Annotated in this window: 53 protein-coding genes, 1 pseudogene and 1 CRISPR repeat array; of the genes and pseudogenes, 15 read left to right on the forward strand and 39 right to left on the reverse strand. The window is 71.0% G+C overall.

Annotation, left to right across the window (positions count from 1 at the left end; genetic code table 11):
- Positions 1-146: 146 nt before the first annotated feature.
- Positions 147-974: a lipase family protein gene (locus ACFVVU_RS22295; protein WP_387791704.1), complete on the reverse strand. Its 828-nt coding sequence runs from the start codon at positions 972-974 to the stop codon at positions 147-149.
- A gap of 568 nt (positions 975-1,542) precedes the next feature.
- On the opposite strand from ACFVVU_RS22295, the gene ACFVVU_RS22300 reads away from it, so the two are divergent.
- The 8 genes from ACFVVU_RS22300 to ACFVVU_RS22335 all read left to right on the forward strand — a co-directional run bounded on the left by ACFVVU_RS22300 (position 1,543) and on the right by ACFVVU_RS22335 (position 10,114).
- Complete coding sequence (locus tag ACFVVU_RS22300) at positions 1,543-2,661, forward strand: serine/threonine protein kinase (RefSeq protein WP_387791706.1); 1,119 nt, start codon at positions 1,543-1,545, stop codon at positions 2,659-2,661.
- Between the two features lie 39 nt (positions 2,662-2,700).
- Positions 2,701-3,069, forward strand: coding sequence for an ArsR/SmtB family transcription factor (locus ACFVVU_RS22305; protein ID WP_387791708.1), 369 nt, complete (start codon positions 2,701-2,703; stop codon positions 3,067-3,069).
- A gap of 41 nt (positions 3,070-3,110) precedes the next feature.
- The gene (aroA, locus tag ACFVVU_RS22310) at positions 3,111-4,430 is read left to right on the forward strand and encodes a 3-phosphoshikimate 1-carboxyvinyltransferase (protein WP_387791710.1); all 1,320 of its coding nucleotides are present in this window, start codon (positions 3,111-3,113) and stop codon (positions 4,428-4,430) included.
- Positions 4,427-5,968, forward strand: coding sequence for a 2,3-bisphosphoglycerate-independent phosphoglycerate mutase (gene gpmI, locus ACFVVU_RS22315; protein WP_387791712.1), 1,542 nt, complete (start codon positions 4,427-4,429; stop codon positions 5,966-5,968). The genes aroA and gpmI overlap by 4 nt, the downstream gene beginning before the upstream one ends.
- The gene (locus ACFVVU_RS22320) at positions 5,965-6,375 is read left to right on the forward strand and encodes a hypothetical protein (RefSeq protein ID WP_387791714.1); all 411 of its coding nucleotides are present in this window, start codon (positions 5,965-5,967) and stop codon (positions 6,373-6,375) included. Before gpmI ends, ACFVVU_RS22320 begins: the two co-directional genes overlap by 4 nt.
- A 35-nt stretch (positions 6,376-6,410) precedes the next feature.
- Positions 6,411-7,544, forward strand: a complete 1,134-nt coding sequence (locus tag ACFVVU_RS22325; RefSeq protein ID WP_387791716.1) for a pyridoxal-phosphate-dependent aminotransferase family protein — start codon at positions 6,411-6,413, stop codon at positions 7,542-7,544.
- Between the two features lie 96 nt (positions 7,545-7,640).
- Positions 7,641-8,762 carry a phosphonopyruvate decarboxylase gene (aepY, locus tag ACFVVU_RS22330; RefSeq protein WP_387791718.1) on the forward strand — a complete coding sequence of 374 codons (1,122 nt, stop codon included), beginning with the start codon at positions 7,641-7,643 and terminating at the stop codon, positions 8,760-8,762.
- Complete coding sequence (locus ACFVVU_RS22335) at positions 8,759-10,114, forward strand: MFS transporter (RefSeq protein WP_387791720.1); 1,356 nt, start codon at positions 8,759-8,761, stop codon at positions 10,112-10,114. The genes aepY and ACFVVU_RS22335 overlap by 4 nt, the downstream gene beginning before the upstream one ends.
- Positions 10,115-10,249: 135 nt before the next feature.
- Here ACFVVU_RS22335 and ACFVVU_RS22340 read toward each other — a convergent pair whose 3' ends face one another.
- The 5 genes from ACFVVU_RS22340 to ACFVVU_RS22360 form a co-directional block, all read right to left on the reverse strand.
- The gene (locus ACFVVU_RS22340; RefSeq protein ID WP_387791722.1) at positions 10,250-10,390 is read right to left on the reverse strand and encodes a hypothetical protein; all 141 of its coding nucleotides are present in this window, start codon (positions 10,388-10,390) and stop codon (positions 10,250-10,252) included.
- 270 nt (positions 10,391-10,660) lie between these two features.
- Positions 10,661-10,873, reverse strand: a complete 213-nt coding sequence (locus tag ACFVVU_RS22345) for a hypothetical protein (protein WP_387791723.1) — start codon at positions 10,871-10,873, stop codon at positions 10,661-10,663.
- 44 nt (positions 10,874-10,917) lie between these two features.
- Positions 10,918-11,193, reverse strand: coding sequence for a hypothetical protein (locus tag ACFVVU_RS22350; RefSeq protein ID WP_387791725.1), 276 nt, complete (start codon positions 11,191-11,193; stop codon positions 10,918-10,920).
- A 500-nt stretch (positions 11,194-11,693) separates the two neighbouring features.
- Entirely contained in the window at positions 11,694-12,035 is a 342-nt protein-coding gene (locus ACFVVU_RS22355) for a hypothetical protein (RefSeq protein ID WP_387791726.1), read from the reverse strand.
- Positions 12,036-12,063: 28 nt separating this feature from the next.
- Positions 12,064-12,411: a DUF317 domain-containing protein gene (locus tag ACFVVU_RS22360; protein WP_387791728.1), complete on the reverse strand. Its 348-nt coding sequence runs from the start codon at positions 12,409-12,411 to the stop codon at positions 12,064-12,066.
- Between the two features lie 195 nt (positions 12,412-12,606).
- Between ACFVVU_RS22360 and ACFVVU_RS22365 the strand changes: the two genes are divergently transcribed.
- Positions 12,607-12,873, forward strand: a complete 267-nt coding sequence (locus ACFVVU_RS22365) for a hypothetical protein (RefSeq protein WP_387791730.1) — start codon at positions 12,607-12,609, stop codon at positions 12,871-12,873.
- Between the two features lie 7 nt (positions 12,874-12,880).
- On the opposite strand, the gene ACFVVU_RS22370 is transcribed toward ACFVVU_RS22365, so the two are convergent.
- From ACFVVU_RS22370 to ACFVVU_RS22435, 14 genes are all read right to left on the reverse strand, one after another.
- Positions 12,881-13,606, reverse strand: a complete 726-nt coding sequence (locus tag ACFVVU_RS22370; RefSeq protein WP_387791731.1) for a LuxR C-terminal-related transcriptional regulator — start codon at positions 13,604-13,606, stop codon at positions 12,881-12,883.
- The gene (locus tag ACFVVU_RS22375) at positions 13,603-14,460 is read right to left on the reverse strand and encodes a DUF317 domain-containing protein (RefSeq protein ID WP_387791733.1); all 858 of its coding nucleotides are present in this window, start codon (positions 14,458-14,460) and stop codon (positions 13,603-13,605) included. The genes ACFVVU_RS22370 and ACFVVU_RS22375 overlap by 4 nt, the downstream gene beginning before the upstream one ends.
- 19 nt (positions 14,461-14,479) lie before the next feature.
- Positions 14,480-15,316 carry a DUF317 domain-containing protein gene (locus ACFVVU_RS22380; protein ID WP_387791735.1) on the reverse strand — a complete coding sequence of 279 codons (837 nt, stop codon included), beginning with the start codon at positions 15,314-15,316 and terminating at the stop codon, positions 14,480-14,482.
- 16 nt (positions 15,317-15,332) lie between these two features.
- Positions 15,333-16,100 (reverse strand): DUF317 domain-containing protein, encoded by a 768-nt coding sequence (locus ACFVVU_RS22385; RefSeq protein ID WP_387791736.1) that lies wholly within the window; start codon positions 16,098-16,100, stop codon positions 15,333-15,335.
- A gap of 122 nt (positions 16,101-16,222) precedes the next feature.
- Entirely contained in the window at positions 16,223-17,035 is an 813-nt protein-coding gene (locus tag ACFVVU_RS22390) for a winged helix-turn-helix transcriptional regulator (RefSeq protein WP_387791738.1), read from the reverse strand.
- A 15-nt stretch (positions 17,036-17,050) separates the two neighbouring features.
- Positions 17,051-17,887, reverse strand: coding sequence for a hypothetical protein (locus tag ACFVVU_RS22395; RefSeq protein ID WP_387791740.1), 837 nt, complete (start codon positions 17,885-17,887; stop codon positions 17,051-17,053).
- Positions 17,884-18,540 (reverse strand): hypothetical protein, encoded by a 657-nt coding sequence (locus tag ACFVVU_RS22400; RefSeq protein WP_387791932.1) that lies wholly within the window; start codon positions 18,538-18,540, stop codon positions 17,884-17,886. The genes ACFVVU_RS22395 and ACFVVU_RS22400 overlap by 4 nt, the downstream gene beginning before the upstream one ends.
- Positions 18,540-18,845 (reverse strand): hypothetical protein, encoded by a 306-nt coding sequence (locus ACFVVU_RS22405; RefSeq protein WP_387791742.1) that lies wholly within the window; start codon positions 18,843-18,845, stop codon positions 18,540-18,542. Before ACFVVU_RS22405 ends, ACFVVU_RS22400 begins: the two co-directional genes overlap by 1 nt.
- Before the next feature lie 202 nt (positions 18,846-19,047).
- Positions 19,048-19,791, reverse strand: a complete 744-nt coding sequence (locus tag ACFVVU_RS22410; protein WP_387791744.1) for a glycosyl hydrolase — start codon at positions 19,789-19,791, stop codon at positions 19,048-19,050.
- Positions 19,788-20,372 (reverse strand): DUF4913 domain-containing protein, encoded by a 585-nt coding sequence (locus tag ACFVVU_RS22415; RefSeq protein WP_387791746.1) that lies wholly within the window; start codon positions 20,370-20,372, stop codon positions 19,788-19,790. The genes ACFVVU_RS22410 and ACFVVU_RS22415 overlap by 4 nt, the downstream gene beginning before the upstream one ends.
- Before the next feature lie 146 nt (positions 20,373-20,518).
- Entirely contained in the window at positions 20,519-21,226 is a 708-nt protein-coding gene (locus ACFVVU_RS22420) for an HAD family hydrolase (RefSeq protein WP_387791748.1), read from the reverse strand.
- A gap of 24 nt (positions 21,227-21,250) precedes the next feature.
- Positions 21,251-22,456, reverse strand: a complete 1,206-nt coding sequence (locus tag ACFVVU_RS22425; RefSeq protein ID WP_387791750.1) for an MFS transporter — start codon at positions 22,454-22,456, stop codon at positions 21,251-21,253.
- Positions 22,457-23,082: 626 nt separating this feature from the next.
- On the reverse strand, positions 23,083-26,745 hold the full coding sequence (locus ACFVVU_RS22430; RefSeq protein WP_387791751.1) for a BTAD domain-containing putative transcriptional regulator: 3,663 nt from the start codon (positions 26,743-26,745) through the stop codon (positions 23,083-23,085).
- On the reverse strand, positions 26,742-27,536 hold the full coding sequence (locus tag ACFVVU_RS22435) for a BTAD domain-containing putative transcriptional regulator (RefSeq protein WP_387791753.1): 795 nt from the start codon (positions 27,534-27,536) through the stop codon (positions 26,742-26,744). The genes ACFVVU_RS22430 and ACFVVU_RS22435 overlap by 4 nt, the downstream gene beginning before the upstream one ends.
- A gap of 358 nt (positions 27,537-27,894) precedes the next feature.
- Here ACFVVU_RS22435 and ACFVVU_RS22440 point away from each other — a divergent pair, with 358 nt between their 5' ends.
- Positions 27,895-28,098 (forward strand): hypothetical protein, encoded by a 204-nt coding sequence (locus ACFVVU_RS22440; protein WP_387791755.1) that lies wholly within the window; start codon positions 27,895-27,897, stop codon positions 28,096-28,098.
- Positions 28,099-28,460: 362 nt separating this feature from the next.
- On the opposite strand, the gene ACFVVU_RS22445 is transcribed toward ACFVVU_RS22440, so the two are convergent.
- The 7 genes and pseudogenes from ACFVVU_RS22445 to ACFVVU_RS22475 form a co-directional block, all read right to left on the reverse strand.
- Positions 28,461-29,807, reverse strand: coding sequence for a DnaB-like helicase N-terminal domain-containing protein (locus ACFVVU_RS22445; protein ID WP_387791757.1), 1,347 nt, complete (start codon positions 29,805-29,807; stop codon positions 28,461-28,463).
- Positions 29,807-30,040 (reverse strand): hypothetical protein, encoded by a 234-nt coding sequence (locus tag ACFVVU_RS22450; RefSeq protein ID WP_387791758.1) that lies wholly within the window; start codon positions 30,038-30,040, stop codon positions 29,807-29,809. The genes ACFVVU_RS22445 and ACFVVU_RS22450 overlap by 1 nt, the downstream gene beginning before the upstream one ends.
- Before the next feature lie 28 nt (positions 30,041-30,068).
- A complete protein-coding gene (locus tag ACFVVU_RS22455) occupies positions 30,069-30,935 on the reverse strand; it encodes a hypothetical protein (protein ID WP_387791934.1) in 867 nt (288 codons plus the stop codon).
- Positions 30,936-31,123: 188 nt separating this feature from the next.
- Positions 31,124-32,912: pseudogene (locus ACFVVU_RS22460) on the reverse strand (type IV secretory system conjugative DNA transfer family protein).
- A 95-nt stretch (positions 32,913-33,007) separates the two neighbouring features.
- Complete coding sequence (locus ACFVVU_RS22465) at positions 33,008-34,273, reverse strand: hypothetical protein (protein WP_387791760.1); 1,266 nt, start codon at positions 34,271-34,273, stop codon at positions 33,008-33,010.
- 140 nt (positions 34,274-34,413) lie between these two features.
- On the reverse strand, positions 34,414-34,704 hold the full coding sequence (locus tag ACFVVU_RS22470) for a hypothetical protein (RefSeq protein WP_387791762.1): 291 nt from the start codon (positions 34,702-34,704) through the stop codon (positions 34,414-34,416).
- Between the two features lie 502 nt (positions 34,705-35,206).
- On the reverse strand, positions 35,207-35,827 hold the full coding sequence (locus ACFVVU_RS22475) for a hypothetical protein (protein WP_387791763.1): 621 nt from the start codon (positions 35,825-35,827) through the stop codon (positions 35,207-35,209).
- A gap of 332 nt (positions 35,828-36,159) precedes the next feature.
- On the opposite strand from ACFVVU_RS22475, the gene ACFVVU_RS22480 reads away from it, so the two are divergent.
- The 3 genes from ACFVVU_RS22480 (at position 36,160) to ACFVVU_RS22490 (ending at position 40,814) form a co-directional block, all read left to right on the forward strand.
- Positions 36,160-37,176 carry a YaaC family protein gene (locus ACFVVU_RS22480; protein WP_387791765.1) on the forward strand — a complete coding sequence of 339 codons (1,017 nt, stop codon included), beginning with the start codon at positions 36,160-36,162 and terminating at the stop codon, positions 37,174-37,176.
- A gap of 196 nt (positions 37,177-37,372) precedes the next feature.
- On the forward strand, positions 37,373-38,362 hold the full coding sequence (locus ACFVVU_RS22485; protein ID WP_387791767.1) for a DUF3800 domain-containing protein: 990 nt from the start codon (positions 37,373-37,375) through the stop codon (positions 38,360-38,362).
- A 271-nt stretch (positions 38,363-38,633) separates the two neighbouring features.
- Positions 38,634-40,814: a tetratricopeptide repeat protein gene (locus ACFVVU_RS22490; RefSeq protein WP_387791769.1), complete on the forward strand. Its 2,181-nt coding sequence runs from the start codon at positions 38,634-38,636 to the stop codon at positions 40,812-40,814.
- 750 nt (positions 40,815-41,564) lie between these two features.
- Here the strand turns inward: ACFVVU_RS22490 and ACFVVU_RS22495 are convergent.
- The 9 genes from ACFVVU_RS22495 to ACFVVU_RS22535 all read right to left on the reverse strand — a co-directional run bounded on the left by ACFVVU_RS22495 (position 41,565) and on the right by ACFVVU_RS22535 (position 50,394).
- Entirely contained in the window at positions 41,565-42,062 is a 498-nt protein-coding gene (locus ACFVVU_RS22495; protein WP_387791770.1) for a hypothetical protein, read from the reverse strand.
- Between the two features lie 29 nt (positions 42,063-42,091).
- Positions 42,092-42,835, reverse strand: a complete 744-nt coding sequence (locus ACFVVU_RS22500; RefSeq protein WP_387791771.1) for a hypothetical protein — start codon at positions 42,833-42,835, stop codon at positions 42,092-42,094.
- 234 nt (positions 42,836-43,069) lie between these two features.
- A complete protein-coding gene (locus tag ACFVVU_RS22505; protein WP_387791773.1) occupies positions 43,070-44,575 on the reverse strand; it encodes an ATP-binding protein in 1,506 nt (501 codons plus the stop codon).
- Positions 44,576-44,592: 17 nt separating this feature from the next.
- A complete protein-coding gene (locus ACFVVU_RS22510; RefSeq protein ID WP_387791774.1) occupies positions 44,593-45,042 on the reverse strand; it encodes a DUF6238 family protein in 450 nt (149 codons plus the stop codon).
- Positions 45,043-45,076: 34 nt separating this feature from the next.
- Positions 45,077-46,549 carry an SCO6880 family protein gene (locus ACFVVU_RS22515; RefSeq protein ID WP_387791776.1) on the reverse strand — a complete coding sequence of 491 codons (1,473 nt, stop codon included), beginning with the start codon at positions 46,547-46,549 and terminating at the stop codon, positions 45,077-45,079.
- 95 nt (positions 46,550-46,644) lie between these two features.
- Positions 46,645-48,108, reverse strand: coding sequence for an ATP-binding protein (locus ACFVVU_RS22520; RefSeq protein ID WP_387791777.1), 1,464 nt, complete (start codon positions 48,106-48,108; stop codon positions 46,645-46,647).
- 28 nt (positions 48,109-48,136) lie between these two features.
- Positions 48,137-48,838 carry a hypothetical protein gene (locus ACFVVU_RS22525; protein ID WP_387791778.1) on the reverse strand — a complete coding sequence of 234 codons (702 nt, stop codon included), beginning with the start codon at positions 48,836-48,838 and terminating at the stop codon, positions 48,137-48,139.
- Positions 48,839-48,840: 2 nt separating this feature from the next.
- On the reverse strand, positions 48,841-49,149 hold the full coding sequence (locus tag ACFVVU_RS22530) for a DUF6112 family protein (RefSeq protein WP_387791780.1): 309 nt from the start codon (positions 49,147-49,149) through the stop codon (positions 48,841-48,843).
- 78 nt (positions 49,150-49,227) lie between these two features.
- Positions 49,228-50,394 carry a C40 family peptidase gene (locus tag ACFVVU_RS22535; protein WP_387791782.1) on the reverse strand — a complete coding sequence of 389 codons (1,167 nt, stop codon included), beginning with the start codon at positions 50,392-50,394 and terminating at the stop codon, positions 49,228-49,230.
- Between the two features lie 571 nt (positions 50,395-50,965).
- Between ACFVVU_RS22535 and ACFVVU_RS22540 the strand changes: the two genes are divergently transcribed.
- The gene (locus ACFVVU_RS22540; RefSeq protein ID WP_387791784.1) at positions 50,966-51,712 is read left to right on the forward strand and encodes a DNA-methyltransferase; all 747 of its coding nucleotides are present in this window, start codon (positions 50,966-50,968) and stop codon (positions 51,710-51,712) included.
- An 84-nt stretch (positions 51,713-51,796) separates the two neighbouring features.
- Here ACFVVU_RS22540 and ACFVVU_RS22545 read toward each other — a convergent pair whose 3' ends face one another.
- Entirely contained in the window at positions 51,797-52,738 is a 942-nt protein-coding gene (locus ACFVVU_RS22545) for a DUF5655 domain-containing protein (RefSeq protein WP_387791785.1), read from the reverse strand.
- A 431-nt stretch (positions 52,739-53,169) separates the two neighbouring features.
- Between ACFVVU_RS22545 and ACFVVU_RS22550 the strand changes: the two genes are divergently transcribed.
- A complete protein-coding gene (locus tag ACFVVU_RS22550; RefSeq protein ID WP_387791787.1) occupies positions 53,170-54,081 on the forward strand; it encodes a hypothetical protein in 912 nt (303 codons plus the stop codon).
- Between the two features lie 229 nt (positions 54,082-54,310).
- On the opposite strand, the gene ACFVVU_RS22555 is transcribed toward ACFVVU_RS22550, so the two are convergent.
- Together ACFVVU_RS22555 and ACFVVU_RS22560 are read right to left on the reverse strand one after the other, a co-directional pair.
- Positions 54,311-55,414 (reverse strand): three-Cys-motif partner protein TcmP, encoded by a 1,104-nt coding sequence (locus tag ACFVVU_RS22555; RefSeq protein ID WP_387791789.1) that lies wholly within the window; start codon positions 55,412-55,414, stop codon positions 54,311-54,313.
- 83 nt (positions 55,415-55,497) lie between these two features.
- Positions 55,498-56,253, reverse strand: a complete 756-nt coding sequence (locus tag ACFVVU_RS22560; protein ID WP_387791790.1) for a DUF5131 family protein — start codon at positions 56,251-56,253, stop codon at positions 55,498-55,500.
- 225 nt (positions 56,254-56,478) lie between these two features.
- A CRISPR array of direct repeats spans positions 56,479-57,028; the repeat unit is 23 nt; unit sequence GTTGCAAGCCCTCCAGGGCTGAT.
- Positions 57,029-57,251: the final 223 nt, after the last annotated feature.

Raw genomic sequence — 57,251 nt, forward strand, 5'->3', positions numbered from 1 at the left:
CGGACCCGGCCGCCACGAGATCCTGGAACCGAGTCCGCGCCGCGTGATCAAAAGCCGGACAGTTGGGGGGAATCCCCTATCGAACGCCCTCTGAGATAGCACCCTGTCCGGTCGCCGCCCCGGCTCCGGGCCGGGGCGGCCTGTGGTCAGCTCGTCCTGGCGAGGTTCTTCTCGAACGCTGCGAGGTAGTTGGGCAGGTGGTGGTCCCTGATCGTGTCGCTCTCGGGGGCGAACATGTCCTGGCGGAAGCCCTTGACCCGATCCTTCAATCCGGCGACGAGCGGCGCGGTCTCGTGGAGCTTCCCATCGGCGTCGAAGTAGCGGAGTGCGTCGACGTGGGTGTAGGCCGGCTCGGGCGGGAGCTGGGGGACGATGTCGTTGTTGTTGACGAAGCGGTAGCAGCGGTTCCGGAAGGCCGCGTTGTGGGCGACGGCGAGGAGGCGTTCGCAGGTCCGGGGCTGGCCGAAGGTGTAGACGCCGTCCGGGAGTTGACGGGGATCCTCGAAGTACCAGCGGGCGCCGGCCAGCATGGCGAGGGCGCCTCCGAGGCTGTGGCCGGTGAACCAGACGCTCTGTCCGTCGGTGCGTAGTTCCTGGACGGTGTCGCGGATCCGGGGGTAGACGGACTGCAGGGCCTGGTGGAAGCCGTAGTGGACGAAGCCCTTGTTCCCAGGGCCGGGGACGGGCGGGGTGTTCACGTCGGTGAGCCAGTCGTAGATTTTCAGGACCTCCGTGCCGCGGAAGCCGGTGATGATCATGCGGTCGCTGGCCATGGTGTAGGCCTGGGTGTCCTCGATCGGGAACGGCATCCGGTGCGTGGACTCGAAGTGCCGTACCTCGTCGAAGCCCCAGGCGTGGGCCTTCTCCTCGATGCCGGCCCGGTCCAGCGTGGCAAGTCCGGCGGCCTGCGCCATCCAGTAGGCGTGAGGGAGGGAGTACTGGGTCGTCGAGTGGTCCAGGGCGGGGATGGCCATCGGTTTCCTCCAGGAAGTGGGCCGGCAGGTGTCGGCAATCCGTTCCCGCAGACGAACCAAGAGGAGTCGCCGGCGCTGGAGGCCATCCGGACGGACGCAACCACCGCGGATCCTCGGCTGGCGCCGACTGTGAAGGGGCCATCCCAGCGCCTGGTCGAGCTCCACTCCCGGGCACGGGATGACCAGAATTCCCAGCCTTCCCGGCGGACTTCCTCTCGCGCCAGGCAAACCGTCGAAACCCGGGAATTAGTGGACCAGAACATTCCGGATGAGTTTTCCTCTGTTCATCTTTCCGATGCCTGATCGTCAATTCATTCCCTTGCGTGGCCTGCGGTGCCGCTAGTTCAATATCCATCGATCCAAGGGCTCCGCTATGGAGGCCCCGTACGTGCACGCCGCCGCCTGTCGAGCCGCGCAGGCCGCCCGCACCGCCCGATCCTTCATGCCCGCGCCAGGCGCGGGCCTTCTCCGGCCTGCCCTTTCCGGGGTCGTCAGCACATGTTCTGCACGCCGTATTCCGCCATGCCTTTTTCCGAAACGCCGCACCTTTTCCGAGGGAGTTTCAGACATGACGAAGATCAATGCGTGGAACGAGTGGGACCCGCTCAAGCAGGTGATCGTCGGCCGGGCCGACGGCACGATGGTGCAGGCCCCGGAGCCGGCGATCTTCAGGGACTGGCCCGACGAGGGGTACCCGCGCGGCACCTACGGCCTGCTCCCCGAGGAGCTCACCGCGGCGGCGAACGAGCAGCTCGACAACTTCGTCGGCATCCTGGAGGGGCGCGGGATCCGCGTCGACCGGCCGACCCCGCTGGACTTCACGCAGGCGGTCGCCACGCCCGAGTGGTCGCAGGACAGCATGTTCGGATCCATGCCGGTGCGCGACGTCCTGATCGCAGTGGGCACCGAGCTGCTGGAAGCGACCATGTCGTACCGCAGCCGGTGGTTCGAGTACCTCGCCTACCGGCCCCTGATCGAGGGTTACTTCCGCGACGACCCGGCCATGCGCTGGGAGGCCGCACCGAAGCCCCGGCTCACCGACGCTTCCTTCAAGGCCGGCTTCTGGGACGAGTACGAGGCACTGCCCTTCGAGGAGCAGGTCGCCCGCGTGCGCCGCGGCGACCTCGTGCTCACCGAGGCCGAGCCCCTGTTCGACGCCGCCGACATCGCCCGCTTCGGCCGCGACCTGTTCGTGCAGCAGTCACTGGTCACCAACCAGGCCGGCATCCGGTGGATCCGCCAGCACTTTCCCGAACACCGAGTCCACGCCGTCACGTTCGGCAACTCCCACCCGCTGCACATCGACGCGACCTGGGTGCCGCTGCGTCCCGGCCTCGTCCTGCACTGCGGCGAGCGCACCGCCGACGAGGACCTGCTGCAGTACTTCAAGGTCAACGACTGGGAGGTGGTCGAGGCAGCCCAGACCAGCAAGGACGTCGCGCCGCCACTGTCGCCCTGCAGCCGCTGGCTGTCCATCAACGTGCTCGTCCTCGACCCGCGGACGGTCTGCGTCGAGGCCAGTGAGACCGCGCAGATCGATCAGTTCGTCAAGCTGGGATTCGAGGTCATCCCCGTCCCGTTCTGGGACGTCGCGCCCTTCGGCGGCGGTCTGCACTGCGCGACCACCGACATCCACCGCGAGGGCGATCTGCAGGACTACTTCCCCAAGCGCCACGGGCGGTTCTGACCCCCCCGCCCGCGCCGACCCACCACCCCGGAGGCCGCGATGACCGCACCAGAGAGCGAACCCTGCGCGCCCCGGGCGGCGTGCGCCCAGCCGCCCGCCCAGGCGCGGCCCCTGACCGAGGCGGACATCGCCACCCTGGTCCCGCTGCTCAAGGCGCTCGCCGACCCGATCCGACTGCGGCTGGTGGCGCTCATCGCGGCCGAGGGCGGCGGCGAGGTCTGCGTCTGCGACCTGACCGCCGCCTTCACCGTCGCCCAGTCGACCATCAGCCACCACCTGAAGATCCTGCGCACCGCCGGAGTGATCGACGGCGAACGCCGGGGGACCTGGGTCTACTACCGGGTCCTGCCCGACGCGCTGCAACTGCTCGCCCCGCTGCTCACCGCCGTACCCGCACCGAGCCGATGAACCGGCGCCCCGCGCCGCACACCCAGGAAGGCCAGCCACCCATGAGCCCCAACCCCGACCCGCGCCTGAAAGCCAACGAGCTGACGATCAATCACATCAGCTCCCTGGATGCGGAGGTGAAGGTCCTCGGATCCAAGAGCTACACCAACCGCTACCTGGCGATCGCCTCCCTGTCCGGGCAGGAGACCGTCATCGAGAACGCCCTGCTGTCCGACGACACCCTCTACTTCGCCAAGGCGATCGAGGCGTTCGGGCACGTGAGCACCGCCGTCGACCACGCGAACAGCACCATCACCGTCACCCCCACGGGCCGGCCGATGACCGCCCCCGCCGAGGAGGTGTTCATGGGCGGCGCGGGTACGCCGCTGCGGTTCCTGATCTCGATGGCCGCCCACGCCACCGGGACCACCACCATCACCGGCAACGCCCGGATGCAGGAGCGCCCGATGGGCGACCTGCTCGCGGCTCTTCCGGCGCTCGGCGTGGACGCGGTCGCCGTCCGCGGCAACGGCTCGCCGCCGATCCGGGTCACCGGGCCGTTCCGCGGCGGCGCGACGACGATCAGCGGGGCGGTGTCCAGCCAGTTCACCTCCAGCCTCATCATCAACGCGCTGCGGGCCCAGGCGGACACCGAGATCACCATCGGCGACGACCTGGTGTCCAAGCCGTACGTGGAGATGACGCTCGCCGCCCTGGCCTCCGTCGGCGTGGACGTCGAGCGCGACGGCTACCGGCGCTTCACCGTCCCGGCCGGCCAGCAGGCGCGCGGCGGGCGCGTGGTGGTGGAGCCGGACGCCTCGGGCATGTCGTACTTCCTCGCGGCCGCGGCCCTGCTGGGCGGCACCGTCACCATCCCCGGCATCGGCTCGGGCTCGCACCAGGGCGACGTCCACCTGCTGGAGGTGCTGGAGCGGATGGGCTGCACCACCGCCACCACCGCTGACAGCGTCACCCTGACCGCCGGACCGCTGCGCGCAATCGACGTCGACATGGAGGCCATGCCGGACGTTGTCCCGACGCTCGCCGTCGTCGCGGCCTTCGCCGAGGGCACCACCCGCATCACCAACATCGCCTCCCTGCGCGTCAAGGAGTGCGACCGCATCGCCGCCGTCACCACCGAACTGCGCAAAATGGGTATCCACGTCGAGGAGTTCGACGACGCCATGCACATCACCGGCGGAACCCCGCACGGCGCCGTCATCGACACCTACGACGACCACCGCATCGCCATGTGCTTCGCCATCGCGGGCCTGCGCACCGAAGGCGTCGTCATCAAGGACCCCGGCTGCGTGGCCAAGTCCTTCCCCGCTTTCTGGCGGACCCTGGACCTGCTCCACCCGGCCGGACTGAGCACCCTGTGAGCGCCCGCCCGCTGCCCCCCGCCTCCGGCGTGCTGCTGGTCCTCGACGGCTGGGGCCATGCCCCGCCCGGCGAGGGCAACGCGCTCGCCGCAGCCCGCACGCCCGTCCTCGATACCCTGGTCGCCGGAGAGTCCGCCGCCTTCCTGGAGGCCTCCGGCGAGGCCGTCGGCCTGCTGCCCGGCACGGTCGGCAACTCCGAGATCGGCCACATGGTGATCGGCGCCGGCCGCCCGCTGCCCTACGACAGCCTGCTCGTCCAGCAGCAGATCGACTCCGGGGCCATCGCCACCCACCCACTGCTGGAGGAGACCTGCCGCCGGCTGGCCGCCTCCGGAGGAACCCTGCACCTGATCGGCCTCAGCTCCGACGGCCAGATCCACGCCGACCTCGAACACCTCGCCGCTCCGCTCGCCGTGGCCGCCCGCCACCGGCTGGCGGCCGTAGCCATCCACGCCATCACCGACGGACGGGACGTTCCCGACGGTACCGCCACTGTCTACCTGGAGCGGCTGGCGCAACTGGCCGCCGACGCCGGCGCCGGACGGATCGCCACTGTGACCGGCCGCGGCTACGCGATGGACAAGGCCGGCAACACCGAGCTGACCGATGTCGCCGCCCTGGCCATCGCGGACGGCAACGGCGCGCAGGTGAGCGCTGCCGCGCAGGCCGTCGAAGCGTCCGCGCGCGGCGACGAATGGGTCACCCCGAGCGTGGTCACCGACGAACACGGCAAGGCCCTGGGCCCCATCGGCGAGGGCGACGCCCTGCTGTTCCTGAACTTCCGCAGCGACCGCATCCAGCAACTCGCCGACCACCTCCTCACCTACCTCGACGCCACCGGGCGCAGGGTCAGCGCCCTGAGCCTCGCCCAGTACGACACCAAGACCCCCATTCCGGCCCTGGTCGGGCGGGCCGACGCCTCCGGCGGCCTGGCCGACGAACTCGAACGGCTCGGCCTGCGCTCCGTCCGCATCGCCGAGGCCGAGAAGTTCGAGCACGTCGGCTACTACATCAACGGCCGCAGCCACACCGTCCACGGCACCGAGGAACGCGTCCTGGTCCGCCACCCCGGCACCACCGACTACCGCGCCCGGCCCGAGATGTACCTCGACGAGGTCACCGACGCCGTCCTCGCCGCCGCGGCCCGCGAGGACGTCGCCCTGGTGATCGCCAACCTCGCCAACATCGACGTGGTCGGCCACACCGGTGACTACCACGCCACGGTCAAGGCCGCCGAGCACACCGATGACGCCGTCGCCCGCATCCTCGGCGCCGCCCGCCGGGCCGGCCGCTGGGTGCTGCTCGTCGGCGACCACGGCAACGCCGAGACCATGATGAAGACCGCCCCCGACGGCACCACGCGCCCCTACGGCGGACACACCCTCAACCCGGTGCCCGCCGTCCTGGTCCCCGCCGACACCGCCGCGCCCGCACCGCACCTGCGTCGATCCGGGACGCTCGCCGACATCGCCCCCACCGTCCTCGCCCTGCTCGGCCACCCCGCCCCACCCGCCATGACCGGGAGACCCCTGCTGTGACAGCACCGACAACCCCCGAGACCGCACCGCTCACCGCCCTCGCCGCCTCGCTCCAGGCCACCGCGCTGGGCCACCCGCCGACGGCCGACGGCGCCCTCAGCAACCCCCGCACCGCGACGGCCTTCGGCGAAGGCGCCCGCCTGGAGCCCGTCGACCTCGGCGACGGCCTCTGGGCGGCCCTGCGCACCAGCCCCGACGCGGCCCAGCAGGTGCTGTGCGTCCACAACCTCGCCGCCCACCCCGTCGACTTCGACCCCCGGGACGCCTTCACCGGCGCGGCCCTCGACGACGGCGAACTCCTCTTCCTCGCCGGGCAGATCGGCCCCGCTCCCAGCGGCGGCGACGCCCCCAGTCGCCTCGCCCCGCACACCTACGTCTGGCTCGGCCGCTTCCGCACCGCCGCGTGACACCCGCACCACTCGCCCCGTGTCAAGGAGGACATGTGGAAGACCACCCCGGCGCCGAGCAGCTCGTCCTGCTCACCCCCGGCCCCGCCTGCACCTCGCAGCGGGTCAAGGACGCCCTGCTGCGCGGCGACCTGTGCCACCGCGAACCCGAGTTCACCGACCTGCTGGCCCGGCTGCGCGCGGCCATCCCCGCCGCCCTCAACCTCGCCGCCACCCACGAGAGCATCCTGCTGACCGGCTCCGGTACCGCCGCCATGGAGACGGCCCTGACCAGCTCCGTCCGCGCGGGCCGCTCCGCGCTGGTGATCAGCAACGGCGTGTACGGCGAACGCCTCACCAAAATCGCCGGCAGCCACGGCATCACCGTCCACGAGCTGCACCCCGACGCCGAGGGCATCGACCGCTGGACCACCCCCGTCACCGCCGAAGCCGTCTCCCGGGCCCTCGCCGCACACCCCGACGTGGACGCCGTGGTGTGCGTCCACCACGAGACGACCACCGGTCTGCTCAACCCGGTCAAGGAGATCGGCGACATCGTCGCCGCCACCGAGGCCGTGTTCGTCGTCGACGCTATCAGCAGCGCAGGCAGCGAGGAGCAGGACCTCGCCGAGGTGCGGGCCGATCTGGTCTGCGGCAGTTCCAACAAGGGCCTGCACGGGCTCCCGGGAGCGGCGTTCGTCCTGCTCTCACCCAAGGGCGCCGAACGTGCCGCCCAGGTTCCCCCGCACGGCACCTACCTGTCCGCCGCCGCCCACCTGAACGTCCAGCGCAGGAACGACGTGCTCTTCACCCCGGCTGTGCAGATCTACTACGCCCTTGACGAGGCCATCGCCGAGTACCAGGACGCCGGTGGGTTCGCCGCCCGCACCAAGCTCTACCGCGAACGGGCCGCGCTGGTCCGCGCGGGCTTCGAACGCCTGGGCCTGCGCCCCCTCGTCGACCCCGCCCACCGCGCGAACTCCGTCACCACCCTCCATCTGCCCGACGGCGTGACCTACGAGCGCCTGCACGACGCGATGAAGAACCTCGGCTACGTCATCTACGCCGGACAGGGCCACCTCGCCACCGACTTCTTCCGGATCTGCACCGTCGGCGAGATCCCCTGGCCCAGGCTCGAACAGCTCGAAGCCACCCTCGCCCGCGCCATCGAGGCCGCACGCGCCGGCTGACGCGCCGCCATCCGGGGGAACACGGTGCCCACCGTGTTCCCCCGCCACACCCACCGGACAACACTCCACCCGGATACGACCCTGAAAGGTCATGTCATGATCACAGCAAAAGACTTCTGCGCCGAACTGGGCAGAAGAGGCTTCACCCTGGCCAGCGGCGTCCCCTGCTCCCACTTCGGCGGCCCGATCGAACTGCTCAGCCGCACCCCGGGCGCCTACGTCCCCGCCGCCAACGAGGGCGGCGCCCTCGCGGTGGCCGCAGGCGCCGCCATGGCCGGCCGACGCGCCTACGTCATGCTCCAGAACTCCGGCCTGGGCAACCTCATCAACCCCCTCACCTCCCTGGTGATGACCTACCGGCTCCCCGTGCTGACCTTCGTGAGCCTGCGCGGCTGGCCCGACCCCGCCGACGACGAACCCCAGCACGAGGTCATGGGCCCCACCACCCACGCCCTCCTCGACGCCCTCGGCCTTCCCCACCACACCCTCCACACCAAGGACGACACCACCCGCTTCACCGAGATCCTCGACCGGGTCGAACGGGACCTGGCCGACAACCGGGCCCCGTTCGTCCTCGTCGAGAAGGGAGCCGTCGGCAAGGCCCCCGACCGACCCACCACCGCGGACGTGCACCCCGCCGACTCGCTGTCCAGCGCCGACACCATCCGCCTGATCGCCCAGCACGCGGGCGACGCCGCCATCATCGCCACCACCGGCTACACCGCCCGCGAACTCTTCGGCTACGCCGACCGGCCCGCCAACTTCTACATGCAGGGCTCCATGGGCCACGCCCCCTCCATCGCCCTCGGCGTCGCCCTCGCCCGCCCCGACCGGCAGGTCGTCGTCATCGACGGCGACGGCGCCGCCCTCATGCACCTGGGCACCCAGTCGGCCATCGGCGACCAGGCCCCCGCCAACCTCCTGCACGTCATCCTCGACAACGGCATCCACGAGTCCACCGGCGGCCAGCGCACCACCGCGGGCACCACCGACTTCCCCGCCATCGCCCGCGCCAGCGGCTACCGCACCGCCGTGCGCTGCACCACCCTCACCGACCTCACCACCGCCCTGGCCGGTGCCACGGCCACACCCGGCCCGCACCTGATCGCCGTCGCTACCCGACCGCGCACCGACGGCGTCCCGCCACGCGCCACCACCGCCTTGTCCGCCGAAGGATTCCGCGACCGATTCGCCAGCGCCCTGGAGGCCGGCGGATGACCGGCACCCCCCGCACCACGCAACGCGGCACCCGGCAGGACCGGGTGCCGCGGCGCCACTACCCCGGCTGGCACATGGTCTGGGCGCTCGCCGCCACCGAGACCGTCTCCTTCGGCGCCATGTACTACTCCTTCGCCGTCCTGCTGGTACCGATGCAGCAGGACCTCGGCCACAGCGCCACTCAGCTCACCGGAGCCTTCTCCGTCAGCCTCCTCGTCACCGGCGCCGCCGCCGTCCCCGTCGGCGCCTGGCTGGACCGCCACGGCGCCCGCGCCCTCATGACCTGCGGCTCGCTCCTCGGCGCCGCGGCTCTCGCCGCCTGGTCCCGGGCGGAGAGCCTGCCCTCCCTCTACACCGCCTTTGTCCTGCTCGGCATCGCCGGAGCGGCCACCCAGTACGAACCCGCCTTCGCCACCGTCAACGCCTACTTCGAAACCCAGCGCCGCGACGCACTCCTCACCCTCACCGTCGTCGCCGGCTTCGCATCCACCATTTTCATGCCGCTCACCACCTTCCTCACCGACTACTTCGGTTGGCGCACCGCCCTCTTACTCCTCGCCCTCCTCCAGGCCGCCACCGCCCTCCCGCACGCGTGGCTCCTACGGCGCAGCCCGGCCGACCACGGCTGGCAGCGCGACGGCACCCGCACCGCCGAACCGGCCGTCGAAACCGTCCGGCCTCCCGCCGACGACGCCCCGCGAGCACCCGGGACACCCGACGGCCTGCTCGCCGCGCTGCGCTCGCGGCCCGTCGTCCTGCTCACCGCGGGCGCACTCCTGGGCACGCTCGCCGTCGCCACGATCAGCGTCCACCTCGTGAGCTACCTGCGCGAACACCACTACACGCCCGCCACCGCCGCCATCGCCGCCGGGGCCCTCGGCGCCATGCAGGTCGCCGGCCGCATCGCCCTGACCATGACCGCCCGCCGAGTCCGCCTCGCCGTCGTCACCGCCACCATGATCAGCGGCCAGGTCCTCGCCGTGACCGCCCTCCTGGCCATCCCGGGCACCACCGGCCTCGTCGTCTTCGTCCTGTTCTTCGGCAGCGCCTTCGGCGTCCTGCACATCGCACGCGCCGACCTCCTCGCCGACTACGCACCCCGCCGCTACTTCGCACGGCTCAGCGGCATCCAGGCCCTCCTCCTCGTCACCGCCGAAGCCGCCGCCCCCACCGGCGCCGCCGCCCTGCGCACCGCCGCCGGCACCTACACCCCCGTCCTCATCACCGTCGCCACCATCTGCGCCGCCGCCGCCGTCCTGCTGTTCGGCGCCGACCACGCCCACCGATCGCGGACACCCCGGGCCTCAGCGCCTGTCGGGCGGGGAGAAAAGGCGGGACACCGCGCCGCTTGACCGTTGTGGCAAGGGGGAGGTCTTGTCCTCCCTCCGGGCCGACCGACGAGGGGACGATTGCTCGGAGGGCGGGCGCACGGCAAGGCCGCCCCTAGAAACTGCCGGCGGCGTGGGGCGGCCTTCTGCTGGAGGTGGTCAGGGATCAGGGAGCCGGTTGGCGAACTCGAGCGCCGCGGTTGCCACGGCGAGGGCGCGGACCAGTCCGGTGACCTCGCGCAGGGTGGGCCGGACGAGCCGGGTCCAGTCGTCGGCGGCCGGCCAGGTGGCGAGGAGCACATCGGTGGTGGCGAGGCCCAGGTGGGCGGTGACATCCCAGCCGCCGCCGGCGGCCGGCTCCCACCGGAGGAGGATGCGGCCGAAGGGAAGCCGGGCCGCGTCGTCGGCGAGAAGGACGACCTGGATCGGGTGGTCGGGGTCGGCGGGAGTGCGGTGGACGAGGGCACCGCGTGTCGATGGCGGTAGCGGGCGAAGCGCGAACCGGCCGAGTGGTTGTGGGCGGCTGGGGCGGTGGCGCGGGATACGGGCCTCCTTGAGACGCGGGCAGGCTCAGGCCCAGGCGAGCTGGTCGCGGACGGCGGGCGGGAGGTAGCCCTCCTGGCCGTCCTCACCGAGGTAGGCGATGCCGTCGTGGACGATGACGTCCGTGCCCACGTAGTGCGCGAAGGGGAAGTCGGGACTCACAGCAAGGCGGAGCCGCAGGCTTGGGTCGAGGTCCCGGAGTCGGGCGATCAGGTGGCCGACGGTGAAGTACTGGGGCAAAACGGTTCTCCTGGAGGGGAAGGTCGGGAGGAGGACGGTGGCGGTCACGGGAGGTCGAACCGGAGCAGGTTCCGCAGGACGGCCGGGCCATTGGCTCCAGGCTCGGTGTGGGTGGCGAGGTGACGTCGGCGGGACTCGTTGACGTAGCCCTTGCCGGAGTTCTTGAACTGCCAGGCGCCGCAGGTGCAGACGGCCTTGGAGTAGTTGCGGCCGGGGCAGTCGGGGTGGAGCGGCCTCCCGGAGCTGGTGTGCTTGTGCTCGGGTGGGCAGATGCTGCCGTCGGCATGGTGGTTGGTCAGCGGGGCGCGATGGATGGCCACCGAGGTCCTCTCGTTCGGTACGGCAGTCTGTTCGGCGCCGGGCGTCGGCGGCGGGACCGCCTCCGGCAGGTCGTCAAGCCTGCGGAGGTCGTTCCGGCGGTGAGACGTCAGCCGGCCAGTCGGTAGGAACGCAGCGGTAGCGGGTCGTTCTCGGTCAGCAGGAGTACCAGGCCGGCGGCCAGGCGGTCGAGGGACCTCGCGCTCAGGCGGTCGCCCAGGCCGAGGGTTTCGCCGATCCTGTGGAGGGGCTTCTGTCTGGCGTCTTCGCGAGGAGAACGATCACGCGGGTGTCCCGGCGTAGACCGTTGTCACGGACGTCGCGGAGAGCCAGCAGGAGGCCGCTCGCGCTGCGGGCGAGGCCGACGACGAAGGCGGGGGACTGGGGCGTGACGGAGAGCGCGTTGGCCAGGCCGAGCGCGGCGATGGCGGGGCCCGGGACGCGCGCGGGATCGATGCCGATCTTCAGGGGTACTCCGTTGTTGTCGTTGAGGGCAGGTTGGTCAGGTGCGCTGGCGTGGAAGGAGAGGGGCTTCGCCGCCGTGGGCCTCGATCAGGCCCCGGACCAGAGGGACAGGGACGTACAGGTACACGGACTCGGTGGGGTCGTCCTCGTCGTCCGATTCGAGGTAGGTGCGCCATCGCGTCCACGGCTCGGGGCGCTGGGTGGGGAAGCCGATTTCGAGCGTCTCGGTGGGCAGCAGGCGGGCGTCGGCGGGGTCGGGGGCGAGCACCGAGAGGCGGAAGCCGTCGGCGCAGACGATCTGCGAGTCGTGGAGGGCGAGTCCGAGGTGGTTGCGGGGTGTGCCGTGCGCGACGGTGTGGTCGAGGCGGGGTGTGGCCAAGTGGTCCTCCGGTAGTGAGGGGTGTGGATCAGTGGGTCGGGTTCGCGATGAGTGCGGCCAGGAATCCGGCGACGGCCTCGGACGGGGTGGCAGTGCCGAACTCCTGGGCCCACGACGCGCTGTCGGAGGGCCGGACCAGGACGTGCCAGACGATGCCGCGACGCCAGGCGGCCGGGTCCTCCGGGAGCCAGCCCACGTAGACCCGCCCGTCGGGGCTGGTGCAGTGCACATCGCCGTCAGGGGTGGTCACGATCGGCCAGCCCAGGTCGGAGAGCAGGTCCAGGACCGGCTCGGCGGAGTGGCCGGAGGAGAGCCAGCTGCGCTGCTCGACGGTCGGGCGGACGGGGACGGGGAGGATGCTGGAGGAGGTGTTCACGGGGCGGGGTCCCTTCGTTGACCTGCGGTTTCGGCGACATGAGTACGTTGGCATGGCACATGCCGAAGCTCGTAGTCGTTTCCGGGGTTGTCCGGTCTGCCGTGGGCGAACTGAAGGGAATGCCCTGGCCGTGCGCGGTGCTGAACGGGGGTTACGGCGTGGCGCCGTACAGAGGCCCGAAGGGGGAGAACGGCATTGGAGTCGAGCAGAGGTCGTCGCGACATGGCGGCGCTGGAGCGCAAGATCCGCAGCGCGGGGAGGCCGTGGATGATGGGCGACGTCGTGATGATCGCCGACGGCCAGTGGGCCGTTCCCACGACGGGCCGCGCCGCCGAGGGCCGGGACGACGCGGTGCGGGCCCGGGTTGAAGACGGGCAGCGGGTGGAGCTGACGCTGGAGGAGCTGGCTCGGGTGGTGGGTGCGGCCGACCCCGGCGACGACCACGTCCCGGCCGCGGACTGACCGGCGGCTACCGGCGGTTCACCGGCGCCGGCGTGCGCACGGCGGCGCCTGAAGGGACTGGCTGGCCGGCGGACACGCCCAGTGGCTGGGAGGGCGCGGTTCGGGCGGTGGCGGCCCGCACGCGCTCGGCGTCCCTGCCGCCGCCGGCCTTGAGCGCGTGCTCGCGGGCGTCGATGAGGTTGCGGATCGCGGTGAGGGCGGTGTTGCTCTCGGCGTAGGCCGTCCGCAGCGCGCTCGCCGTGTCGGTGATGCGGTCGAGTTCGTAGAAGGCGGGCACGTGGCCGGGCCGGGTGAGCGTGTGCAGGCGGTCCCGGTGCACGGCGGCGGAGTTGGAGACCACGGTGAGATGGTTCCTGGTGTGCATGGCGGCGCGGAGCAGGGGATCCTCGACAGGCCGGCGGACCGCTGTCTTCTCCAGTTCGGCGATCGGACGTCCCCAGGCTTTCTCGATCAGGGCGTCGGCGTGGTCGAGGGCGGTGAGGTCGGGCACGGTGTTCTCCAACGGGGCCTGCTCAGCGGGAGTGGGTGCAGAAGCGGCCTGGCTGGCCTGCTCGGCGTAGAGCTGGACGGCGTGGTCGAGGGTGCTGGCGCCCAGCTTCCGGCGGGCTCTGGTGGCGCGGTTGTGGACGGTTGCGGCGCGGGTTGCCTGTTGGTGGGCGACTTCGGCGATGGTGTAGCCCTCCGTGAGGTAGCGGAGGACGGCAACCTCGGCGGGAGTGAGGGGCTGGCTCACAGCGGGCTCCTTCGGGGAGTTGTGGCGGAGCTCGCGCCGATGGGCGCGGGCGGGGTTGGCGGTGCGGTCAGCGACGGCTGGCGCGAGGAAGCGGAGGAGACCGAGCGGGCGGTGGCCGCGCGGATCCGCGCGACCTCTATCGGGGTCGGTGCGGTCGGCGTCGCGGTGGCCTCGGCGGGGAGGTGGTCCAGGTCGATGCGCCGCATGGACCGGTGGACCGGGGACGGGTCGGTGACGGCGCTCGTCAGGGCTTGTAGGAGGTGCTCGGGCAGGCGCGAGGAGGCCGTGGCGTACCAGACCTGGCCAGGTGGTCCGACCTCGAACAGCCAGCGCTCGGTGTCCCCGGCCATCTCGGCCTCGTGCCGCACGGGGTTGTCCCGGATGTGGAGCCGGACGAGGCGGTCGGGGGACTGGTAGGTGAGGAAGGGGGTGGCGGGGTCGAAGCTCCATTCTGCGTCGAGGAGTTGGAGGCACGTGTCGACCCCGACGGTCTGGCCGTCACCGCCGAGGTAGGCGCTGGGGCCGCGGGTGTAGGCGTCGGCGAGAGCGGTGGTGAAGTCCGCGACGACCTCGGGCGGAGTCTGGTTGTCGAAGGTGACCAGCCACTCCGGCGGCGCGAAGGCGTCCGGGTTCGCGCTGATCTTCCACAGGGTCCGGCCGTCGCTCTCGGGAAGGTGTGCCAGTCGGGCGCGCAGGTCCGGTGCGGTGACGAAGGTGTTCCCCTCGTCGTCGCGGCTGGGGCCCCACCCGGCGTCGAGCAGCGGCCGGACGGTTTCCGATCCGTCGGCGTCCGCGTTCGCGAGGTAGCGCGGCGCGATCCGGTACGCGCGGGGCTTGTCGGGCGTGTTGGGCATGGCAAGTCCTCGCGGCGGGTCAGCGGGCACGGCCGGCGGGCGCGGGCTTCGTGAGCGCGGCGGGCCGGGTGGCGGTGGTGAAGGCGAGCACAGATGTGCCCGCCCTCGGAGCGGGTGCGGAGCGGGCGGTCGCCGCCCGGATCCGCGCGACCTCCAGGGGGCTCGGCGCGCTCGGCGTCGCGGTGGCCTGGGCCGGGAGGCGCCCCAGTTCGGAGTGCCGCAGGTGGCGCTGGACCGGTTCCGGGCTGGCGACGGCGGCCGTGAGCGTCTCCAGGAGGTGGTCGGGGAGGTCGGAGGTTGCGGTGGCGTACCAGCGATGGCCGGGCGGGCCGACCTCGAACAGCCAGCGCTCGACGTCGCCGGCCATCTCTGCCTCGGGGCGTAGGTAGCCGAGCTGCCGGTGCAGCGCCACCAGCCCGTCGGGCGAGAGGAAGACGGCCGTCGCCCGTTCACTCGCCAGACGCCAGCCGCGTTCGTCGAGGAGGCGGTCCGTTGTGTCGTGGCCGCCGGTGGGGCCGACCAGGACGGAGTCGGGTGCGGCGGCGAGGGCGGCGGTGAACTCGCCGACGATCTCGGGCGGGGCGGACAGGTCGACGGTCACCTGCCACGAGGGCGGGGCGAAGGCGTCGGGGTGGGCGGTGATCACCCACAGGTCGCCGCGCTCGCCTTCGCACAGGAAGCCGGTGCGGACCGTGTGATCGGGCGAGGTGACGAAGACGTTGCCCAGGTCGTCACGGCTCAGGGCCCAGCCGGCGTCGAGCAGGGGCTGCAGACCGGCGTCGCCGGTGTGGGTGGAACCGGCGAGGTAGCGGGGCGCGACCTGGTACTCGCGCGCCCTGGTGGTGGTGCTCGGCATCGGATGCCCCTGGATGTCAGCGGCGCCGCGCGGCGGGCGCGGGCCGGGAAGCGGGCGTGGTGGAGGGACCGGGCCGGGCTGCTGGTGCGGGGCGCGGGTTGGCGCTGCCCCGGGAGGGCCGTTGCACGGTCACGAGGGCGAGGTGGCGGGCCGGTATGTCGCCGGCAAACCGCTGCACGGGTGCTGGGCTGCTGAAGGCGCGGGCCGCGTGCACGAGCGGGTAGAAGGGCACGCCGATGGTGAACTCCGCACGCCACGACGGGTGCTTGGGGTCTCCGGCGAGCATGCTCCAGGCGGGAGGGGCATGGCCGGCGGCCTCAGCGTCGTGTGGCTGGTGGCCGAGTCGGTGCCGGTAGACGGCGGTGCCGTCCGGCGCGACTTGGTCGTGGAAGCCCTTGGGGCCGGGCTCGGGGCGCCAGCCGCGGTCGGCCAGGACGGAGGCGGGGGTGCCGGGGCGGCGGTGCGGGCCGCCGAGCAGATAGTTGCGGTGCTGGGTGCGCAGGCCGTCGGCGAGGACGGTGGTGAAGGCGGCGGTGATCTCGGCGGGAGTGCCGGCGCCGAACCGGGCGCGCCACCGGGGAACTGCTCCCGGGGCGGTGAAGCCGGTGACACTCCAGGCACCGGAACCCTCGCAGGTGAGGACGGCGGTGAGGCAGGGGCTGATGAAGCGGGTGCCGCCGTCGGGCGTGGCCGACCGGCTCCAGCCGGGGACCGTGATCAGCTGTTGGTCGCCGGGCCCGGCCAGGCGCAGCGGTTCGACAAGGAGAGGAGTGTTGGAGGGCACCGGCAGGCTTCCTGGAAGAGGAGGCGGGGAACGGGCCCGCACGCCGTTCGTGGCGGGGCCGGAACGGCGTGCGGACCAGGGACGGGGGCGGGGCGTGGGTCTGTGCCGGGCACTCATGTCGGTCACCGTCCACGGGAGGGATGGGATGCCGAGGTCGCGGCGGCGGGTACGCGCGGCTGCGGCTGCTGCGCGTGGCTGAAGAGGGAGGGGGGAGCGGTGCTCCGTCGCAGCGCCGCCGCGGTGCGCACGGTGCTCGGATCGGCGCCGAGGGTCCGGGTGGCGGTCGGCACCGGGGCCGGGTGGGCCGCGGTGTGCCGGTCGTCCCACTTCTGGACGGCCGCATAGACGGGGCCGAGGGCGCGCCCGGCGGCGGTGAGGGTGTAGGGATCGCCGTGCCGGGGGCCGGTGCGGGCGATCACGCCGTCTTCCTGCAGCCGGTGGAGACGGGACGTCAGCGCGGTAAGGGGGAGGCCGGCGCTCTCCGCGAGGTGAGTGAAGCGCATCCGGCGGTTCTCGGTCAGCAGCCGGATCACGGTGGTGGTGTCCGTCAACTGCAGGCGCTGCAGCGCGTCCTCGATGCGGTCGTAGCGGCTGGTGGGCGCACCGTCGAGGTGGTCGGCCGACCACTGCACCAGCTCGCGGTAGACGGGCCCCAGCGTGCGCGCCCGGCTGCTGAGCCGGAAGGGCGCCCAGCGGTCGAACTCGGCGTCCCGGTTCAGCAGACCGGCCTCGGCCATGCCGGCGAGGCGCTTGCTGAGGTTGGTGGGGATGAGTCCAGGGAGGTGTTGGCTGATGTCGCGCCAGCGCATCTCGGGACCGTACTTGGCGATCGTGTGGACCACGTGGGTGGTCCACTTCGGGGCGAGCCGACGCAGGGCGGCCTCGACCTGCTGGGCGTCGGTGCGAGGGAACTCGGTGAGGGGCTGCTCGGACATGGCGGGGGTTCCTGGTCAGCGGGAGCGGGAGGGGCGGCTTGTCGCGGTCGGTGCGGTGGCAGTGGGCCCTTCGGCCACTGGTGTGCTGGGGGTGACGGTGCGGGCCCGGGCCGCGAGGACGCGCCGGTCGTCGGCGCGGGCGGCGTCCAGGAGCGCCTGGCCGCTCTCCGTCAGCGACAGGAGATGACCGGGGCGGTAGGAAGAGGTGCTGGTGTCGGTGGCGACGAGACCTTCGTCGATCAGCTCCTCGACGGTGTTCACCCAGACCGCCGGACCCTCCTCGCGCAGGCCGGATAGGAATGTGTAGCCATAGACGGCGCTCTCGCACAGCCGCAGGTCCCCGCGGTCGATTGCGACCAGGGCGTTGAACTCCAGGAGGTGGCGGCCGTACCGGGAGGAGGCGTTCAGCAGGTCCGCTGCACCGGGGGCTCGTGTGTGCCTCTCCGCCTGCCCACGGGTGAGTGCGGGCTCGGCGGACGGCAGCCGGGAGGCGTCCGTGCACAACTCGTAAGCGGTCAGCGCGCCGGTGAGCTGCTGGTAGGCCGCTCCCCGCCGGGCGGTGAGCAGCTCGACCTTCAGGCCGGCGGACTGCAGGATGCCGTTGATCCCGAGCATCGAGGCGTGGTCGCCCCGGGCGATCGGCTCCAGCCGCTCGATCACCTGCTGCGCCTTGGCGACGAGTTCCTCGTGGAGGGTGTCGAAGTCGCGGGCGGCGGTGGCGACGGTGAAGCCCAGCCGGGCGAGGGCACGGTCGTTGGGGTGGCGGCGGTGCAGTTCCCACGGATTGTCGACGCCGAGCCGTTCGTGGACGAGGTGGGCACCGGGCTTCTTGAGCGGGTCGTGAGGGTTCATTCGGCCGCCTCCATGCGGGTGAGCAGGGAGCGGACCAGGGTGGGGAGGCTGCCGGGGCCGTCGCTGATGCGGACGTCGCTGGTGGCCTCGTCGAGGATGTATTGGGCGTCCTCGATCAGGCCGCTGCTGATCTCCATGCATGCGTCGGTGATGGCGGCGGCGGCCCGCAGGGAGTCGGCGAGGACCTCGACGTAGGTGCCGGGCGTCATTCCTGCGGCTTCGGCGGCGGAGCGGATCGCGGCCAGCTCCAGGGCGTTGAAGGAGTAGTCGAAGCCCTCGTCGTCGTCCGGGACGAGCGTGGCGTGGGAGCCCGGCTCCAGCACGGGGATACCGGCGCGCGTGCAGATCACGTCGACGGCGGCGGTGAGTTCGGCGAGGGACTCGGTCAGCCAGCCGAGGGCGGAGGCGTAGGAGGCCAGGGCGAACAGGCCGGCGGGAGTGGCCGGCAGCGGCTCGTCGAGCAGGTCCTCCAGCCGGTCGTTCAGCTCGCCGACCACGCGGGGCCCGGCGGCGAGCGGGCCGAGGACCGGATACAGGTAGGAGCGGGAGGTCGGGACCGAGTGCTCGGCGGTGAGGACTCCGGCGACGGTCTGGGCGGCGTCGGTGAGCCAGCCGGCGAGGGAGGAACGGTTGGGCGTGGCGTCGGCGGTCATCATCGAGCCCTTCGGGAAGCAGCGGGGGCGAAGCCGGGGGAGGAGGTGGTGTAAGCGGTAGCGGCGGTGCCGCGGTTCTGCGGGGCGCGCGTGGAGCGGGCGCGGGCGGCCTGGACACGGGCCTCCTGGGCCGCCCGGACGCGGGCTTCCTGGGCCGGGTCCATACCAGGGGCGATGCTGAGCCCGGTGCGGCCCAGCCGGTTCTGGGCGGAGCGGTAGACCGCGTAGTCGAGCCGGGCGCCGGCCGCGACGAGGTAGACCTCGCGGGCGTGCTTGGACGTGGGTGGGGCGTCGCGGAACTGCACGACCAGGCGGTGGGTGGCCCACTCGCCGCCCGCACCGAGGACGATCTTGTGGCAGCCCTCCAGCCGTCCGTCGAGACGGCTGGCGACCCGCTCGCCGTGGCCAGGTCCTGTAGGTGCAGCAGGGCCTGGTCCCGGATGGCCTGGGGCAGTTGGCGCAGGTCGGCGATGGCGTCGGGGTGCGCGGCGAAGGCGAACTTGGCGCTCACAGGGACCTTCCGGGGGACTGCGTGGGGCCGACGGGCGTGGCGGCGGTCGTCACGGGAGTTGATGACTGGGGAAGTGCCGCAGCGGTCCGGGACAGCGCGGCGCTGGTCCGCAGCGTCTCCGCTTCGAGGCGGTACTCGGGTGCCTCGGGCAGCGGGGTGGAGCGCTCCTCCAGCCAGTCCCCGGCAGCGGCGAAGTCCGCGAACGCCCCCTCGCGCACCGTGTAGGTGCCCTGGTCGGGCTGGAGTTCTTCGAGGAACACGCGGACCGGCAGGACCTCGTCCTCGCGGTCGACGGCCATGCTCCAGCCGTCGAGGTCGCCCCCGTCCATGACCAGGTAGTCGACGACCTCCAGCCGGGTACCCGATCGGCGGATGCGGTCCTCGACACGGACGGTCATCTCGTCGGCGGGCTTGATGACGTCACCGGTCAGCGCAAACACGTCCGGCGGACAGCCGCGGTTGACGAGCCAGTTCTGCGCGAACGCCAGGGTGGCGTGCCGGGAACTGCGCAGGCTGTAGGTCGCCTGGCTGCTGTCGCGGACGACGTCGAAGGAGACGATGTTGCGGGCGTTGGGGTAGTCCCAGGTGGCCGTCCTGTCGAACGCGACGATGAAGCTCCGCTCACCGACGTTGTGGCGGGAGATGGACTCGAAGTGGTTGGGCCAGATCCGATCGGCCAGTTCGGCGGTGTGCTCGTCGGCGGGCTGCAGGCCGTCGAGGCGGAGGTCGATGGCGGTCATGCGGCGAGTCCCAGCTGGTCGGGCGTGGTCAGGATGCGGTGATTGGGCCGGGCCGGGCTGGTGGTGCAGGCGGCGAATGGGCCGTCCGGGGCTCGCAGTTGGAGGAGTGTGTGGTCGAGGTGGTCGCGGTGCCACGTCGCGGGACCGGTGAGGCCGGCTTCCGCGTCGGTCAGCTGCTGCCACGCGAGCCAGAGTGCGTGCAGGCGGGCGACGGCTTCCTGGTGCTCGTGCCAGCGCGAGCACCAGGGTCGGGTGGAGCTGATCTCCCGGCCGTAGGTCGGCAGGAGCACGTGGGTCACCCAGCTGGTGAGGGCCGCCAGCTCGGCGGCGTACTCCGCGCCGCCCATGGCGAGGATGAACACCGAGGCCGGGCTTTCGGGTTCGGCCCCGGTGCTCTCCGGCTCCTCGTACCCGAGCGGGTCGGCGTCGGCGTCGGAGTCGGCGCCGAGGCGGTCGAGGAGGACGCCGTGTTGGCGGACCTCGGCGATGGTGCGGGCCAGGGTGCTGGCGAGGTCGTCGAGGTCTTCGTCGGGGATACGGATCGGTTCGGGCTCGGGGAGGCCTGCGATCGGCTCGGACATGGCACATCCAGGTGGTTCCGGTGGACGGGGTGCGCGGGGTGGGTGGAGAGGCTCTTCTTCGGCGGTGGGCCACGGGTGTGCTCCTGGGAGGTCGGGTGGGAGGAGGATCCGCAGATCGGGCGGTTTGGTGAGGCCGCCGGTTCGCGCTAGACGCAGGCCGGGTGGGCGGCCTGGGCGATGAGGCGCGACCCGAGCGCGACGGCGTCGGCGAGGGTGTCGGCCAAGGGGTGGCCGGCGGCGGCGAGCTTGGCGGGGTGGTGGAGGCCGCCGGTGTAGAGGACGGCCTGCGCGCCGTTGGCGTGGGCTGCGTCCGCGTCGTCGACGGCGTCGCCGACCAGCAGCACCCGGTGGCCCTGACCGGTGAGACCGAGGGCGGAGAGGTGGGCGGCGAGCGGTGCGGCCTTGGTGCCGCCGGACGCACCGGTGCGGCCCTCGACGCGGACGAAGAAGTGCCCGATCCCTGCCTCGTCGACCTCGCGCAGCAGGGTGTCGTGCGGGCACAGCGACAGCAGCGACTGGGTGTGGCCGGCCTCGCGCAGCGTCGTCATCAACTCGACGGCGCCGTCGCGGATCCGCACGGGCTGGGCACGCAGGTGGTCGAGGAACGCGCCGTCGCTGGCCAGCCAGTCCTGTTCGGTGATCTCTCGTCCCAGCAGTCGGGCGTAGAAGTTCGGGATCGGCACGGTGTGCTTGGCCCGGTAGGTCTCGCGGTCGACGAGGTCGCCGCCGAGGGCGGGCAGGGTCGCGTTCAGCGCGTTGACGTGGTCGTCGAGGTCGTCCTTGATCGTCCCGTTCCAGTCCCAAACAACGTGCGTGGCAGGGAGGGGAGTTACGGCGGGGAGAGCGGCGCTCATGGTGGTTCCTTCAGCTGGGGTGGGTCAGGCGGAGAGCAGGTCGTTGAAGCGGCGAAGCAGCCAGAGCGCGATGCAGGCCCCGGCGAGCGGGACGAGGGCGACGAGCAGCGGGCCGGCCGCACTGGCGAGGGAGGAGAGGCCGGTGCCGGCGGCCTGGCCGACGCCGATGCAGGCGATGAGCCAGGCGAACGCCTCCGTCGATTCGCCTTCGGGCGCGAGGCGGTCGACGGTGAGGAAGGAGGCGGTCAGCAGCGGAGCGAGGAAGCTGCCGGGCAGGACGGCACCGAGCACGGCGACGACGGGAACGGGGTCGGGCAGCAGCAGCACCCACCCGGCGGCGAAGCCGATCGCGGCGGCGACCAGGTGCCGGGCCGGAGCACCGGGCCATGCGTGGCGGCCGTAGGCCAGGCCGCCGAGCATGCTGCCGACGGACAGCGCGGCCGGCATCACCCCGGCCAGCCACCCGGCATGGTGGCGTTCAGCAGCTGCGAGGGCGAGGACGTTCACCGCGCCGAGAGCGACGCCGGTCCCGGCAAGCGCGGCGAACAGCACCCGCAGGCCCGGCACCCGCAGCGGCCCCAGCGGGTGCGGCCGGCTGGCCGTGGCGTTCGGTGTCCAGGCGGCGGAAGGCTCGGCGGTGACGACCATCCCGGTGCCGAGCAGGCCGAGCGCCGCGGTCGCGGCCAGTGCGGCGGTGATTCCGGCACCGGCTGCGAAGCCGGTGGCAAGCAGCGGGCCGATCACGAACACCAGGCCCTGGGTACTGCTGTCCAGGGAGAGCGCGGCGCGCCGGCGCTCGGGGTCGGGCAGGAGATGCGGCCACAGCGCCCGAAGGCCCGCCTCCAGAGGCGGAGTCGCGAGGCCGGCGACCAGGACGACCAGAGAGGCGAGCACCGGGTGCCGGGTCGGGCCGGTGCACGGCAGCAGCAGGAACGCTGCGCTCGCCACCGGCGCCGAGGCGTAGAGGATCACGGTCTGGCCGTAGCAGTCCACCAGGCGGCCGAGCAGTGGCTGGCCGATCGCCGAGGCCAAGCCGTACAGGGCACCGAGCAGCCCGGCCAGGGCGAGGGAGCCATGCTCGGCCCGCACCAGCAGCAGGATCGCGACCGGGGCCATGCCCGTGGGCAGGCGGCCGATCAGGGTGCCCGCGAGCAGGCGGGCGACGTGCGGCGAGCCCAGGACAGCGCGGTAGCTGCTGTCCTTGGCCGGGCTGGCGAGGGTGGTGCTCAAGGGAATCCTTCGGTCGTGCGGCGATCGGCGGTGCACGGGCGCGAGCCCGGCGGGCCGGAGCGTGCGCAGGCATGGCAGCCCTCTTCGGTCCGTGCGGCTGCCGGGAAGAAGAATCCGGGGAATCCGCGATTTGGTGCGGCCGGGAAGCACCGGTAGAAGCCCCTTCTGGGCCCGGCACAGCGGCCAGCGGCGCGGGGGAGGGGGCAGCAACTCCCGAGCCCTGGTCGCTTGTTGCGAAACGACGCCCTTGCGGAGCGCGGTGACCTGTGCGACTGATTGCTGTGCACGTCACCCGTGGTGCGTACTGACTTGGCTGGTGTCAGTTTCCGTCGAAATGGACGCTTGGCCCATCAGGTCCTTCTGCCAGGCGTCTGGCGGCGGCGCTCCGTACAGAGTTGAACACTCATGCACCGGCTTCTGGGAAATCTGCCCCTGGGACGGGACCTCCGCCATGGGTTCGTCCCCGCGATCAGGGCACCGTGAGGCGCGAAGGGCGTTGTATTGGCCCTATCTGGCGGTCTCCAGCGGGACGGCTGCGCGTACTGACGTGTGGTCCGATATCCGTGACGTGGGCGACCTCTGCTCGCTTCCGCACAGTCGCAGGACGAGGCCCCCAATAGCGGACCCTAGGCGCGCTGCATGAGCTCCTGAACTGTGCCAGCCTCGGGCACACCGAGTCGGGCGAAGATGGCGTGTGCCTGATGGAGCCGAGCGCGGCCGGCTGCCGGGTGGCCCAGGCGCAGCAGAGCCTCGCCGAGGGCGGCGTTCGCGAGGCCCTGGCAGTAGGCGGCGTCCAGCTTCTCGCCGAGGGCGAGAGACTCGGTGGCGGCTTCGGCCGCCTCTGCGGCCCGGTTAGAGGTCAGCAGGGCAGCGGCTAGGCGGGCGAGGGTGTAGCTCTCCCAGAGCCTGAGCTGTTGAAGGCGGTACAAAGCCAGAGCCTCGCGCAGGCGGTCGACGGCCTCGCCGGGTGCTCCGGTCCTGCCGAGCGCGACGCCAAGCTGGTGAAGCGAATGCGCGAGTGCGACCGTACTGCCCGTGGCCCTGGCCGCTTCGACCGCACCCCGTGATGCTCGCAGCCCTGGCTCAGGCTGACCGGCCACCACGTAGGCCGTGGCCACGTTTGCCAGGATCCGGTTCTCGATCGCCACCGCTCCCGTGCTCCGGCTGATCTCCAGGGCCTTCTCGTAGAGCGGTAGGGCGTCACCGGTCCGATTGGTCATGCTGAGCACATTGGCGAGCCGGAAGGACACGATCGCTCGCAGCCGTGTTCCGTCCTGCGAACCGAGGTGTCCGAGGCTCTCCCGGTATGCCGCCTCGGCTTGCCCGAAGTCCCCCGCTTGGGCGTGCAAGTTGCCCTGGAGGTAGCGGGTCCTAGTGAGCAGAGCAGACCCGCGCTGGTACTGCTCCGTCCGTTGGAGGAGGTCCGTCAGGTGCTGAGTCGATTCCCAGTCCGGTAGCAACTCACTCAGCGTGACGACGAGCTCCACCGCCGGGCCTATCGGACCGTCCCCGCTGCAGGCGGCGTCGACGGCAGCGAGGATTAGGTACCGCTCGGAGGCGAGCCAGCCCCAGAGGCCCTGGCGCCCGCCTGTCAGGACGAGCGGGGGAGCGGAAGGATGGTAGAGCGGATCTGGCAGTTCGTCACCCAGTCCCAGTTCCCGCACGGCCTCGCGGGCGGTGGCGAGCAGGATATCGATCAGCCGGCGCAGCGCGGCATTCTGCTCGGACCTACCGTCGACCTGCGCGTTCAGCTGGTGTGCGTAGAGGCGGAGCAGGTCGTGGTAGCGGTAGCGCCCAGGGGTGTGGCTTTCCAGCAGGTTCGCCTCGACCAGGCGTTCGGCCAGGACCTCGGCAGACTCCTCCGACAGGTCCAGCAGAGTCGCGGCTGCGAACAATGGCAGATCTGGCGAGTTGGTGAGGGAGAGGAGGCGGAAGGCCCGCGCTTCTTCTGGTGACAGTTGGTTATAGCCCAGCTCGATCGTGGTCGCCACCGACAGGGTCCCCAACTTCAACTCAGTGAGCCGGTGGCGCTGGTCGACCAGCCGTCGTGTCAGGTCGCTGATGATCCAGTGCGGCCGGGCCGCCAACCGAGCGGCAGCGATCCGCACTGCGAGCGGCAGGAAGCCGCAGGCGGTGACCACGGCTATGGCGGCCTCGGGCTCGGCGGCGACCCTTGCCTCGCCGATGATGGTGGAGAACAGCGTCAAGGCTTCCTCTGGGGTCAACTCCTCCACGTCCCAGATGGATGCCCCGGCGAGCTCGGACAGCCGCGAGCGGCTGGTGACCAGGACAACGCTGCCGGACGCTCCGGGAATGAGCGGTCGAACCTGGTCCGCATCTCGGGCATTGTCCAGCACGACGAGCATCCGTCGGCCATCCAGCAGGGACCGGTAGAGGGCGACGCGCTGCTCGAACGACTCCGGAGGCTCCTGTATGCCCAGTGCGTACAGAAAGTCGCCCAGCACGGCCATAGGATCGGCCGGCGCCCCACTCGCGCCACGCAGATCGGCGAACAGCTGACCATTCGGGAACTCGGCACGGACGGTGTGGGCAGCGTGAACTGCCAGCGTAGTTTTACCCACCCCCCCGATCCCGCACAGCACGTGCACCTGGACTGCCGGCGCGGTAGCTGCGTCTAGCAAGGCCGATCTCAGATCGACCATCAGCTCGGACCTGCCGGCGAAGTCCGAGACGTCCTGAGGGAGTTGCGCTGGCGCGGGCAGGGCCGCGAGGGCGGCGGGCTCCGGGTGGCCGGGGATCGTGGGTGGGGGGAGGAGCGATGGGTCGGCCGAGAGGATCCGGGCGTGCATGGAGGCCAGGCCCGTCCCCGGTTCGACGCCGAGTTCCTCGATCAGCAGCCTCCGGGTGTCCGTGTAGACGCCGAGGGCTTCGGCCTGGCGGCCGGCCCGGTAGAGGGCGACCATCAGCAGCTCGCGCAGTCGCTCGTGCAGCGGGTGTTGCCCGGCCAGCTCGGTCAGTTCGGGGACGATCTCGGCGCCTGCGCCCAGGGCGAGTTGGGAATCGAACCGGAGTTCCTGCCCGGCGACCCAGCTTTCCAGCAGCCTAAGCCGCAGTGCGTCGACCCTAGGCCCAGGCAGGCCCACGAAGGGCCGGACACTGCCCTCCCAGAGTCCCAGCGCTGTGGTCGCCGTTCGGACGGCTTCGGCATGGCGCCCGGCGGCCCGGGCCGCCCTGGCCTCGGCGAGTCCGTCCTCGAAGACGTGCAGGTCGATGCTCTGCCGCGGAAGAAGCAGCGCGTAGCCGTCGCTCACACTGACGAGTCGGCTCGCGGGCTGGCGTACCTCCCGTCCGGGTTCCAGGACCGTCCTGAGCCGTGACACGTACGTCCGCAGCGCGGCGACGGCCTGTGGCGGTGGGCGATCCCCCCAGAGCCCCTCGACGAGTTCCTGGGTCGTGACCCGCTGGCCGAGCTGCGTGGCCAGGATCGCGAGCACGGCTTGCTGCTGGGGCGAGCCGAGCGGGACTGGGGTGTTGCCCAGCCAGGCCTGTACCGGGCCCAGCAACGAGATCCGGGGCTCCGCCTCGGCGGACGGAAGCCCGGTCTTCCGGACAGCCAACGGGGCTGTCACGGCCGATGGCTCCGGCCCTCTGCCCATGCGCTCTTCCTGCCGCAGCCCCCATGCCTCGGCGGTACGACCCGAGCGCTCCAGAGCCTGCTCCAGCTGGGACCGGAACCGCTGGTCCTCGGGGAATGTGGCCAGCAGCGCCCTGAGCTCCGGCAGTACTGTCTCTGCCCGGCCGTCCCGCAGGTCGATGTCGTTGCGCAACGCCACCGCCCCCAAGCGGAGATCCTCCAGCCGATGCCGTTCGGCCGCCAGTCGCCCGTGCGCCCGGACACCGCTCAGGGCCGGGCCGCTCCAGCTGTCTAGCGCCCGTTCAAGCAGGGCGGACGCCTGGCCGGACTGTCCTTCGGCGAGGGCCTCGCGGGCCTGGGCCAGGAGTGCCCGGAACCGGGTGAGGTCCACGTCCGTGGGGCTGATGTCGAGCGCGTAGCTCCTCAGTCGCGAGTGCCGGGTGACGGTGAACGGGGCTCCAGAAGCGCGTAGTTCGGCACGCAGCTGGCTCACGAGGGAGTGCAGTTGCGCCCGGGCGTCCAGCGCGGCTCCGTCTCCCCAGACGTCGAGGACGAGCTGTTCGACCTCGACGGGCTGCCCGGGTGCGAGCAACAGGGCGGCGAGCAGGGCACGCCCGTTGGCTCCCCGGGTCTTGACAGCCTCGCCGGAGACGGTCAGCGCCACGGGCCCAAGCAGCCGCGCGTCGACCGTCACCACTGCTCCTCCAGCGCGCCGGAGAGGACCAGTTCGCGTTGACGCCGCAGCTGTTCCGGCGCCCGCGCATACTGCTGCTCCCAGCGCGCCAGCTCCTCGTCGAGGAGGGCGAGCGCACGTCGGCGGGAGCCGGTCAGGAAGAGTGCGGTGGAGAGCAGCACCACGATGACGTCATTGCCCGGGTGCTCGAGGTTGAGCTGCTGGAGGTCGATGACGGCGTCGGAGACCGCACCGGTCCGCATCCGCACCCGAGCCGCCCTGATCCGGACGTCCTGACACAGATCGACCAGCCCCTGTCGGATCGCCCGTACGTAGGGCGTGGGTTCCAGGTCGGCCAGAGGTTCGCCACGCCAGCGGGACTGGGCTGTGATGCACATCTCCAAGGCGCCCTTGTAGTCGCCCCTGTCCTCCAGTTCCCGCCCCCGGTCGGCCCGCCGCTGGAACACGAGAGCGTCGACCGCTTCGACGTCGACGTGCAGCGCGTAGCTGGCCTGTTCGCGGGAGTAGCCCGGGTAGCCGGCCAGTTCTGTCGCCGGGGCCCCGGCTGCGGCGTCTTCCCTGAGGTGTCGGCGCAGGTGGTGGATGTGCACCTGGATGGCGTCGATGGCGGTGGCGGGCGCGCCCGTCGGCCACAGCCTGTCTCGGATCAAGGCGACGGGGACGGCCTGCGAACGGGCTAGCAGCAGCAGCGCCAGCAGGGCGCGGCGCTGTGGCGGCCCGAGGCTGATCGGGGTACCGGCTCGGCGGGCGCTCACCGGCCCCAGCAGGAGGAACTGAAGGTCTGTCGCCACCCTGGCACATTAACAGAGCACTCAGTGGTCGTTAAGTGCTGTGGCAGAGTCGCCGTTTCGCTCCTGTTTAGCGCCTCCGGGGATACTGGATGGAGACGTTGTGTGACTCGTCCAGTCCAACGTCCGTTGCAGGTGGGAGCCCTCGGGGGTGGTAGCCCGGGGGATCCCGCCTTCTCGTGCGTACCTTCAACCTCGCCCAAGGCTGTTGCGGCCAATTCAATGTGAGCTAGCGTCAGCCGAGTCGCACGGCCGAACGGTTCACCCCTCCTACCAAGGGGCTCGCGAACTCCGCCTCCGTCCACCATGCGACGTGCAACAAGTAGGACTGGACACGTCACAATCAAAAGGACCGAACAGTATGCAAGTTCAGACGTCCGCTCTGCTCACGGCCGGGGTCGTTGCCCTGGCCTTCTTCACCCTGGTGGGCTCCCTCGTGTGGATGCTGCGGGAGACCCGGCGACCGGCGGCCGTGTTGGCCGTGGTCGTCACGCTCCTCGGGGCGTTGCCCGCGATCCTCTACGTCATCTCGGTGATCGCTGCTCCAGCGGGTAGTACTGGCTGACCCAGAGCCCTTGCGGCGCCACCTGAAGTACCCGAGGTAGATGAGGTACCCGAACCGCGCGCACCGCGCATTGCCCCGTCCTGGCGGAGCCGGCATCCGGTGTCGCGCGGTTCGGTTGTTTCCACCCGAGCGATCTCAAGCGAGTGCTTTCGCCTGAAATAGTTCCGTTTGGGCGCTTCTGCGCAGAGGTTTGAGGCAGGATCCAGCCAAAGAGCCCATGCTCAGACCTGCACTGACGATCGGCATGGACCGACCAGATCGGCTAGGCGCTCTTTCGAAAATCGCTCCAGCCGGTTCTGCCTCCAGTGCCTTTCAGGTGACGGCACCGCGGTCCATAGCGCGCACGGCGCCTTCCGGCGCCATCATGGCATCTGGCGGTCGTCTTCGCCTGCGCTCGCCATCGGTGCTTGCTTGACCGCCTGTAGCCGGGCTGCCACCGACCTCTCAGCGAATTGGTAAGGGGAGCCGGGTACGTGGCCGAGGATCTGCGAGGCCGTCCAGCGCCAGGCTCTCGGAGGTCGGAGTGGTGATGAAGAGCTCTTGGCTGAGTGGGTGGGTGCTGCGGTGGGGCGGCCTTGGGAAGATGTCGGACCGGTAGCCGTTTCGCGGCGTGAACGAGTAGATGATCGATCGTTCGCCGGCGTGGGGCTGCGGGCGAGCGCGGCGGTCACCTGGGCGGCGCGATCGGCTTCGCGCAGGGGCGCTTGGTGTGGACGAACAGTCCTGTTCCAGCGGGCCCGCACTTCGTCCAGCGGCCCGAAGGCGTGCAGGGCCTGGCCGATGAGGCGGCCGGGTACCAGGGCCTCGTCCTCGGCCAGAGCCCTGATCGCGGCGGCGGCTTCGGCGGCGGCACGGACGACGGAGGCGCGGATGACCCGGTCACCCAGCCACTCGGCCGATCCTGCGCCCGGTCCGTCGAAGAGGGTCTCGACGTGTTCGCGTGAGAGCGAGCCGTCGGCCAGCAGGCCGCGCCGCTGGACCTCCCACAGGGCGGTCACCTCGTCGATCGGCTCGCCCCGGTGGTGAAGGGCGCCCAGGCAGCGGTAGATCTGGCCGTGGCCGGCGTCGGCGAAGTCGCCGGGCCGCAGCCAGTCGTAGACCTCCGCCATCGCCGCGGGCTGGCCAACGAGAACGGCCAGCAGGAACCGCTCGCCCTCGGTCTGCTCGGGCCCGACCTGCGGCGCGGACGGGCTCGCGATCCTCGGGGCTGTCGGTGGCGGGATGGGCCGGGGCTCGGTGCCCCAGCGGCGTGCGAGGTCGACGAGTACGCCCGCCAGGACATCGGCGTGGTGGAGGACGTCGTCGACCTGGTGCTGCTCGGCGCCGGTCCGGGCGATGCGCTCCAGCCGGACGGCGTGCTCCGTGACCGTCCGGTGGATGGACCCTTCGAGCACCATCCGGCCGTAGACCGGGGCGTTCTGCAGGCGCGGACACGCGGCGATCAGGGTGTGCGCGTACGAGGCGCTCAGCCCGCGCACGTGGTGGCCGGCCTCGGCGACGGTGCCGGTCACCCAGGACAGCGGCATGCTGCCGTCGGCCCCGCGGGTCGGCTGCTCCCTGGCACTGAGCGTCCGCATCGCGGCGAAGAGGGCCTGGTGGGCCGGCCGGTAGAAGTCGGCGGGCTCCAGCCAGGACAGCGTGTCGAGTTGGGCCGGGTCGAGCAGGACTGCGCCGAGGACGGCCTGCTCGCCCTTGAATAGCGCGTCCATCACTGCCCGTCCTTGCGGGCGGTGGCCCGTTCGTCGCGGATCCGGACAACGTCGCGGTCGGCGGCGGCCATCGCGGCGGCGAAGCGATCCAGCTCACCGGTGAACGTCGGGTCGGTCGCGAGGATCGACCCGGTGCCGGTGACGAGCCACCACTGGCCGCCCCGGCGGACGGCCGGGGAGCCCGCCAGGCGTTCGGAGGACGGCGGACAGAATGAAGGGATGCGTTCGGGCAAGGCCAACTCCTCTAGTCTGGACAGGAATTCAGGCGGCAAGAGTGAGATCGGCTGTTGCCGGAGACCCGGAGCGGCAGGCCCACGGGGAGCAGCCGTCCGCCTCGCCGTTCTCCAGCTCGGCGTCGGCGATGGCGTCGAAGATGTCGCCCTGGCGGCCGGACCATTCGTGGGCCGTGACCCGGTCGACCGGCGCTTGGTCGAGCGGTCGGCGGCTGCGGTGCAGGTACGCCTGCCCGAGCAGCGGGGTGCCCTCCGCTGTTGCCCTGGCGTTGCCCGCGCGGATCGCGTGGTCGAAGGCGACGACGTCGTTCCACTCCTCGGGCGAGTTGTCGCGCAGGGCGCGCCACTGGGCGTTGCCGTGGTACGGGCAGCCCAGGCAGCTGCTCTTGGGCGTCGAGCCGAAGCCGCGTGAGCGCAGTAGCCGCAGGCAGTCCGACCGGGAGAAGCCCTCCTCGATCAAGGGGAATCGATTCTTCATGTAGGCGACGTCCGCGTCCTTCGCCCGGTGGAACTCGTCCACGCTGATGCCGATCCACTGCTCGACGAACACCCCGGCCGGGATCCGCTGCGGGTGCGGATGGCCGAGCAGCTCCCGGACCTTCTCCTTGATCGGCCGGATCTTGTACTGGCCTGTGCACTGCCTTCGCGACATGCCCTCGCCGCCGTCAGGGTTGAGGATGTGCAGCGGCATCGAGGCGAAGCGCTTGGTCGGGTCGAGCGCGTCATCGCGGATGTTGCCGGAGGAGACCCGCAGGATCGGGATGCCGGCCGGTTCGGCGATCTCCCGCTCGATCCGGTCGAGGTGGTCGTAGACGGCCCGGGGCTCCCACCCGGTGTCGGCGAAGATCGCGAGGTCGAGACCGGGTAGATGCCCCTCAGCGGCCAGGAGTAGCAGCGAGGTGCTCTGGACCCCGGCGCCCAGCGAGAGGACCCGGAGGGTCGGCCGGCCGACGGCAGGCGTCGGGTGGCCAGGGGTGATGGGCAGGGTGGAAGCGGACATGTGAGACGGCCCTTCGGCGGAGGTGGATGAGGAGAAGCGGCGGGCCTGCGCTCGCATGGGGGTGACATGGCCGGCGGCAGGGCTCACGACGCGAGTCCGAAGTTGTCGCGGTCGGTGGCCTTGGCGAGGGCGCGCTCGGTGATGGCCTTGGTGGCGCGGGCGGAGTCCGGGCCGATCGTCTTCGCCGACGGCTCCTTGTACCAGGGCTTGAGGTCGAGCATCGCGACCCGCATGCCGGTGGCGAACAGCAGGATCTTGCCCTTGGGCAGGGCGCGGATCCGGTCCGGTGGCAGGATCCGCTCGGTGCGCATCGACACCGATGTGGACTTGCCGCCGTCGCTCGTCGAGACCGAGGTGGTCTGGACGTCGTGTTCGCCGATCTGCCGGGACAGCTTGTCCGCGAAGTCGGCGTCGTCGATGCCGCTGCCGATCACCTTCACGGTGGCGGCGGACCACAGGGCGTCCATGCCGGCCTCGCCCCAGCAGCGCTGGCCCTGTCGGTAGGACTGCAGGATGGTCATCGGGATGACGCCCCGGCTGCCCAGGTGGGAGTAGAGGTCCGGGAGGTCGCTGATGCGGCAGACGTTGGCGGCCTCGTCGAGGACGCACAGCGCGGGCGGGTCGAGGCGTCCGCCGGAGCGTTCGGCGACGATCACGGCTGCCCGCATCACGGCGTCGGCCGCTGCTGCGATGATCGCGCTCGCGCTGCCGCCGCCGTCCTTGCTGAGGAGGTACAGGGTGTCGCGGGAGGTGGCGAAGTCGAACGGCTTGAACTCCGGCAGGTCCTTCGCGGGGGTGACCCACGCGGCGATCTCCGGGTCCAGCAGGCAGCTCGCGTACTGCCGCGCCGTCTCGTAGATGCCGTCACGGGTCTCGGTGGCGCCGCTGACGGTGCCCTGGAGCTGGGCGGCGACGGCGTGGTGGCCGGCGTCGGACAGCAGGTCGACGGGGGTGCGGTCGGCCGGGGAGGCGAGCCAGCCGAGGACGTCGGTGATCGGGCGCCGGTGGCTCGCGGCTGCCAGGAACAGCGCGCCCAAGGTGTTGCTCGCCGCGGTCGACCAGAAGTCGGAGCCGCTGGACTCGTCCACCGAGGCGGTGACGAAGTGCCCGGCGAGCCGCTTCGCACCGGCCAGATCACGGGCGTCGGCGAGGATGTCCCACCACATCTCGCGCGGGTGGTGGGCGATCTGCTGCGGGTCGAGCGTCCACACCGCGCCCACCATCGCCCGCGCGTCGACCGTGGCGGTGTAGGCGTCGTTCGCCGCCTTGTTGCTGGTCAGCAGGACAGGGCCGGGAGCGGCGAGGATCGCCGGGATCGCCAAGCCGGACGTCTTCCCGGAACGCGGCGCCATGATCGCGACGAGGACGTCCTCCCAGGAGGCACGGACCTGGGCCCTACCGGGGGAGACCGTGCCGACCAGAATGCCCCGGTCGTTCGGCGCGACCTCTTTTGCACTCCCGGTCGCTCAGGCTCGGGCGCAGGCTGCGGGCCTTCGCGGTGACCTCCTTGTCCAGCAGCGGGGCGAGGTCGGCCTTGCGGGCGAGACCGGTCCTGGCGCCGCCGCGCCAGCGCATCCACAGCACCAGGCCGGTCGTGCTCAGGACCAGGGTGAGCAGGCCAGGGACGAGGCGGGCACCGATCAGCAGCGCGGTGGCGCTCAGGTTTGGCCACAGCACGTCGGGGTGCAACAGGGCATCGGCGGCGCGGAACGGGGCCCACGCGCCGCTGCCGACCAGAGCGTTGGCGAGGTTGCCGGTCAGCCAGGCGAGGGAGCCGAAGGCGAGCGCGGCACCGAGAACGCCGAAGAGGAAGTAGAGGAGCGCGTCGGACCCGGTGGTCGTCGACGGCGCGCTGGTGCGCGGGGAGGGCAAGCGTGGTTCCTGAGGTGTCGAGCGGGCGGGGGAGGGGCGCGCTCGGCTCTTGCGAGGATCACGGCTCTGCTCCTAAGTGTTGGGGAGGGAAGCGTTCAGTGGGTGCGGCCGGCGGGGCGCGCCGCGGACGGTGGTGCGGCGGCGGGCAGGGCGGCGGCGTTCACGCCGCGGGTGGCGACGGCGGGCGAGGTGGAGCGGGCCGCGTCGGTGGCGGCAGCGGAGTAGGGCGTGGCGGCCCAGGCGGTGTTGATGCGGGCCTCGTGGGACCGGGCGCGCTGTACCTCGTCGAGGGCTTCGCCCAGCTCGCCTTGGGCGGTGGCGATCAAGTCGGACGCGTGACCGAAGCGGTCGGACAGCGCGAACTGATCGGGATCGAGGTCGGTGATCTGCTCGGATGCGGCCTCCAGGGCCTCGTGGACCCGGAGGAGCACCCCGTCGTCCGGGTCTAGCAGTTCGTCGAGGGCCTTGGAGAACTCCGCGAAGTCGGTGGCGCCCCGGATCTGATCGGTGAGCTGGAGAATCTGCTCGCCCGCGGGGGCGAGTCCGTACCGGTCGGTGACGGCGGCCGGCAGGCCTTTGTCGAGCCGGGGGTCGAGGTCGACGCTGTAGCGGGCGGCGCGCAGCATCTCGGTGGCGTGCGTGGCGATGGCTGCGCGGTCGGCCGCTGCAGTGGTGGAGGGCAGCCGGTGCCGGCAGCCGTACCAGTCCTCGATCTGCCGGAATCCGGCGTGCCTGAGCAGGGTGGCCGCGAGGTCGTCGCTGGAGCCCTCGGCGACGACGCTGCCGCTCGGCTCGACGCTGATGGTGATCACGGGGGCGGGCATGCGGTAGTCCTTGGCGGTGGTGACGGAAGGAACGGACCGAGTGTGGTGGCCGAGGTCGGCGGCAATTCGATTGCACTCGGCCTGCACGCGAAAGGCGTCCCGGTAGGTGCCCCGGACGGAGCCGTCCTCGCGGACGACGGTGGCGACGATGTGCACCGAGCGGTCGAGGTTGCGGATCGCCGCCCACCGGCAGCCGGCCGGGTCACCTTCGGGGGCGAGCCCGGTCGCGGAGACCAGGCGCCGGGCGATATCGGCCCACTGGGCGTCGGTCAGGTCCGAGTGGCGCAGATCGGAGCGCACCGAGCACATCCACACCGGCCGCTCGGGTGCCCGGGAGCCGAGCCGAGCAGCCGGGGCGTCCAGGACACCGCCGCCGAGGACCTCCTGCGGGTCGCCGGCGAGGGGAGGTTGCTCGCCGGCGCCGCGGTAGTCGGCAGCAATCAGCCGAGGTCGAGGTTGGTAGCGGAGGTCATCCTGCCCGCAGAGGGCGGGAATCAGCGCGGCCTTGTTGGTCGCGCGCCGCAGGTGGGCGATCACGGCGTCCCCTCTCGGACGGGCGGCGGTGCCCAGCGGGCGGGTGGGCTGGCAGGGAGAGGATCTGCCGATCCGGCGGTTTGGGCTGGCCGGGGATCGGTGGTACGCGCAGGACGACTGACTTCGGAGAGGCCTGTCGGGCGTCAGCGACGCGAAGGTTGATGAGCCTCGTTGAACATGGCGGCCGGATTTCCGTGAAGGGCCACGTCACCGGCGTGCATGCAGGATTGTTGCCCTGCGGGATCAATGCGTACCTGAAGAGCAGCTAACAGGGTGAGGGAGATGTTCGGGTTGGCGGACAGGAGCGGGATGTTGTCACCGGCGTCGGCGACCGGGCGGCCGGATATGGGGGCGATCCAGTTGCCCGCGTCGTCGTAGACCTCGGTCCATCCCGCCAGGCGGGCGCGGTTCCCGGCCGCCTGGACGAAGCCCACCCGTCGGTGCGGCGCAGCGTCGGCTGTTGGGCTGGCTGTCGGCGGGGCGCAAGGTTCGCGTCGATGTCGGGTGGTGGTGGGGGGGGCGGGGGCGGTGGTTGCTTGATCGGGGCGGCTCCGGGGGTCGGGGGCGTGGTGTGCGGGGCTTTTCGGTGTGACCGGCATCGTGCGGTGCCCGGGTTCCGTCGAGGCCGCGTGCAGGGCCCGGGACGCGGTGCCGTTGGACAGCGGGAACCCCTGTCGTCCGTGTGCCCGGTGGTGGGCGCTTGCGCGGTGCGCTCGGGGCCGGAAAACCCTGGTGCCCGGCCGATCGGTTCGCCTGGCTGGCCGAGTTGGGGATGCGCTGGGAGTAGCCCGAGGCGGCGGGCCGGGCTGCGGTGCAACGCGGCCCGGCCGCCGTCCGGTGGGTCGAACGCCCAGGTCGGGGGTGCAACTCGGGTTCTCGCGTTGCACCCCGCGTCACACCCGGCCGTTTGGCAGGTTCGGTAGCTCGTCGGTGCGGTTAAAGCTCGCCAGCAGCGTGCGCGGTGGAATTCCGGGTACGCCAGTCCGAATTCAGCTCGAAGACTGCGCGTACATAGTTCATCCCAGTTGTAAGCGGCATCTCGTAGAAGCGCTCTCGATAATGCCAGCCGTATTCGTGTCTGGCCAGCCTGAGTGCTACCTGCTCCATTGAGTACGCGTCATCCACTCCTGGAGATGCCCATCCGCCAAGCAAGGCGTAGCCATGAGGCGTTGCCGCCTGGCAGTGCTCAGCGATTCGGGTCGGCAGATCTGTGCTGTGTCCGAACATCGTGTACTGCCTGCGAGGGCCCTGGAAGTCGAGAACGTAAAGACGGTCGGCTCGAGGCCGGTCGGTCTCGACGTAGCCAGACAACTGGTCGCGGACGATGTCCTGTATCAGGATGATGTCATCCGGCAGCGGCGACTGCGGGTTCTCCGGCAGAGTCCCAGCCCTCAACAACTGACGGGCCCATTCGACATCTTGATGCTCGACTATATCTGGCAGTACGGGAGTGGTCAGATTCACCCGACGAAAGTCGAGATTATAGCGGAGGGGACCCTGATATTCGGGGTCTCTAGGGCCAAAGAGTAATTCCGCGATGTTCTGAGCTTCGGTCATTGCACAATGATCTACTGGCGGGCTGACACTGGCGCAGGTCCAGCCGGGGCACGGTGGCCGCCGGACGTAGCTCCAACCCCGGCGCTGCACCCCGTCCTGGATCGCCGTAGCTGTCGCGTCCGGACTATGTACTGGGGGTGTGCCCTCATCCACTCAGGCCACGGGCACGACAGCACCCCACATGCGACAGGGGGTCGCGACAACCTTCGCCCTCCGGCGACGCCCATGTATCTCCCGGTCGTTGACCTCCAGTCGGTCGGGACCGAAGCTCCAGCAGGAAGCCCACACCAAACCGCTGGACCGTTTCCAGCAGTGCCTGGAATGCTGAGGCGATGCCGACCTGGAACGATGTACTCAGGCCCCGTCCCGAGGAGATCTGGCGCGAGTTGCGGCAGATGCGGCACAGGCCGCCAGGCCGGGCGTCTTCGGGAGACCGCAGGGCCACGTTCACCTCGTCGCTCGAACAGGCGGAGCAGATGTTCAGGGCAGCGGCGACGGTCGGGTACGCCACGCGCCCGCTGCTGCTGTTCTACGGCATCAGCCAGGCCGGCCGGGCGGTCGCGGCCGCAGCAGTGAAGGCCGGCCCGAACGACTACATGCTGGGGACTCACGGCATTGCCACCACGGACATGACGGCTGCGAACCTCACCCAGGTCATCGAGAGGGCAAAGGGTAGCGGCGCCTTCGGCCAGGTCGCGGAGATCCTCGGCTCGCCCTCCCTGCCCGAGCCGACCCCTCTGGGCGATATCTGGGCGACGATCCCTGAGGCGATCGAGCACCCGCTGGCCTCCATCGCGTATCCGATCCTGACGCTCGATCCCCTTGATCTCGACCCGTACGTGATCAGCAACCGTCCCCGCGGCATCGTGCGGGGCATCCCCGCCGGCACGGTGACGGAGGAGGACCCTGAGGGCTCGCTGCGGGCCTTCCTCTCGTGCTACCCCGGCATCGGGGAGTACGAGCTGGTGCCCCTCCCGGACGGACGGCCGAACATCCAGACCGACAATGACGGCCGAGCCTGGGCGATGGTCGTCTGGGAGGAGAGCGACAGTTCGGTCATCGCCCGGAGGGAGCGGTATATCTCTGTCACCCAGCCCGTGTACGGGGCGGGTCACCGGCCCTTGATCTTCCCCTGCGTCGGTGGGAACCAGGCTGTCCTGCATCCCCTCCTCGCCTGGTGGGCTGTGCTGCACGCTCTGTCCAACCTTGCCCGCTACCAGCCTGTCCGTTGGTCCGAGCACATCGCCGTTGACACCAGCAAGGTGGCCGTCGCCATCGAAGTCCTGCTGGACGAGGCCGTCACCGTCGTACCGGACCTGATCTGGCACGCGATCCGCGAAGTCGTGTAGCTTCACGGGGTGCTGTCCTTCGCCGGGTAGAGCTCGGCGTGCCGCACCCGATCCTCCCACCTTTGGCCGCCTGGGCAGCTTCCAGCCGTGCCTGGGCCTCAGCCTCCCGCTCCTACTCGCGCCGCTGCTCCGGCCGCGAGTAGGCAGGCCGGTGAAAGTCGTCGCGAGCAGGGGAGCTGGGCGGCATCCTTTAGGGATGTCATCTCCCTCTGAGCCCGCGGTCTACTTCGATGAGACCGGTAATTCGGGGCAGAACCTGCTCGACCCTGGTCAGCCGATTTTCACGCTGGCTGGGGTGCACCTGCCGAAGGACGCGGCCTCCGCCATCGTGGCGGAGGTTCGGTCCCAGTTGCCCGCCACACAAGGTGAGCCCAAGTACGGTTCCCTGGCCAAGGCGACGCGCGGCCGGGAAGCGCTGGTGCGGGCGTTCGAGCAGCTGCCCGCCGATAGCGTTCAGGCGATGGTGGTACACAAGCCCTTCATGGTCGTCACCAAGATGATCGACCTCTTGGTGGAGCCGCTCGCCCACCGAACCGGATTCAACCTCTACGAGGGCAAGCAGGGGCTGGCGCTGGCCGACATGCTGCAGGTGTGTGGCCCAGTCTTCGGCACGCCTGAGACGTACGACCGCATGCTGCAGGCGTTTGTCGACTGGGTTCGGCAGCGAGTCAGCACCGACGGCCTGTTCCAGGCCATCGCCGCGTTCAAGGCCACGGTGACACACGAGGGGTTCGTGGAGTGGGTAGAGCTGCTGGAGATCTGCCGGCCGATCGCCGACGAAACGGCCGAGGACATCGCCTCGGGCGAGACAGAGGACGTGCTGGACCCGGCCGTGCCTGTGCTGTACAGGCTGTGCCCGGCCTTCGCGGATTCCATCGGCCGCTTCCGTCTCGTCCACGACTCGTCGAAGGTGGTCGACCGGTGGACCGCCACGCTGCGGACGGCGCACCTGTTCCCTGATCCCGCCGAGCCGGGGGAGTTCATGGAGGAGATGCCGGTCTCCCGGATCGACTTCGCGGACAGCAAGGCACACCCGCAACTGCAGCTCGCCGACTGGGCAGCAGGCGCTGTGCGACAGTGGGTCACGGCCGTGATGTCGGGCTCCACCGAACCGTTCGGCACTCGATTGGAGCCCCTCGTCAAGCCGTGGGTGATCGACACGATCTGGCCTGAATCCCCCAAGTGAGTGCGTAGTCCCTCTGCGGCCTACGGCCCTTAAACTCCACGTGTATGGCGGGCCAGGTCGCGATGGTGGGCCTGGCGGGCGTTGTCCTCCCGGGCTTGCTGGCGGTGGTGGTAGGCGGCGCGGACGTCCGGGCTTCCGGCGCATCCAGCAGGGTGTGTCGGCCGGACGACGAGCTTGTCGACGCCGGACTGGGCCTGGTCGATGCTCGGCTGGTCGGGGACCGTGCGCCACCATGATGGATGCTGGCCAACGCAGAACCTGGGGGCGGGAGATGGCGCAGGAGGAACAGGACGGACAGGCGGGCGCACCCGGGCAGAGGCGCTCTCGCCCGGCGGCCGGTCTCAGCGCTCCAGTGGTCGGCTCTGATGTTCCGCATCGGGTGCCTGGCGGGTTTTCCACCCGCAACCGGGTCGATGGCGGCACCGTGCACGGGAATCTGATCCAGGCCACGATCGTCAACATCCATCCCGAGTCCGCCCCGAAGGGAGGTGTCGAGGCCGTCGAGAGCTTCCCTGGGAAGCCGATCGAGCAGTGGGATCCCATCGATCTGGAGGTACATCCGGCCGGGGCCATCCGAATCACCGCGGGGCGAGGTGGCCCTAGTGCGCTACCGGGCTATGTTGCCCGCGCCCACGACCACAGGCTGGACACGGCCGTGGCGGAAGCGGCCGGGGGCCGTAGCAGGATGGTCGTACTGGTCGGTTCGTCGTCCACCGGCAAGACCCGTGCGTGCTGGGAGGCCGTCCAACCCCTCGTCGAGCATGGCTGGACCCTGTGGCACCCCTTCGACCCCACTCGGGCCGAAGCCGTGCTCGCCGACCTCGAACGCGTGGGTCCACGCACGGTGGTCTGGCTGAACGAAGCCCAGCACTACCTCGGCGATACCCGGTTCGGCGAGCGCATCGCGGCAGCACTCCACGCTCTGCTCATCCAGAAGGGCCGGGAACCGGTGCTGGTCCTGGGCACCCTGTGGCCCGAGTTCGCCGCCCTGTACACCGCGATGCCCGACCCGGGCGATCCCGATCCGCACAGCCGCGTCCGCGAGCTGCTGGCCGGGCGCACTGTACCTGTCCCTGACATATTCGACCAGGACGCGCTCGCCACCGCTGCGGCCCTCGCCGCAGCTGGCGACCTACTGCTGGCCGATGCCCTCACACGCGCCCGCGCCCACGGCCGCCTTGCCCAGGACCTCGCTGGAGCCCCTGAACTCCTGTGCCGCTACCAGCACGGTAGCCCTGCGGTACGGGCGTTGTTGGAAGCCGCGATGGACGCCCGGCGCCTCGGCGTCGGCCTCCATCTCCCCCAGGCCTTCCTCACCGACGCCGCCACCGACTACCTCACCGACCACGACTGGGACCAACTCAACGGCCAATGGGCCGAAACCGCCTACGCCGACCTCGCCCGCCCTGTCCACGGCAAACAAGCCCCCCTATACCGCACCAGCAGCCGCCCCACACGCCGCCCGGCAGCAACCCTGGAATCACCCCCGAAGTCCAGCCCAGCTGCAGACCCAGTGCTCCGGCTCGCCGACTACCTCGAACACCACGGCCGCACAATCCGGGGCCGGCTGTGCCCACCCGCCTCCTTCTGGCACGCCGCCCACACCCACCTCACCGAATCCGCTGATCTGGAGGTTCTTGCACGTGCCGCCGCAGATCGGCGCCGCTTCCGCATCGCCTATGAGCTGTTCCGGCGAGTAGAGGAACTCGGCAGCGATGTCAGGCTCAGTCTGGCCGACATTCACTTCGAGATCGGAGATCTGCGGGGAGCTGAACAGCTATATATCGAGGCGATAGCGGACGGCCAACACATCGCCCTCGACCTTCTGGGCGAGGTGCAAGAGATGCTCGGGGATATCACCGGCGCCGAACAGACGTACCTCGCCGCCGTCGAAGCGGGCATCGAGCACGCCGAGTTCTCCTTGGCCCACTTCTGGGAAGGGATCGGAAATCTAGACGGGGCTGAGCGCATCTTCCGAGCCAAGCTGGACAGCGGCCATTTAAACTCCGCCTTCCACGTGGCGTGGCTCCGGCTGGCCTCGGGCGACCTGGCAGGAGCCGAACAGGTATACCTGGATAATCTTGGCCATATCGGCCCGCGCGCGCTGGTTGATCTCGGTATTCTCCGCGGCGCAGTCGGAGACACGGAAGGTGCCGCGCAAGCCTTCCACGAAGCGGCCGCAGCAGGCGACGAGGCCGCCGTGGTTCACCTCTCTGAGCTGAACCAATCACCCCGGAACCTGCAGACTGTCGAACAGGAATTCCTCAACGCTGCCGGCACCGACCCCTCCCTGTTGAACGAGCTGGCAGAACTACGCACCGCAGCAGGCAACGCCACGGGCGCAGCGGAGCTCTACCTGAACGCCGCCAACGCCGGCGAAATTCTCACCGTCACCCCTTGGCCATACGGACTGGAACCTGACGGCACCCCCTCACCACCCTGGACACCATGAAACGACAAGCCTCGACACACCCTGCCGGAACGCCCCCGCCCCGGTGAGCGGCAAACCGGTTCGAGGCCGAGCGGTAGATCCTGCGGGCGGCAGCCAAGCCCGACGTGGTGTGGGGAGCATACGTTCGGCTCGCCGGGATCCCCGGCGCCCGCCCGGGACTCCGGGCCGCTTGCGGCATTGTCGAGGGCGGGGTGCAGAGCGCGGATACCGTTGTCGGTCCAGCGTAGCCAGATCGCGGCGCGCACTAGCGGCGAGTCCAGATACGGGCGTCCCAGGTCCCGCTCGGCGGGCGCGGGCCGGAACCTGGAGGTGGAGATCCGGCATCGGGTGACGTCGTGAATTCGGCCCCACTCGCCCGGTGTTCAGCATCCGGCACGAACTCGCACACTGGCAGGGGGTGGCGGGAGACACGACCGGAGCCGCAGCCGCCTACGCCGACCTGCTGCACGACCAGCAGCGGGTACTCGGCCCCGACCACCCCGACACCGTCGAAACGATCGACGCCCTCACCCGCTGGCAGGGGGAGCCAGGAGATGCGGTCGGAGCCGCAGCGGCCCGCACCGACATCGCCCGCATCCGGCCGAGCGCGGGACCGGGATCGCTGCCCGCCGGCGGCGGGCGGTTGAGAGGGGATCAAGACGATAGACACGCCGGCGCCTACGCGGGCGAGTCGGGTGGAGTCTCCGCCATCGGTGATGGCGGAGAGGACGATGGGGCCGGTGCCCTGCCCTGGGGCAGGGCACCGGGAGGTCACACGAAGGGGTTCTCGGTCGGCCTGTCCGAGTCCGCAGCGGCCTCCAGCAGCTCCTCCAGGTTGGCGGGTTCGGACGAGCGCTGGTTGATCCACCAGCCGGCACGGGTGATGGTGCGGGCCTGGTCCTCGACCTGCTCCCAATCGGCCTCCGGCATCCCGCCCTCCAGGACGAGGGCGGTGTAGGCGGCGACCAGGACCTGGTGGCGGCAGCGTACGCCCCAGGCGACGCCCCGCTCGGTGCCCTCCAGCGGCGGCATCTGGTACTGCGTGGACCAGGCCTCCGACTCGGTCCGCTCGACAGCGCGCTTCGCGGCCAGCCAGGCGGCCTTGTCCGCCTCATCGCCGTCCCGCGAGGCGCGCCAGCAGTCGGTGCAGTCCTGTCGGGAGAGCCAGTCGGCGAAGCCGGCCCGGCGGTCGGCCGGGCGGTCGCCGAGGTCCCCCTCGTTCTCGTGGCCGCACGCGTGGGCGATTGTCCAGAGCTTCTTCACGGCCATTGCCTGCTCCTTGCTCTCGCGGGCGGTGGTCATCGGGTTCGCGCGAACGTGGTGCGCGGGTCGACGGCAGCCGGGGGCGGCCCGGTGGCGTCTGGCCGTACGGAGGGGCTGTTGGCGAGGGGGGCCTCGTCGACGCGGAACTTGTGGGTGGTGAACGCGCTGCCGACCGGGTCGCGTCGAGCAGCGACGTCCCGAGCGAGCTGGGGCTCCATGGCGACCTGGAAGCTCCCGTGCCGCAGTCCCACGACGGCGCGGGCCACGATGTCGAGCGATTCTGTCCGGCTGGAGGCCGGCGGAGGGAGGTAGACGTCCAGGTCCCGGTGGTGGCGCCAGCCGTCGGTGTCCAGGAAGATGCCCGGGCTGAAGGGGTAGTGGTTTCCGACGGCGGCGACGATGCCCAGGACCGGGTGCTCGGCGAAGGCGACGTCCGGACCGGTGTCCGGCGCTCGGGCGTGCTCCGGTTCGACGGCGGTTGGCCGCGTATGCGCCCGTTCTTGCCTGCCGACGTTCGCGGGAGCCAGGGACATGTCGGTGTCGACGCGGTAGCCGGCGCCGTTGAGCAGCTTGACGGCCCAGGTGGCCCGCTCGTGGGCCTGGCGGTGTTGGTCGGTCAGCGCGTACAGGCTCGGATGGTCGGGGACGCGCTGAAACTCCAGCCGCTCCAGCATCCACTGGGCGGAAGCGGACTGGGTCGGCAGGGCGGCGACGATGCCGTGGTCGGGATGGTGTCCGACGGCGACATCGGGCAGGTTACGGGGGGCTTCGGCAGGCACGGTGGGACTCCGCTTCGGGCGGTGGACGGCGGGCTTCGGCGAAGTGGGGTCTGCTTGGACGGGGCAGGGAAGGGCTCCTTCTGGAGGTGAGCGGCGTGATCGGATCGAGATGACGGTGGCCGGCAGGGCGGCGAGCCGGACGCCGGCGGCGACCGGGCGGGGAAGATCGGTGGCGGCTGCCTTCGTAGGGCCAGGAACGCAGCCCGCCATCGGACTGGCCGATCGGGTCCCCCGTCAGGCGGCCATGCGGAAGTCGGTGTCGTAGAGCGCTCGTTCAGCTGGGTGGAGGAGGTGCTGGACGATGAAGGACAGGCCCGCGACCTTCCACAGGCCCCGGCCGCGGGGCAGGGCCGCGATGGCCTGGGCTTCGACGCCGGTGAGGCCGAGCAGGGCCATGGACGCGCTGACCTGGTCCGGTTCCTGTCGGTAGATGATCCGGGTGCTGCAGTCGGCGAGGAGGCCCTCGGCGAGGACACGCCCGCGTGACCCAGCGTCGCCGGCGGACAGCAGGTCGGAGAGCCGGTGCAGGATGAGCAGGTTGGCGATGCCCAGGCCCCGGCTGAGCTTCCACTGCTGCTGCATGCGTTCCAGGAGGCCGACGTGCCGCATGATCCGCCACGCCTCGTCATAGATGACCCAACGCCGGCCGCCGCCGGGGTCGGCGAGGGCGGACTCCATCCACGCGCTCGCGCAGGTCATGGCCAGCACGAGGGCGGTGTCGTCGCCGCTGCTGCCGAGCCGCGAGAGGTCGATGGACAGCATCGGCGCGTTCGGGTCGAACGTCACCGTGGAGGGTGCGTCGAACATGCCGCTGAGGTCGCCGTGGACGAGCCGGCGCAGGGCGTGCGCCAGGTCATCGACGGAGCGGCCGAGGCCGCCGGCGTCCGTGCCGAGTGCCGTGTCCAGGCGCTCGGGATGGCCGAGGACGTGGGCGATGTCGCCCAGCAACGGCACCGCTCCCGCCGCTTCGGCTTGGGCGACGACCAGGTCGAGGGCGACGTCGAGGCCGGTGTGCTCCATCGGCAGCAGGTCGCGCTTGAGCACGGTCGCCGCGAGGCTCGCCAGCAGCAGGAGACGCCGCTTGCGGACCTCGCCGGTCCAGTCGTCCTCGCCGACGCCGTCCGGACGCGCGGGCGCGTCCAGCGGGTTGAGTTTCCCGGGCAGGCCGGGGCCGAGCGCGATGGTCTGGCCGCCGAGTGCCTCGGCCAGGCCGCTCCACTCGCCCTTCGGGTCCGACGGGATGTAGATCTTGTAGCCGTGGGCGATGGCGCGGGTGGCGATGGACTTGGCGAGGGCGGACTTACCCATGCCGATCACGCCGCACAGGACCGCGTTGGGGTTCGTGAAGCCCTCTATGCGGCCGGAGTTGTAGAGGGCGAACGGGTCGTAGCAGAAGGATCCTTCGGCGTGGAGGTCGCGGCCGACGAAGATCCCCTCGGCGCCGAGTCCGGCCTCTGCAAGGAAGGGGTAGGCGCCTCCTGCGACGGCGGTGGTCATGCGGTGCTTGGGCAGGCGGAGCCTGCCGCCGCGGGCGGAGGCGCGGCCCGGCCGGCCGGAGGCGGGGTAGGTGGCCTGGAGTTCGGGGTCGACGCCCTCGAACTCGCGGCGCTCGGCCGGGGCCTGGGCGCGGCGGGCCTTGGTGCGGGCTTCAGCGAACTCGGCTCGGGCGGCGCGCTGTTGGGTGCGGGTGGCCTTGAGGGGGACGAACAGGGGACTGGCGGTGGCGCGATTCCTGGGCATGATCACGGATTCCGGGGTCAGCGGCGGACGAGGCCGGTGAAGGGGGAGTAGAGGTCGGCGGGAGTGGCGCGGCGGCGGACCAGTTGGGCGGCCTGCTGGTGGCGGCGGCAGATGGTGAGCTCCGGGGCGCCTTCGGGGCGGCGGGCGCGGCACGTGTCGGCGTCGGGGACTTCGCCGCTGCCCGGCCGGGGCGAGGAGTGGTAGGCGGCGTGGAGGTGTTCGGCGGCCTGCCACAGGCGGGTGCGGGTGGCCTTGAGGTGGTCGCCCTCACCCGGCAGCAGTGGGGAGGTGCGCTGGGCGTGGGCGTCGAGGAGGCCGTGCAGGGCGACGAGGTGGGCGTGCAGGGAGTCCAGCTCGGCCCGGGAAGCGACGAGCGGACCGGCGGGGACGTTCAGCGCGCGGTGGAAGTCGACCGCGGCGGTCGCGTACGGGACGAAGTCCTGCGCGATGGGCGTGGTGGCCGGCATCGGGGTGCTCTTTCAGCAGGGAGAGGCGCCGGCATCAGGCGGCGAGGGCGAACGGCAGGGCGGAGGCGGTGAACGCCTCGGCCTGCTGCCAGGTGAGCGGACGCAGGTCGAGCTGGGCGCCGACGGCGGCGGTCGCCACCACCGCGCACGCGGAGCGCAGTTCGTCCTCGGTGTCGGCGGAGACGGTTAGCAGGCCGGTCAGGGCGACATCGGCGTGCCCGGCGATCAGCTGCCGCTCGCGGGCCTGGATGTCCTGGTACTCCACCGAGTCGGCCTCGGAGACGACCTGGCCCTTGCGGGCGCGCTCGGCCGAGTCGGCGATCACGCTCGCCTTCTTCCGCTGGACGTCGCGCATCGCGGCGTCCAGGTCCTTCGGCTCGTAGGACAGGGAGACGGTGCGGCGCACCCCGGAGGCGAACATCACCTGGTGCAGGAAGCCCGGCGACGTCTCGGTGCGCGGCCAGTTCTCCACCCAGTAGGTGGCGTGGTGCGCGGAGTCGGTCGAGATGTGGTCGGCCTTCTCCACCACAACCACCGGGCCCGCTGCGGCCGGGTCGGCGGCCGGTCGGCCGTCCTCGGACCAGCGGTCCAGCGCCGCGAGCGACTTGGGGTCGTAGGCGGTGCGGGCGACGGCGGCGATCTCGGTGGCGGACAGCCAGCCGTTCGGGTTGAGGCCCGCGGTGCGGGCGGCCTGCTCGAACGCGGAGGTCAGCTGGGCGAGCACGCTGAAGCCGCCGGTGAGTCCGCCGCCGGCCTGGTTGATCAGGCGCCGGGCGGCCTTGAAGTCGAGTGCGATGGCGACGTAGGACTCGTGCGGTGCGGCGGCCGGGCCGGCGTTGCGGATCAGCTCGCCGTAGAGGGCGCCGGCCAGCGGGGCGTCCGGGGTGCCGTGCTCCTCCCAGTACCGGCGTAGCGCGTCGCCGGAGTCGGGGACGGTGCGCTCGATCACCTGGATGCGGGCGACGTGCCCGGTGCGGGCGAGTGCCGCCAGCGCGCGGCCCCAGCCGTTGACGTTGGCGTTCTGGGTGCCGGGGTCGAGTAGAGCGTAGGCGCGGGAGGAGACCTTGACGATCGCGGTGAGGGTGCCGGCGTGCGGGTCGTGGACGGCGCCGTAGCGGCGGTCCGGGGCGGTGACCACGCGCAGGCTGGCCGCGCTGCCGGGCAGGTGCAGCAGACCCTCGCGCACCGGCCGGCGGGAGGGCCGGGCGAGCCAGAGCAGCTGGCCCCGGAAGCGGCGGAACGCGTAGCGGACGGCGATCGGCGCCCAGTCGGCGAGCGTGCGGCCTCGGTAGCGGACGAAGACGAAGGCGGCGACGGCTGCCCACAGCGGGACGAGCTGCAGGGCGCCGACGACACCGCGGGTGACGAGGACGGCGAGCAGGAGCAGGCCGGTGGCCGAGACGGCGATCAGCTGCGAGGCGCTGAGGCCGAGGAGGATGCCGCGCCTGGAGCGGTGGGGGAACTTGACCGTCGCGGGTGCGGCGTCGGACTTCGGTGCGGAGGGCATGGTGCGATCCAGCCTGTGAGCGTGCGGGCAGTGGGCACAGGGGGGTGGGGACGGGGCGGGCCGGAGGAATCGGCCCGCCCCGGGTGGCGGTCCGGTCAGGAACCGGACGCGGGTGGGTCATTCGGGTAGGTGAACCGGACCGGATCCGGCGTGGACATCCCGGCCGGCGGGGGCCAGTCGGCCGGCGTCCTCTCCGGACTCGTGGTGGCCGCTGATGCGGAAGGCGGGGCCGGGACCGAGGGTGCCGGCGACCCCGGGCACGGGGGCGAGACCGTCCCGGCGTTGAAGAAGCCCCGGGTGTTCGGGGCGGACGCGGCGTTCTGTGCCGTGTTGCCGTCGGCCTGCGGCTGCCCGCTGGAGTTTTCGGAGGATGGGCGGGTGACCAGGGCCGCGAGGCCGGGCCGGGTGACCAGGGACCGGCCGCGGTCGCCGGGCGCGCTCGGGTCCTCGCCGAAGCGGAAGGTTGTCGGCTGCTGAGCGGGGCCGGCGTCGATGCCCTCCTTGCTGATCCGTCCGGTCGGGTCGATGCCGGAGGAGACACCTCCGCCGTCCACGCCGGGAACCTCGCTGGGGCCTTGCGGTGCGGGAACTCCGGTGCCCGCCTGCATCGCGAGGCTGCCGGCGGTCTTGGCCGCACCGGCGGCGACCGCCATGCCCGCGACGCCGGTGCGGTGGAGGTCGTCGTGGCCGCCGCTGTCGGTCGCCCAGTGGACGAACTTGTAGACGGCGTAAGGGCACAGGAGGACCAGCGCCATGATCACGATGCCGGCCATGGCGTCGGACAGCGCGCCGAGCCCGTCCTTGGCGTCCGTCTTGCCGATCGCGGAGACGCCGACGAGGAACACCACGGTCATCAGCAGTTTCGACACAACCAGGGTGGCGGTGGCCTCGATCCAGCCGCGCCGCCAGCGCTTGGCGACCTCCCAGCCGCCGCCGGCACCCGCGAACGCGGCGAGCGCGACCAGGACGAGGACACCCACCTTGCGGGCGACCATCACCGCCCAGTAGAGGAACGCACCGATCGCGCAGCCGACCGCGACGAGCGCGGGAATCGCCCAGCCGAGCGGGAACATCGCCCCCAGCTGGGACACCTTCACCAGGCGCCGGATCGCGTCGTCGACGCTCGTGTTCGCAGCTTTGAACAAGCCAGCGGACAGGGCATCGACCACGGTGACGGCCACGGCGGTGAAACTGATCGCGCCGAAGGAGAACAAGACACCGGTCATGGTGCCCCAGGCGGCCTGTGCGAGAGCGCGCTCGTCGCGGCGCCAGGCGGCCAGGATCAGCTGCGCGCAGAACGTGCCGACCGTCAGGATCAGGCCGATCGGCAGGATCAGCTGGTAGTTGTCCCGGAACCAGGGGGCCGACAGGTCGATGGCGGTGGTCTGGTCGACCGCGCGCGAGGCGAGGTCGACGGCGCTGGCCGCCAGCTCGCCCATGCTCTTGGCGATCCACGCGCCGATGCCGTCGGTGATCGACTTTCCGGGGTTGGCCACGAAGCTGACCGCGTCGACCACGGTGCAGACCTGGCTCATCAGGGGGATGTCGCAGACACCCACGAGGGGTAACTCCTTTCTTAGGTCGGGGCTACGGCGCGACGGACGGCATCACGCCGACCAGTGCGCAGGGGCGGTCGGGGCGGCACTGCACGGCGAGGGTGGTCGAGCGGTCCTCGGCGCCGCCCTCGGGCGCGCCGTTCCAGGAGATCGACTGTTTGCCGGAGACGGTGACGGCGTAGACGTACGCCCGGGTGATCGCCCCCGGATCGGCCTGCAGCGCCCGGGTGAAGGACTCCGGGAAGTGCGCCTCGGCCGCGGTCGCGGTGGCGAACTGGCCGGAGTCGGCCATCCGCCCCCACAGCAGCGGCGAGGGCACCTGGCGCTCGGCCGAGTCGGCGTCGACGTACTGCCCCTCGGCCGTCAGCCACCGGTGGAGCGAGGCCACCAGCTCGGGCTGCGAGTAGGCCCGGGTGTCGTACGACCACAGGGCCACCGCCGCCGCCTTCCCGAAGGCGATCGGGTCGCGGGTGTCCGGCGGCACCGGCAGCGCCGCCGCCCGGCTCCCCGGCGCCACAAGCGCAGACAGGGACGGAGTGGGTAGCGCGGGCGAACTTGACGCCGCCGCCGGCTGGTTGGGCGGCGTACGGCTCTCGCGGGTGACGTAGGAGAACAGGCCGGCCAGGGCGACGAGCGTCACCAGGATGACGGTGCCCAGCAGCACCCGGCGGCGCACCAGGGCGCCGCCGGAGGAGCCGCTGCGCCAGACAGAAGAGAAAGAACGTTTCTGCATGGCTACTTGACCTGGCTGCCGAGTCCGCTGAAGAAGGCCACGACGCCGTTGGCCGCGCCGAGGAGCAGGGCGGCACCCGCGCTCACGAGGACGCCCTTCTTGCCGTTGGCCTCGGCCTGGTGGCCACCAGAGTGGTGGCCCCAGGCCCATACTCCGGCGCTGACCGCGAGCGCGCCGACGACCGCGATGATGCCGAACAGGTTCAGGCTGCCCATGACCTGCTTGAGGACGGTGAGGCCGGGAAGTCCGCCCTCGTTGGGGGTGATCCCCGGGTCGTAGGCGAGCAGCGTGGCCGCGTTGGCGAGAAACAAAGGGGAACCTCAGTTCGATTTCAGGCGCGCAAAAGACGTGCCGGGGCGGAGCAGGAGGGAGTGGGGGAGAAACGCCGGTCAGACGACTCGGCGGGCCGCGAGAATCTGCGGCTGCCACTCGGCGAGGGTCGAGATCTTGACCACGTCGCCGGTCTTGGGGGCGTGCACGACGAGCCCGCCGCCGATGAACATCCCGACATGCTCGGGCCGCAGGGCGTTGCCCCGGGTGAACAGCAGATCGCCGGGCTTCAGGACACCGGCCGAGACGGCCGTGCCCTCGCCGACCTGTGTGTAGGTCGTCCGGGTCAACGTGACCCCGGCCGCCCGGTAGGCCATCTGCATGAGCGAGGAGCAGTCGCAGCGGCCCATCGGGTCGGCGCCGTGCGAGTCGGAGCAGGAACCGCCCCACTGGTAGGGCGTGCCGAGCTGGCCGAGCGCCCAGCGGATCGCGGTCTGCACCTGGGGCGGTGCGTCGGCCGGGATCGCGTACCCCTCGGGGACGGTGCCGGGCGGGATCGCCCCGAAATTGCTGCCGTCGCCGCCGGCCGTCGAGCAGCCGCCGCTCGCTGGCGGACTCGTGGCGGGGGGACCGGTGGGAGACGGGCTTGCGCTGGGTCCCGGCGGCGCGGCCGAGCCAGCACCGGGATCGGCCAGCAGCGGGGCGATGGCCTGCTGGAGCGCCGTCGCCAGCGGCTCCCACTTGGCGTACGCGTCCGGGAAGCCGGAACGCTGCACCGCCTGCGCGGCCTGGGTGATCGTCATCGACTCCCAGCCGGAGACCTGCTTGAGCGCCTCGTAGAACTTCGTCGAGGCGTACACCGGCTGCATGATCTGCTCGGCCGTGCCCCAGCCCTGCGAAGGCCGCTGCTGGAACAGCCCCAGCGAGTCGCGGTCTCCGTAGTTGATGTTGCGCAGTCCGCTCTCCTGGAGCGCGGTCGCCAGCGCGACGACCTGTCCGCGGACGGGAATGTGCATCGCGACGCCGGTGGCCTGGATGGCCTGGGCGTTGGGGACCTGTTCGTCCGGCTTCTCCAGCCCGGCCACGCCCGGACCGCTGAGCGGGCTGGAGCCGTTCAGGATCGCCTTGACCTGCTGGGCGACGGCGGCGATGTCCACCGCCTGGGCATCGCCGCCGGGAACGCAGGTGGCGGAGGCGCTGCCAGCGGCGGCGACCACGATCGGCAGGGCCAGAACCAGAGGTCCGACGGCGACGAGGCTGACGAGGGCGCCCGCGGACTTCCTCATCGTCGCCGCCGCTCGGCGGGGCGTGCGGCCGGGATGGCCGGGGCCAGAGGGTCGAGGCATGGCTGTGCCAGGGCGTGCTGCATCGCAGCGGCTCCTCGGGGTTGCGTAGGAGACGCGGTGCCGGCCTCTCGTGCGAAGAAGTCGCCGGCACCGCGCCGGTGGTGAATCCGCCGCTCAGGGCGGACCCGGGTCAAAGGAGTTGGTAGCTCCCGGACGCCGGTCTCGGGTCACGCGCGGCAGCCGGCCGCGCTCGTAATCTCAGCCGGAACACAGGGTCTCCTGGAGGTACGGGAAGGGCATGGGTGTCCGATCGCTGCCGCTAGAACGAGACAGCACAGACCAACACAGGCCTACCCGGGCCGAGTTGCGCCCGGCCCGGTTGGCATGCCGAGACAGTAGGCGCGATGTCCGGCCGCACCAAACAGCCCCTCCACCAGGCCGAACGACGCTCGCGACGCCGTTAGGTCCGGCCGGACATCGCGGCTACCGTCCCGGTCGTCCGCGCTCCCGGCGGCTGCGGCCGAGCGCCGCCGGGGGAGCGGGTCCACTCCTGGTTCCGAGAGAGGTCACCGTGAGCTACACCCTTCACCGAGGCGATGCCCTCACCGTCCTCAAGTCCCTGCCCGACGGGAGCGTGAACGCGGTCATCACCGACCCGCCATACAACTCGGGCGGGAGGACGAGTTCCGAGCGCACCAGCCGCGACGCCCGCGCCAAGTACGTCACGTCCAACAGCGCCCACGACCTCAAGTCCTTCCCCGGCGAGAACCGCGACCAGCGCTCCTACCGCTCCTGGCTCACCGAACTGCTCACCGAGGCGTACCGGGCGAGCACCGAGCACTCCGTCGCGATGGTCTTCTCCGACTGGAGGCAGGAGCCGACGACCAGTGATGCCCTGCAGATGGCGGGCTGGACGTGGCAGGGCACCATCCCGTGGATCAAGCCCGCCAGCCGGCCGAGGAAGGGAGGCTTCAAGCAGTCCGCCGAGTTCATCACCTGGGGCGTCAAGGGCACCCTCGACAACAGCCGTGCGATCTACCTGCCCGGCCACTTCACCGCCAGCCAGCCCCGCAAGGACCGGGTCCACATCACCCAGAAGCCGCTGGAGATCATGCAGCAGCTCGTCCGGATCTGCCCCGAGGACGGCACCGTCCTCGACCCCTTCACCGGCAGCGGCTCGACCGGCGTCGCAGCCCTGCGCGAAGGCCGGCGCTTCGTCGGCGTCGAACTCTCCCCGCACTACGCCGAGATCGCCGACCAGCGGCTGCGAGCCGAACTGACCCAGGACGACTTCATCCTCGCTGGCCCGGAGGCGTGACATGAGGGGAACCGCCCGGGCAGAAGGCGGCAGACGCGGAAGGGCGGCCGGAGCATCAGGCTCCCGGCCGCCCTTTCCGGTCCCTCAGGACTCCTCGACCGCCCGCCGGATCAGCGGCACCGCCTTCTCGACGTCCCCCGACGAGGCGATCCGGACTTCCAGGTCACCCGTGCCCAGGTGGCCCTTGCCGCGCACGTCCCGCGTGAAGCCCTCCTCCAGCTCCACCGCGTCGGGGTCCAGCCGCAGGTACAGCAGGATCGCCCGGTGTGAGGCCGACGAGCGGAAGATCACGGTGGCCACGTTCAGCAGTCGCTTGTAGGCGATGTAGTGCTTGAGCGGTATCACCTCCAGCTCGCCGGCCGTGGTCAGCGCCTCATCCAGCTCGCGATACAGCTCCCGCAGGCCCCCGGGCACCTCCACCTGCTCGTTCGCCGACGCCCCCGCTCCCTCCGGCGCGCGGTCGGTCTCGACGACCGGCTCGGTCGGCACCGGCGGTGCCGCCCCGGCGAACCCGGGAACGGTCTCGACCAACTGCAGCGTCAGCAGCTCGGGGCCGAAGAGCCGGTACCGCACGAGGTCGACCCGGCGATCCCGCTGGTGGAGGGATGCGGCAGCCCGGTCGTGGCGGGAGAACTCGCCCGCCACGCAGATCACCCGCGGCCGCCGCCAGTCGACCGCCTCCGCCGCCTCGGGCCCCAGCTGTCTACGCACGAGCGCCTCGAACTCGTGGCGGTGCGCCGTCAGCCAGACCAGGTACGACGTCGCCTGCGTGATCACTCCGGCGTCGCGGCCCCGCTTGAACTCGATCACCACCGGGGTGTCGTTCTCGTCCAGGCCGAGCGTGTCGATCCGCCCCTGGTGCCACGGCCCCGTCGGATACTCCGACGCCAGGAACCGCACCCCCAGCATCGCCTCCAGCGCCTTCTCGACCCTCCGCTGCAGCTCGCGCTCCCGTGTCATCATCGAGCCCCGCAGCTCGACCTCATGGCCTTCTCTGTTCCGCCGGAACACCTTCAGATCGGTCACCCTCGCCCCCTTCCTGTGACCATACGGATAGATCAATCATGAAGAGGAGCCTGCTATTCCGGATCGGATCGAGTCCCCTTGGCTGAACCACCCTGGGTTGGGCTGCTCGATAGCCAGGCCCCTGTTCATCGGAGATGGAGAAGCCATACGGCGAGGTCGACCAGGGCTGGGGGCGCGGCAGTCGAGAATGCCACGACAGCGGCTCGAACCAACCCGTCGCGACGGCGACCGCGCTGAAGACCGCGTCGGATAGTGCGTGGATGCTTGCGGTTGGACATAGTGCCCCTTCTGAGAGCAGGGGTGGTTGCCCCTGCGAGCTCCCAGCCGAGTCAGGCGGGCGAGGGGCGTGCCCTTGGCACACCCTCACCATCTCGGTGGCGGTTGTCCCATGTCGCGCTCGGAGGCGCCGATCTCGGTGTACGTTCCAGGGCGTGACTGCACTTGACGGCGAACTGGTCGCCGGCACCGCGGAAGACCTTGTCGCTGACGCTCTCGTCCTCGGGCTGAAGCGGGCAAGCACCCGCATGGTCAAGGACTGGGTCGAGAACGGTCTGCTCGCCCACCCGCGCTTTTGTAAGAGCACCCAGCGTGGTAGCGACCTCAGTCTCTTTCCGCCGGATCAGCGGATGCTCTTCCGGAAGATCATCGAGGGAAGGCTGCGCTCACCGCTTGCCCGGGTTCCGCATCACACTGTCGTGCCGGTGATCATCAGCATGTGGCTCTACGGTGATCCGGCGATCGCCGATGACCAGGCCAGGCGGGCTTTGCGGACCTATGCGAAGAAGGCCGGTGCCAATACCGCCGCGAGGCGAAAGGCGACCGCCAGGGCGGTGGTCGACCAGTTCGCCCACCCCGACGCGCCGAGAGGGGTCCGGCTCCGGACGGAGAATCTGCTCATCGACGGCGAACGGCGCCGCGACCCGGATTGGGGGGAACTGCGGTCAGCTATGGAGGAGTTGGCGGCACCGTGGCGGCACTACGGGCTTCCTCGCCTGGATGAACGCACACTCGGACTTCCCGAAGCTCCGGTGACCTTCGACTACGCCGTCGCCATCTGGATGCTCAAAAGCGAGGTCAGGAAGCGTCTTGAGACGGAGAGCCTCGGGCCCGCGCCCCTTCTCAGGGCACGCGCGGAGTTCAGCCGGGGCTGGGCGGAGTACCAGCGCGACCGCGAGGGTCTCGCCGCGCGAGCCGGGACAAACTCGACGACCTTCACGGCGCCGGCAGACCTGGAGGCGCACGCGCGCGAACACGTCGATTCCTTCATCTCGACCCTTGGCCGTACCGCGGGCTACGCGGATCCGATCTTCCGACAGGCCGGCCTGAACGTGCGACGTGCCTGAGCGAAGGCCCGAACGGACGCCAACCGTGCTGGCGTTTGTACGCGCTGGGATGCAACGGCATCCTCCGAGCTTGCTCCGTCCTGCTCGACGCTCGGCGCTGTATCGCCCGGTCATCGCCGCCTTCGTCCGCACCATCCGCTTCCAGGTCCCCGACGCGGTGGCCGAAGCCACCCCGGCAGTCTCCGGCCGACCCCTTCGGCACCGCGCCGGCCTGACGGCGGCCGTCCCGTCAGAAGAGCGCGTCCTGATGTGCGGCCGTTACCTGCGTGGTCCGCACGATCCGGCCCGCCGGGACCGTGGCGATCTGCTGCTCTTCGCGCATCCTGGTGAGCGCGGGGATGACCTGGGTGGGGCGGAAGACGGTCTCCAGCAGGGCGAAGCGGCGAAGTTCGTCCACGCTGACCGCGCTGGACGCGTTACGGAGGTATTCGAGGAGGATGCGGCGCAAGGGGCTGGTGTCGGGTTCGATGGCGAGTTCGAGAACCTGCTGGTGCGGGTCCTTGGGGTCGCAGTAGCGGACGCCGGTGGCGGTGTCGACCTTCCACATGGCCTCCTTCATCTTCTCGACGCCCTTCTCGTGGCAGGTGCCGAAGATGAGGTAGAGCCGGTGTCCGCTCTCGTCGATCATCTCGAACCACAGGCTGTGGTCGAAGCCGGCGGCCTGGAGGGTGCGGCGGTACCGGTCCCGCAGATACGGTGCCTTCTCGTCGGGAGCCAGGTCGAACACGGTGTGCCAGTGGGTGTTGCCGAAGAAGGCGTCGCCCGCGCTCCGGTGCGTTCCGTCCTTCTTGGCGAAGCGGACGAGGAACTGGGGCTGGAAGGTGATCATCACCTCGCTGCTCCGGTGCCGGGCTATCTGCTGGAGCAGGGTGAAGGGGACTTCGGGGCTCCCGAAGCCGTCGAGGAGCACGAACATCGGGTGACCGAGGCTGCCTGCCCGGGAGAGGTGGTGCAGCAGGTCCGGGTGGCAGCCGCCCCGGGCGATGTGCGTGCGCAGCCGGGCGAGTTCGGGGCCGGGGATGCGGCCCCGGGCGCCCTCGATCTGGCGCTCAAGCTCGGCCGTTCGCTGGCCGTCCTCCTCGACGAGCACCATCGTGACCCGCTTGCCCGGGCGCCCGCGCAGCGAACCGGCCAGGACCTGGTGGGCGATCACCGGGGAGCCCGGTTCGCCTCCCTTGTAGATGCCGGGGCCGGCGAAGCCCTCGGCGTACGTGACGATGTCGTTGCGGGACAGTAGGATCGGGGCCCACGCCTGAAGGTACTGTCGCAGCACGTCGTGCTTGGCGGCAGTGTGCGGATCACGGTGCCAGGTAGGTTCTTTCGGTACCACCATGTGTCCCCCACGCGGTGTCGCGAATATGCCTGGGGAGAGGATGACAGAGCGTGCACACCTGTACCAGAGGTACGGCGGCGCACTCAGGACACGGCGAGGGTGGTGACCTGGGGAAGCTGGTCCCAGGTCCGGCCCTGGAGGTCGCGACCCCCCGTTTTGGGATTTCGGCCGCCCCACTGCTTGAAGAAGAACGGGACTCCGGCCGCTCGGCACGCGTCACGGATTTCGATGACCCACTCCGGCTCCAGCGGCCGGTGCCCAGGGCCGGACTCGCCCCCGACGATGACCCAGCCGATGCCGCCGAGATCCAGTTCGGGCAGGGGCCCGAGCAGCGGCTCCAAGGAGAGGAAGCGCACGGCCGCGGGTACAGCGCGGAGGTCGTCGACGCGCCGGACCTGCTCGATACTCTCGACCGATACCCCCATCCACAGGTTGGCCGGCCACTCCAGGCGCTCGGCGACGCGGCGCAGCCGTACGGACCGTTTGGTCAGGATCTGGTAAGTGTGCTGCGGGGTGTCGGCGATGACGTCGAACACGTCACGCACGAAGGAGAGCGGCACCCTGGCGTGGAAGAGGTCGCTCATCGAGTTCACGAAGACCGTCCTCGGTGCCTTCCAGCGCCGCGGGACGTCCAGCGCGTCCGGGTGCACCGACAGGCCGAAACCCGGTCCCGAGGTCCGGGGGTCGCCGTCGCGCTGGTACTTCGCGGCGCCCATGGACTTGAGTCGCCTCGCCAGTGTCAGGGCGTAGCAGTTGTCGCATCCGGCGGAGACCCGGTCGCACCCCGTGGTGGGATTCCAGGTCGCCTCGGTCCACTCGATGGTGCTGCGATCGCTCAAGGTTCGGCCGCCTCCACGGTCGGCCCGGGGCGTACCGCAGGCCTGTGTCTGCCGTGCCCAACGAGCCATCACCCGAACGGACACGCGATCGGCTCATCATTGCCGTCGAAGGACGCCTCCGCCAGTCCGGAGGAGCGGGCGAAAGTAGCTCTTTATCCTTGAGGTCGCAGGCGACGGATGCAGGGCGCTTGGCGACTCAGTTCGGTCCTTCGCCTGCGACCTGCTGTTGCAAGCCCTCCAGGGCTGATTACGACGGTGGCTCTTCCGGCGTAGCCGATACCTCCGTACCGGTCGCAAGCCCTCCAGGGCTGATTACGACGACGAGCGCGCAAGCGCCAGGTACGGCTGGCCGAGTGGTTGCAAGCCCTCCAGGGCTGATTACGACTCGGAGTAGGCGGGACGACGGCGGCCTCGACGCGGTGTTGCAAGCCCTCCAGGGCTGATCACGACCCGACGGCGGGGACACGATGAAGATGGTGCCGTTCTTGTTGCAAGCCCTCCAGGGCTGATCACGACGACGGGCAGAGGCCCGAGCGGGCCGGCCTGCCCGCGTTGCAAGCCCTCCAGGGCTGATCACAACTGGTGACCCGCGTCAATCCCGAGGATCCCGCCCCCGTGTTGCAAGCCCTCCAGGGCTGATCACGACTGGTCTGCCACTGCTGGGCAGCGCCTGCCCGGCTGCGTTGCAAGCCCTCCAGGGCTGATCACGACCATCAACGAGAACACGGCCAAGGCCACCGGCATCCGTTGCAAGCCCTCCAGGGCTGATCACGACCCGAGAGTAAAGCACCAGGTCGGCAGGTGTGGCGAGTGGTTGGGCGGTGGCTGTTCTGCGGCGACCTGCCGGTAGTGCATCGTCGCAGGTCAGGGCGTTTTCCGGTGACCTTGTCTGTGGTTGCAGGCTGTACGTGGTCCCGGTCTGGTGCTGCGGTGCGGTGGTACGGCTCCATAGCCATGTTCTGGCCGATCCGTGATGACGGCGAGGAACCTCGGGCTTG

The organism is Kitasatospora sp. NPDC057965, from assembly GCF_042887135.1.
GTDB lineage: Bacteria > Actinomycetota > Actinomycetes > Streptomycetales > Streptomycetaceae > Kitasatospora.

Coding starts and splice junctions, on each gene's coding strand:
- ACFVVU_RS22420 (WP_387791748.1), bottom strand. CDS start 21,226: ATGAGCGCCGCTCTCCCCGCCGTAACTCCCCTCCCTGCCACGCACGTT.
- ACFVVU_RS22300 (WP_387791706.1), top strand. CDS start 1,543: ATGACGAAGATCAATGCGTGGAACGAGTGGGACCCGCTCAAGCAGGTG.
- ACFVVU_RS22515 (WP_387791776.1), bottom strand. CDS start 46,549: ATGCCCTCCGCACCGAAGTCCGACGCCGCACCCGCGACGGTCAAGTTC.
- ACFVVU_RS22495 (WP_387791770.1), bottom strand. CDS start 42,062: ATGGCCGTGAAGAAGCTCTGGACAATCGCCCACGCGTGCGGCCACGAG.
- ACFVVU_RS22335 (WP_387791720.1), top strand. CDS start 8,759: ATGACCGGCACCCCCCGCACCACGCAACGCGGCACCCGGCAGGACCGG.
- ACFVVU_RS22480 (WP_387791765.1), top strand. CDS start 36,160: ATGCCGACCTGGAACGATGTACTCAGGCCCCGTCCCGAGGAGATCTGG.
- ACFVVU_RS22375 (WP_387791733.1), bottom strand. CDS start 14,460: ATGCCCAACACGCCCGACAAGCCCCGCGCGTACCGGATCGCGCCGCGC.
- aroA (WP_387791710.1), top strand. CDS start 3,111: ATGAGCCCCAACCCCGACCCGCGCCTGAAAGCCAACGAGCTGACGATC.
- ACFVVU_RS22295 (WP_387791704.1), bottom strand. CDS start 974: ATGGCCATCCCCGCCCTGGACCACTCGACGACCCAGTACTCCCTCCCT.
- ACFVVU_RS22535 (WP_387791782.1), bottom strand. CDS start 50,394: ATGAGGAAGTCCGCGGGCGCCCTCGTCAGCCTCGTCGCCGTCGGACCT.
- ACFVVU_RS22395 (WP_387791740.1), bottom strand. CDS start 17,887: ATGAACCCTCACGACCCGCTCAAGAAGCCCGGTGCCCACCTCGTCCAC.
- ACFVVU_RS22445 (WP_387791757.1), bottom strand. CDS start 29,807: ATGGACGCGCTATTCAAGGGCGAGCAGGCCGTCCTCGGCGCAGTCCTG.
- ACFVVU_RS22440 (WP_387791755.1), top strand. CDS start 27,895: ATGCAAGTTCAGACGTCCGCTCTGCTCACGGCCGGGGTCGTTGCCCTG.
- ACFVVU_RS22555 (WP_387791789.1), bottom strand. CDS start 55,414: ATGGTGGTACCGAAAGAACCTACCTGGCACCGTGATCCGCACACTGCC.
- ACFVVU_RS22485 (WP_387791767.1), top strand. CDS start 37,373: ATGTCATCTCCCTCTGAGCCCGCGGTCTACTTCGATGAGACCGGTAAT.
- ACFVVU_RS22390 (WP_387791738.1), bottom strand. CDS start 17,035: ATGTCCGAGCAGCCCCTCACCGAGTTCCCTCGCACCGACGCCCAGCAG.
- ACFVVU_RS22400 (WP_387791932.1), bottom strand. CDS start 18,540: ATGACCGCCGACGCCACGCCCAACCGTTCCTCCCTCGCCGGCTGGCTC.
- ACFVVU_RS22525 (WP_387791778.1), bottom strand. CDS start 48,838: ATGCAGAAACGTTCTTTCTCTTCTGTCTGGCGCAGCGGCTCCTCCGGC.
- ACFVVU_RS22510 (WP_387791774.1), bottom strand. CDS start 45,042: ATGCCGGCCACCACGCCCATCGCGCAGGACTTCGTCCCGTACGCGACC.
- ACFVVU_RS22305 (WP_387791708.1), top strand. CDS start 2,701: ATGACCGCACCAGAGAGCGAACCCTGCGCGCCCCGGGCGGCGTGCGCC.
- ACFVVU_RS22410 (WP_387791744.1), bottom strand. CDS start 19,791: ATGACCGCCATCGACCTCCGCCTCGACGGCCTGCAGCCCGCCGACGAG.
- ACFVVU_RS22475 (WP_387791763.1), bottom strand. CDS start 35,827: ATGACCGAAGCTCAGAACATCGCGGAATTACTCTTTGGCCCTAGAGAC.
- ACFVVU_RS22505 (WP_387791773.1), bottom strand. CDS start 44,575: ATGCCCAGGAATCGCGCCACCGCCAGTCCCCTGTTCGTCCCCCTCAAG.
- aepY (WP_387791718.1), top strand. CDS start 7,641: ATGATCACAGCAAAAGACTTCTGCGCCGAACTGGGCAGAAGAGGCTTC.
- ACFVVU_RS22380 (WP_387791735.1), bottom strand. CDS start 15,316: ATGCCGAGCACCACCACCAGGGCGCGCGAGTACCAGGTCGCGCCCCGC.
- ACFVVU_RS22415 (WP_387791746.1), bottom strand. CDS start 20,372: ATGTCCGAGCCGATCGCAGGCCTCCCCGAGCCCGAACCGATCCGTATC.
- ACFVVU_RS22490 (WP_387791769.1), top strand. CDS start 38,634: ATGGCGCAGGAGGAACAGGACGGACAGGCGGGCGCACCCGGGCAGAGG.